Origin of the sequence: Sporosarcina luteola (genome assembly GCF_023715535.1) — a bacterium.
GTDB lineage: Bacteria > Bacillota > Bacilli > Bacillales_A > Planococcaceae > Sporosarcina > Sporosarcina luteola_B.
Genome location: NZ_JAMBOI010000003.1, coordinates 229,508 through 286,514, shown reverse-complemented (window position 1 = coordinate 286,514; position 57,007 = coordinate 229,508). Strand labels below are relative to the sequence as shown.

The window sequence follows — 57,007 nt, the reverse complement described above, 5'->3', positions numbered from 1 at the left end:
AAGGCATGCGTGAACGTCTTGAATTCGTGAACGGCTCGCTTGAAATCGAAGAGGGGAACGGAACAACATTGACGATCCGGATTCCGGTCGTCATTACACATCAAGTGGAGGAGGGGTAAGTCATGATACGAATCGTCATTGCGGAAGACCAAGGAATGATGTTAGGCGCATTGGGCTCCCTTTTGAATATGGAAGATGATATGAAAGTCGTCGGAATGGCGCGGAACGGCGAGGAAGCGGTCCGCCTCGTGAAGGAGCATGAACCCGACATCTGCATCATGGATATTGAAATGCCGGTCATGACCGGTTTGGATGCGGCGGAGGAGCTTGTAGGGAAGGACTGTAAGATCATCATTTTGACGACGTTTGCGCGGGCGGGCTATTTCGAACGCGCACGAAAGGCCAAGGTCCGCGGTTATTTATTGAAAGACAGTCCGATAGAAGAGCTTGTCAATTCCATCCATGCGATTCAAGATGGACGCCGGATCTACGCACCCGAGCTCGTCGATATCGCGTACGAGAGCGACTCCGAAAATCCATTGACCGACCGCGAAAGCCAAGTGTTAGGCCTCGTCGCAGAGGGAAAGACGACGAAAGAAATCGCGAGTGAGCTGTTTTTAACACCAGGAACGGTGAGGAACTACATATCGGTCATTCTTGAAAAGCTGGAGGTCGGCAATCGAATCGAAGCGATATCTCGTTTTAAGGAAAAAGGATGGTTCAAATAGGTTGTGTTAACGGGTAAAGGAATTATTTCCTTTACCTTTTTTTCTGCCTGCCGGCAATCGCGTCCAAAGCAAGCCGCCTCGCGTTCAAAGTCGTCGCTCTCGCGCTCAGAGCCGTTGTCCCCGCGCTCAAAGAGAGGCCTCCCGCGCTCAAAGTCGGTATCCTCGCGTCCAAAGCGAGCCGCTCCGCGTCCAAAGCAAGCCACCTCGCGTCCAAAGCGAGCTATCCCGCGTCCAAAGCAAGCCGCCTCGCGTCCAAAGTGAGCCGCTCCGCGCTCAAAGCAAGCCGTCCTGCGCTCAAAGCAAGTCGAATTGCGCTCAAAGCGAGCCATCCCGCGCTCACAGTGAGTCGATCGGCGCTCAAAGTGAGTCGCCCCGCGCTCAAAGCAAGCCAATCCGCGACCAAAGCAATCCCCAACGCTAACCGAAAATCCTTACGCATACCTGATATTTCCACAAATTCAGAATGTCCACCCTTCTGCGAATATGCTATGCTTTTCTTACCAAGATAAAAGGGGGATCCGCATGACACAACACACTTTAGTAGACGCACAGGAACGGGATCGACAAGACAAACTCGCTTCCTATAGGAGCGAATTTTACATACCGGCAAACACAATCTACATGGATGGCAACTCGCTCGGTTTATTGTCCAAGAGGGCGGAGCGCACGTTGCATGACTTGCTCGATTCCTGGAAAACGCTAGGCATTGACGGATGGACGGAAGGGGCGCATCCTTGGTTTTATTTATCCGAACAAGTCGGGGAGAAAATGGCGCCGCTCGTCGGGGGATTAAAGAGCGAAGTCATTGCGACGGGCTCTACGACGACGAACTTGCATCAGCTTGTCTCCACGTTTTACAAGCCTGACGGCGATAAAACAAAAATCCTCGCCGATGAATTGAATTTCCCATCGGATATTTATGCGCTGAAAAGCCAGTTGCAACAAAAAGGGTATGATCCGGACACCCATCTCATCCGTGTCAAAAGCCGCGACGGACGCTATTTGCTTGAAGACGACATTATCGACGCGATGACAGATGACGTGGCGCTCATCGTGTTGCCTGCTGTCCTCTATAGGAGCGGGCAAATCCTCGATATGGAGAAATTGACGAAGGCTGCGAACGAACGGAATATCCCGATCGGCTTCGACCTTTGCCATTCCATCGGAGCAGTCGAGCATTCGCTCCACGACTGGGGGACGGATTTCGCATTCTGGTGCACGTATAAGCATTTGAACGGCGGCCCTGGCTCCGTCGGCGGCCTGTTTATCCATGAACAGCATTTCGGCAAGGTGCCGGGACTTGCAGGATGGTTCGGTTCTAAAAAGGAAACGCAATTCGATATGGAACATACGATGGATCCGGCGCTAGACGCCGGCGCTTATCAAATTGGTACGCCCCATGTGCTAAGCTTGGCGCCAGTTATCGGGTCCCTCGAGATGTTCGAGGAAGTCGGCATCTCGGCAATCCGTGCGAAATCGCTCGAGTTGACGGGCTATATGCTCGAATTGATTGAACAGGAGCTGGGTGGAATGGACTTCACAATCGGCAACCCGGTTGACGGAACACGCGGCGGTCATGTATTGCTCGAGCATAAGGAAGCGGCGCGCATTTGCAAGGCGTTGAAAGAAGATGGCGTCATTCCGGACTTCCGCACGCCGAATGGCATACGACTCGCTCCTGTCGCCCTTTATAATACGTTTGAAGACGTCTGGCATACAATTCAGAAGCTGAAAGTGATCATGGATGAAAAGCGGTACGAAAAGTTTGAGAATAAAAGAGGTGTTGTCGCATGACGGTGGAGTGGATCGATATTTCGCAGCGTCTGCATAACGGAATCGCCGAATGGCCGGGAGATACGCCGTTTTCCTACAAAGTCGAGTTCCCAAAAGCGGAAACAGGTTCCGTCAATATCGGAAAGATAACGACGAGCACGCATATGGGGACGCATATTGACGCGCCATTCCATTATGACGACAACGGTATGAAAGTGCATGAGCTGCCGATAGACGTCTATATCGGAAAGGCACGTGTCATCGATGTTTCCGGGTTGGAAAGCATTGGACGCTCCGATTTGGAAGGAATTGATTTCGGCGGTGTAGAACGAATTTTATTGAAGACGTCAAGCCGTCCTGATCCGGATGTTTTCCCGGAGACGTATTCGGTTTTGCGGGCGGATATTGGCCCTTTATTGAGAGAACGAGGCGTCAGGCTGATCGGCGTTGATACGCCTTCCGTCGACTCTGAGCATAGCAAGACGTTGGATGCCCACCATTCGCTGTATGACAATGACGTACTCATTTTGGAGAACATCGTTTTGGAGAAAGTTGAACCGGGAGACTATGAACTGATTGCCTTGCCGCTGCCGATCGAAGGCGGAGACGGAAGTCCGGTACGCGCAGTAATTAGGAGGTGGCCGTCATGAGTGAAAAAGAAAATGGAATTCATACTGATTTCCGGGACAATATGACGTACGGAGAATATTTGCGCCTCGATAAAGTGCTCTCAAGCCAGGAACGGTTATCCGGCCATCACGATGAAATGCTATTCATCATCATCCACCAAGTGAGCGAGCTATGGATGAAACTCATTTTGCATGAACTGAACACGGCAATTGAATCGATTGAAAAAGACGAACTGCCGGAAGCGTTCAAAATGCTGGCGCGCGTCTCCCGGGTACAGACGCAGATCATCCAGGCGTGGGATGTCCTGTCGACATTAACACCAGCGGAATACATGGAGTTCCGCGAAAGCCTCGGACGCGCATCGGGCTTCCAATCCTACCAAAACCGGAAGATCGAGTTTGCGCTCGGCTACAAACAGCCGCACATATTGAAAATTTACGAGAAAGACCCCGAGCTCGCAAGCGAATTGCAGATAGCCTTCGAGGCACCGGGTATTTACGACGTCTCTATCCGCGCACTTGCACGCGCCGGCTTCCCGATCAATCCCGACTTGCTGAATCGCGATTTTTTGGTCACATACACAGGCGATCCGACTGTGGCATCCGCCTGGCTCGAAGTGTACCGCAACGTCGACCGCTATTGGGACTTGTACCAACTCGCAGAAAAGCTCGTCGACATCGAAGACAGCCACCAGCAATGGCGCTTCCGCCACATGAAAACGGTGGAGCGGATCATCGGCTTCAAAACAGGCACCGGCGGCTCATCAGGCGTCGACTACCTGAAATCCGTCCTTGACCATAAATTCTTCCCTGAACTGTGGGATGTACGGACAAAGCTGTGAATAGTGAGAGGCTATCCGATGGGTAGCCTCTTTTTTAATTAACCCTACCTAAGTTTGTGAAAGGCATTCTGCACGAGAGGGAGAACCTAATAGTGCATGATTTCCGCGAATCACGCATAAACTCCAGCAGAAACGCATAAAATTCCCCAATCGCGCATAAATCGTAAAATATACGCATAACCATCCTGATCGGCGCATAAATCTTAAAACTTGCGCATAAATGCCGAAATGGGCGCATAAACTCGTCGAAAGCCGCATAAATCACTGCAAATAAGCATAAAAGCCCCGCCGGCTCACACCGGCGAAGCTTCAATATCCTCATATCGAATCTCATTCATCTCTCCTCCGACCATCTGTAGCAGTGAATGCCTGATAACGGTCTCCCCGACGTTGATCAACCCGATATTGTTCTCCGTCTCGACGATCGCTCCGCCTTGCATCTCCAAATAACGGAGTGCCTCCTGCCATTTCGCATCCTTCGGGTAATCCATCGCTTTCCCGCCATTTCGAATAGAAAATGCCACATCGCAATATCGATAGATCGTCTTCTTCACCCGACGCCTCGCATTTCCCCAAACCGCCATCTTCATGAGCTTCCCCCAAACACCCGTGAAACTCATATTATGGGAAGGGCTGCTCGTAAATTGCAAAATATCCAGCACTTCCCGCTTCGACGTCAAGCGCGACCGGACCGCGGAAGCATAATGGACATCCCCCGACAGGATGATGCATCGGGACAGGCTCCAATGGAACAGCTGGCCGATGAAATCGGTGAACCCCCTGCCGTTATACTTCCACGCCTCAAAATCAAGCAATTCATGAATCGGAACCCCAAGCGCCCTCAGCGGATACACATACGAATGGAGAACCGATTCGATGAGACCTAATCCATATAGCGGCGTCGGCGAGACAATGATCAGCGGGTCCCCCCGTGTCCACTGGGATTTTAAAAGCGTCCGGGCCGTCACCTTCCATCCGGACGTGCCGATCAACCTTGGCGTCTGGACGCTCTCTTTATACATCCGTCCAATTTTCACCGGTTTCGGCTCATTTTCAAAATGACGCATTGTCCTCGTATCTAAAAACAGCGCAGCGGGTGTAGTGGGCGCTACGAATTGCCAGCCATTGAATGACCATAGCCGATTCGCCCAAACCTTATAAGCAGTTGAGTCAGCAATGAACCCGTCGAAATGACTACACATCGACTGTAGGAACCCCTCCCCGAACCGTTGTGGCTCATTGCCCCAACCTTGGAACGCCCAGTACGCACAAAGCCCGTTCGCAATCACATGTTTCCCTAGAGCCGAAGCGAGCACCGCACTGCGCCAATCTGCGGATAAATTCCAGTCATCCGTCACATCATGGTCATCGAATATCATATACGTAGGCACATTCGCAAACAGCCTACGGATCCGATGAAGAGAACCAATTACCTGCAAAAGCTGCCCGGCCTGTTCTTCAAAACGGACTCTGCTTTGCTCGAGCTCACCATGATTGTCAGGATAATACAAATACAGGCCATCCTCCCTCACCAACTCATCGAAAGTAGGGAGAAAAACGCCCGCCCACATAGCCGGACTCCAAGACAGCAAATACATCGCCGCATACTCCCCGAACGTGAGCAAATGATTCGAAGCGTTGCCTGAAGTAAACCGGCAAAACCGTTCCGTAATAAACTGCCGGCCATTCACCTGCGTTAAAGAACTGGAAAAAGGCTCCTCCCGCAAGCGCAAATCGAACTGCCAAAGGTCTTCCTTACCAATATAGTGTTCGGCAACCGTTCTGATGACTGGAAATAAAGGATCCGCCACATCATCTGCGTAAATCTGGTCTCCGGTAAGAAACAAAGCGCACGGCCGTGCCGCCAGATTCTCCGTTTCCCTTTGCAAAAGCGCATCTGCTGCAACGAGAGCATCATCTCCCTTCCCGTGAAATTTCCGACAAGATGCATATAGAAAAGTTGGAGCTGCACTAGCGGGGATGAAAAACGATGGATAGGGAAGCCCATCGTACGTGATGGAATCTTCATTATCGTGAATCAATCCGAGGTTTGCCAAAGTATATATCTTATTTCCAACGCGAAAAAGCAGGTCATAGCCAAGGAGTGTCTCCGTTGGAAATTGCCCATGCACCTGCACAAGGTGGATGAACAAACGATGGCCTGCTCGTATAGATGTCGTCTTCGTTTCGGTGTCGAGCTGAATAAGCGTATCAAGACAGTAAATGGCAGCGTTCACCTCGACAGGACAGTCTGTCGCCACCCAAATAGCAACAGATTCTGTATCGACGCGCCGTAACATCGGCCCCGCTAAAATCCCCGCACTCTCCATGCAAATCACCACCATTACTGACGTTATTATTACTAGCGTATTCAGTCCGGATGATGATGGTGTGTGCAGAAGGGCGATGACCTTATTGCGTGGAACACCCATCTTCAGAAATTCTTCAGATAATCCATGCATGAATCTTCATCTTTGTTGTAGACAATAGAAGTAGTACAGAAAGGTGTGGTCTTCTATATGAAAAAAATTCTTGCAATCCTATTCGTCGCCGCAATGGCTTTCTTCTTCTTCATTAAAGATAAAGACGCTCGTAAAGAAGCAGACCCCCTCTACAGCGAGGCAAAGGCTGCTATCGTCATGGAAGCGGATTCCGGAAAGATCCTTTATGAGCAAAATGCCAAGGAAGCCTTGCCTATCGCAAGCATGTCAAAGCTGATGACCCAATACATCGTCCTTGAAGCGATCGCCGATGGTCGACTCACATGGGATAGCCAATACAAGCCTTCCATAGCGGCGCTGAAACAACCGAAATATGCGGTCGTTTTAGGAATGGACACGCATAAAACATACAATGTCCGCGAACTTTTCGCCGCCATGACCGTCACTTCCGCAAATGATGCGGCTGTCGCACTCGCCGAAATGGTGAGCGGCACGGAAGAGGAATTCGTGATACAGATGAACAAGAAAGCCAAATCATTCGGCTTGCGGAACACCAGCTTCATCAATGCAACCGGATTGGATGAAGATGAGACGAATCGCGCAACAGTCCGGGATGTCGCCGCCATCGCGAATGAACTTCTGACAAACTATCCGGAAGTACTGGAATTCACTCGCATGACGGATTTCACCACGAGCGAAGGAACGAAGCTATGGAACACGAATCTCATGCTCCCGGGAATGCCGCAAGCGATGATGGGCATGGAAGGGTTGAAAACGGGGTACACCGAAGAAGCGGGGCCGTGTTTTGCAAGCACAGGCGTCTATGAAGGGAAGCGGATCATCACGGTCGTCATCGGCGTCGAAGCGGAGGGAAGCGATACGTCCACTCCACGTTTCGAACTGACCCGCGATTTAATCGACCGATATGTGTTGAATAAATAAGAGATTCCCGCATGCTATAATGAAGGAAATTCTCTAAACGGAGGCTGAAAACCGTGCATAAAACTGAAAAAGTGAAGTGGTTGGAGAAATTTCCATTATTGCAACAAATCTCTGAAAAGCAGGAGGTTCTATGGAGAAACCCGATGAACGGTGACAGTTCAACAGGCATTTCCCGATCCGGCATCACTGCCGCAGATGTGAAGGACGCAAGCGAACGGTTAAAGCGTTTTGCTCCGTACATCGCAAAAGTATTTCCTGAAACTGCAAAGGAAAATGGCATTATCGAGTCACCAATCACCGCCATCCCGAAAATGAAAGAAGCACTTGCTTCTACATATGAAACTGTAATTCCCGGGAAATTGCTGTTGAAGCAAGACAACGCCCTCCCGATTTCGGGCTCCATCAAAGCGCGGGGCGGCATCTACGAAGTATTGAAGCATGCCGAAACGCTTGCCTTGGCGCATGGGCTCATTAAACAGGATGGGGACTACACAAAATTCGCGGAGCCGGAATTCCGTAATTTATTTGCGAAGCATAAAATTGCTGTCGGCTCGACGGGGAATCTCGGATTGAGCATCGGCATCATGAGTGCGAAGCTCGGCTTCAATGTCACGGTCCATATGTCCGCGGATGCGAAGCAATGGAAGAAAGATCTTCTCCGTGAAAAAGGCGTGACAGTCGTCGAATATGCGGACGATTACAGCAAAGCGGTCGAGGAAGGTAGACGCCAAGCGGAAGCTGATCCGCTCTGCCACTTCGTTGATGATGAAAACTCGCTCGACCTCTTCCTCGGCTACGCAGTCGCAGGCGAACGGGTCGCTGCCCAATTAAAAGAGAGTGGAATCCTTGTCGATGGAAACAGTCCTTTATTCGTCTATTTGCCATGTGGTGTAGGCGGGGGACCGGGAGGCGTCGCTTTCGGCCTGAAGCTTCAATTTGGCGACAATGTCCAATGTTTCTTCGCGGAACCGACGCATTCACCATGCATGACAATCGGCATGATGACCGGATTGCATGACAAAGTATCCGTCGCGGACTTCGGTTTGGACAATCAGACTGCTGCGGACGGACTTGCTGTCGGCACAGCATCCGCATTTGTCGGCAAGAAAATGGAACCGCTCCTTGAAGGTTGCTATACAATAGGCGATGACACGATGTTCGAGCTGCTGTCGATGATTGCAGATACCGAGGACATCCGACTTGAACCGTCAGCGCTCGCGGGAATGACAGGTCCAATCCAAGCCATTCACAATGAAGTGCCACTAGCCAACGCGCCATCCGCAACCCATCTCGTCTGGGCAACAGGAGGCGGAATGGTACCCGAAGCCGAAATGGATATCTACTATGGAATCGGAAAGGGAATCGGCAGGAAATAATCGCTATTTCCCGGGAAATCGACACACTTCGGGAAATATTCCGTCAAAAAACGACTGGGAAATGCAGTGATGACGGCATTTTTCAGTGAAATAAAGCGGGAAATTAAACACGGGAAATAAGAAAAGAGGCCGAAATAATCTTTCGGCCCCTTTTTACATCATTGAATCACTTTTCATTTCTTTATGCGAAAACGGACATTTCCCGATAATCGGTTCTATATCGTCACCGATGAAAAACTGTTTCCATTCATTATGTGTCGGGTCGCCGTAATGGCTAATATCCGGATGCTTCGGCAATTGATCCCATACTTCGACACGCTCACGCACCTTTTCGCGGGACATGATGCCGCCTTTTTCGGTACCCTTCAATCCTTCGAAAATACGTCTAGGTTGGAAGCCGAGCACCATTGATTGCCCTAAATCCCTTGTCTTCCGCTGCTTATAGGCCGGTGCATTTCCGAACACGAAAATCGGCTCTCCGCCAAAATGGAAGTCCCATAAGTAATGATCAGGATCACGAGGGCTGTCAGCTGGCCACTCCACCTTATCAACGTCATGCAAATATTGCAGAATGTCCCAAAACTGCTGCCGGTACGCCTCTAAATCACTTTCCGCCTCAAAAGGCTCCACGAAGACGAACAATCCATGCCGCTTATGCTTCGGATCTTCGAACAACTTCAAAAAAGCATGTAACGCGGAAGGCAAATTGGACCAATCTTGCTGTGTCACATACGCATACCGCAATTCACCCTTCATTTCACCGCCCATGCCAAAATAACACGGAAACGTCTTATCCGTTACCGTTTCCCGGAACGTCCGATAGCTCTCCAATAACCACTCCGGCAAATCAGAGCGAGTTGCAAAATCCTCTTTCGTCAATAACGTATTTGTTATTTCTTCAATCAATCAAATTTCCCCCCAACCTTATTTAGTTATCCAATTCCCGTATTGGGGGACCCTAAACTAGTGTTTAGTTTGAATAGAAGAGGGAATAGTTTTGAAGGATAAAATTGATATGGAGGATGGAATAATGAGTTCCCCTGTGGACGATAAATCGAAAACGAAGTGCAATACAGAATATGATTCATTGAGGCGAGTCATTCTTTGCCAACCGAAATTCATGGCAATCGAAGATATTATCAACGACACCCAAAAGCAATATGCAGACGAAAACATCGACGTGGAATTGGCGATGAAGCAACACGAGGAATTCGAAAAGCTGCTCCGTGAACTCGGCGTGGAAGTGATCAAACTCCCTTCCTCCGAACAATTTCCAGAGCAAGTATTCACGAGAGACATCGGATTCACAGTCGGAGAGGAAATCTTCGTCGCCGAAATGGCGAGCGATATCCGAAAAGGCGAGGAGGAGGCGCTCGAGGAATTTCTCGAGGACGAAAATATCTCGTACCAGACGACTACTGACCGGGTCGAAGGGGGAGATGTCATCGTCGATCGCGACAAAGTGTACGTCGGCATTAGCAGCCGCACGTCCGACGAGGCCGTCCGCAATTTGCAACGCGATTTGCCAAAACACAAAATCATCCGCGTACCATTCAATGAAAAATATCTACACTTGGATTGCGTATTCAACATACTGTCGCCTGAAATCGGGCTCATCTTCCCGGAAGCACTGTCAGCAGACATGGTCGAAACACTATCGCAATCTTATAAGCTGATCGAAGTGTCTCCTGAAGAACAATTTACGATGGGCACTAACGTCTTATCAATAGGAGGCAACAAAGTATTCAGCCTCCCGCAAAATAAACAAGTGAACGCCGCCATGCGCGAGCACGGATTCGAAGTCATCGAAGTCGACTTCTCCGAAATCATCAAATCCGGCGGCTCCTTCCGCTGCTGCTCCATGCCGCTCGAAAGGGACTAAACCTCACGTAAAGTGAGGTTTTTTGGTGGAATAAATGACAAATGCGCATAAATGCTGATTTTCACGCATAACACGCCAGAAAAACGCATAAATCCATTCAAAAGCTCATAAATCCAGCTAGACGCGCATAAATCGATATTTCCGCGCATAAGTCTGAAAAAGCACGCATAAACCTACTTGCAATAATGCCTGTTAGTCTATTATTTTTCGCTGACATTTTCATACGTGACATAGTGTGTTTTCTTCTTCGCATCATAATGAACAGTGACCTTATAGACGTAACCGGCAACTTCCCATTTTCTTGTTGAAGGATTTTTGCTTTTTGATGCTGGATTTCCAAAATTCCCATCTAAGTAATGTTTCTTTGCCTCAACTTTCCCGTCAGGATGGACCAATTGATAAGAAGCTTTCACTTTAACCTGATTTTTATTGTGTTGAACAGCATTAAATGTGAGGTTCTTTACTTCTGTTACACCCACATCCACCGGTGCTGCAGGTGCCACATAGGACGTCTTTTTAGTAATCGTCCCATATTTATCTATTAGGGGATAGGAAAGTTCATTCACTTGCCCTGGCAGCAGTCCGTTTCTTGTCACTGCTTCCTTTCTTACAACCCCTTTACTATCTGTGATAAAGATCGTAAACGTAGCCGAATACCTTTTTGTTGTTGCATCAAATTTCCACTTTGCCTCCGGAGAGAACGTAAAGTCTTGGTTTGCAGTTGGAATTAATAGTGTTGTATCGTAGATTTTCACACTCTGGTTTAGTCCGCTTAAGACTACTGACTGTGCAGCGGTAACAACGGGCTTCCCAACGGACCAATTCTCGACTTTATCGTACGTTAAAACGAATTGATTGCTTGAACGGTAATATGCCCATTTTGTATTTTCCGCAACCGTAGATGTAATAAACGGCACATGGATCTTTTGCGTTACAGTCGGTGCACTTGAATGAACTTTTCCAGCATTATTTCCGTTCTCAAAGATGGTATAGGCAGAAACTTTGAATTCTGCATCACCTTTAATTGACGATACATCAACCACTGCCTTATAAGTCCACACCTTATCGCTGACCTTGGCGACCGTAGTGTTCTTTGATCCAGGGATTGAGACGACAAGCTGCGGGCCATCAATAACAACGGCACCTGATAACTCGACCTCCTTCGCATTTCTTGGAACGGCGACTTCGTTAACCGAGATAACACCTGTATGGACATTCTGCACTGTTAGTCTCGTTTGTTTCGAATCTACCTTCGGGGCTGCAGTTACAACACCACTCCCTGCTCCTAAAAGTAACAAACTAGCAACTGCTGTAGATATAAGCTTTCTTGATAAGCCTTTCCCCAATTTGACACTCTCCTCTTAGATTTTTACCTGAGGGCCGTTTACACTATATGCTTCAAGTGCTTCAAGTGTCCATGACACTCTGATACATTAAACTTTACTTGAGAGGAGAATATGCAAAATACAGGGAAAGAGATTTACTTTTTTCAACAGATTAAGACAAAAGACCTCATTATAGATTGTTGAGTCACAATTAATTTAGCACTAACTACCATTCTATAAATACAATCCCGCCAGAAAAATCCCCAAAGCCTCCTCATAAATTTCTCCAAACTGCGCAATCGGCAATGGATTAATTCCAGATCCTAACTCGACAGTGAATCCTGGCCTGCGCCAATCTTGAATGAACCAATCCTTGTAGCCGGCGTAGCTTTCGATTGTTTGGACCGGCCCATAGCCGCTTACCCGGCTAAATTCATTGACCATCGTCTCCGAATAGGGCGGCTCCAATCCTTGGTACCCCCAATAGATGACCTCGCCTTGTGTATGGAATGCGAGCACCCACGCGAAGTCCCGTCTCCTCGTCAAGTCAGCCATCGCAATCGCTTCCGGTTCCGAGAGTGGTCGTTCGCCGCCGTAATCGCGGGGACCCGGTGTTTTCGGATTCCGCGCGCGTTCCAAATTCCAATTTGCCGGGAACTGATCGTTCAAGTCGACGCCTCGGATATTCGCTTTCCATCCCGAGAAATCCGTGCTGCCATTGTTCCCTTCAACGACTCGCGTTCTCCATGGCTCCGTCTCCGGCGGCCCTTCCTGCACAAGTGTCACACCGTCAGGATTCACCATTGGGACAATGGACAATGAGGATTGTTGGTACAAAGGAAAAGTGGATAATCCGCGTATCGGAGTTTGATTCGTAAGGGACAGCAAATAGTCATTGAGGAAAGTCATGACGACGGGTGTCGTGATCCATTCATTTGCATGGAAGGAAGCATTGTAATGAACCCGTTTCGGACCGGTTCCAAGTCGTATCTCAGGAATGTTCCTTCCGAGAACCGAATTCCCTATCGACGTGCCCAGGATGAAGGGATACACAGATTGAAGCCTTCTCAAGTCATTGATCATCATCGCATAGCTATACGTCTGCCCACCGTTGACGAGCCTCCACGTGATCCGCAAGGGAACCCGGATCGTCTGCCCGACTTGCAGGCGGTTTGGATTGAGCGTTGGATTCACAAGAAAAATTGCATCGAGAGGAATGTTTCTTCGCTGCGCAATCAACCATAAGGAGTCTCCCCGATTGATCTGCACCTCGAACGCCACATATCCCGGGATTCGGATACGTTGCCCTACCGAGAGAACCGCCAAATTTACATCACGATTCGAATCTATGATCAATTGAAGCGGAACTCTAAATAACTGGCTATAATACCAAAGCGAATCTCCCCGTCGCACGGTAATGTCCACGCCATTCCTCCTCTTTAGGAAATTAAACAATCGATACCAGTATATGAGGAGTGAGTGGGGAAGTACTACTCACGTAACGACGGATTGTGTAATTAACGTGTAGAATGGATACTTTTATGAGAAATGAATTATACTTTAGAGGATAGCAATGGAAAGGTGTAGATGTTTAATGAAGAAAGTAGCATCATTCTTAATGTTCCAGGAAGATAATGCAGAAGAAGCGATGAATTATTACACATCCCTCATTGAAGATTCACAAATTACGAGCATTGTACGATACGGACCTGGCGAATCAGGGAAAGAAGGAACTGTCATGCAGGCCACTTTTACGCTAAAAGGGCAAGAATTCATGTGTATTGACAGTAGCGTGAAGCATCAATTTTCATTCACACCTTCATTCTCGATTTTTGTAACTTGTGATACTGAAGAGGAACTTGACAATCTTTATCATGAACTCATCGAAGGTGGATCAGCACTCATGCCGTTAGGTGATTATGGTTTCAGTAAAAAGTTCGGCTGGCTAAATGACCGCTTCGGAGTTTCATGGCAACTAAATCTTCCTAACTAATATGAAGAACCTTTGAAATAGCCTGAATCAAAGATTACCCGCTACGTGGTAATCCAAGACAAAGGCTTTCATTTTTTTATGAGTCAAACGGGGATAAATATATTAGTACATCAAAAAAAGGACTACCCAAAGATAGCCCTCATCAATCAAACATCCGACTCCACAATGTGATTATCATCATGCATCGGACTTTCATACGCAACAAGCGTCACACCCAACTCATCCTCCAAAGCACTCAATGCCTTCAACTGATCCTCATTCAACTCCGCAAAAAGTTCCCGTTCTGGCATCATCGGAATACACACCCTTTCAAATTTATGGTTAGGGTGTCCAATCGGAGATGGGATATACTAATCGTACTGGACACAAAAAAAATCCACACAAGCCGAAAGAGCCTCCGTGGATGTAAGCTTGTCCTATTCGCTTAACCAACTTGCCAAGGACGATTGACCTTCGCCTTTTTCTTTGGCTGTTTAGCGCCTAATTCAGCCCGCGTCATGCGCTGAGGCTCCATCCCTTTTTCAATGCGTGAGCTCACTTCTCTTGAAAGGGTATGAAGGTTAGGTGCTAAGAAGACTCTAGTTGACACGTGGCCACAGTCCGGGCAGTCTGCTATCTCTTTATTGCCGGCCATTGATTTGAAGAACAGCGTAAATTCACCGCAGTCCTTGCAACGGAATGTATAACTAGGCAAAATAAGTCCTCCTTATTTCGGCATGATATCTTTATCGAAAATTTTAGTAGGAATCGCGATTGTACAGCAAGCATTCGGAATATCGACAATGCCGTTAATGCGCCCCTCAACCGGTGCGGTACTCAGCAGCATATACGCCTGCTCACCCGTATACCCGAGAGTCTTCAGATATTCGATAGCATTCAAGCACGCCCTACGGAATGCGATATTGGCATCCAAATAAGTCTGCTCCCCATTACGGTCATCAACTGAAATGCCTTGGAAAACAAGATAATCATTATAATTCGGTTCGACCGGACCAGGTTGGAACACAGGGTTTTCCTGGATCTTGTACTTTTCCATGCCGCCCTTAATAATGTCCACTTTCAGCTCGATCCAGCCGGACATCTCAATTCCGCCGCAGAACGTAATTTCCCCGTCACCTTGGGAGAAATGAAGATCGCCGACCGATAGCTTCGCTCCTTCGACAAATGTCGGGAAGAAAATCCTCGATCCCTTCGATAAATTCTTAATATCACAATTTCCGCCATTCTCACGTGGCGGCACAGTACGAGCGCCTTCCTTTGCAATTCTATCAAACTCTGCACCCGATAACGCACCAAGCACAACGCTTTCCGGATTGGGAGCATTCGCAAGCGCAGGCACCCGATTCGGATCCGTGTCAATCAGTTTCTGCTCTCGGTCATTCCACTTTTGCAAAAGCTCCATCGAAGGGGCAACGCCGATGAGTCCCGGATGAATGAGCCCTGCAAATTTCACACCTGGCACATGCCGCGAAGTCGTATAAATCCCTTCGAAATCCCAAATGGACTTTTGTGCCTCCGGAAACTGATCCACCAAAAAACTTCCGCCATTTTCCTTCGCGAAAATCCCGTTAAAACCCCACTCATACCCCTGATGCGCCCCGATATCTAAAATATCGACAACAAGCAAATCACCAGGCTCCGCACCATTCACATATACCGGGCCACTCAAAACATGAACACGCGCAAGATCTACACGTCGAACATCCTCCGCACTATCATTATTTCCAATCTGCCCATCCGTCCATTCCTTACAATCCATCCTAAAAGAAGTACCAGGATCTACAGAAAAAGCAGCAGGAATATCCGGATGCCACCGATTGTGACCCGGATGCGCTTGCTCTTCCATTGGCTTACTCAAATCTAAAGCATACATTGTTTTCGCCATTCCTATTCCCCCAATCATAGATTTTGAATGCGCTTTCATATTAGCAATGAAATATTAAACTGTCAAATTAATATGAAATTTGTAAAACTTGAATTTATAATGGTGTCGATTAGGAGAATTGGGTGATGGAAGGGGACTGGGGGAGTATGGGGAATCTAAGGGAACGGAAGATAATATGTAAAGCTCCTTTCTTAGTTGAATTTTCAAAAATCATTTGGCTGAACTGAGAAAAATGCTACAATGGAAACAGTATCCAGTTGGAGGGATCTGACTGATTATTTAAATTAAAGGAGATTTCGAATGACTAAAATCATTCATGTAGTCGGTGCAGTCATACATAACGAAAAAGGTGAAATTCTTTGTGCGCGACGTTCGAAGAATATGTCCTTGCCAGGGTATTGGGAATTCCCAGGAGGTAAAATTGAACCAGGTGAAACACCACAAATCGCTTTGTTTCGTGAAATAAAGGAAGAACTGCATTGTGATATTGCAGTTGGGCAATTTGTTGAAGATACGATCTATGCATATAATTCAGATACAGTACGTTTAGCAACTTATTTTGCTGAAATCATTGATGGAACGCCAATTGCCTATGAACATAGTGAATTAAAATGGGTGCCATTTAAAGAACTTTATTCAATACAATGGGCACCTGCAGACATTCCAGCCGTTGAAAGGGTGATACGACTATGCAAGAAGGAATTTATGAGCAATTAATCAATAAAAAAATTAAAGCTGAATTAGACAATCTTCCAGATGTTTTTGCGGTGGAAAAGGAAAGTATAGATGAAGCTGAGGCAAGGGTACTTTTATCAAGTTACATCTCATCTGTCACGAGGAATGCGCTATCACATATTCGAGATGGTGGAAATAAGGAAGATGCACTCCTTAGACAAATACAAATTTGTAATGAAATAATTGAGGTACTTCACCAGAAATTGAATGATGATGATTTTGCGAGGCTTAAATTAGATGAGCACGCAGAAATTCTAACCTCGATATATAAAACAATTAACACAGCTCAATCCCTAAAAAAGAAAAAAGTGATTAGACCTGTTACACCTTTAACACAAAGCTCTTTATTCACGGGATCGCATGCCGAGCCTAACATGTTGGAAGAGTTGAAAAAGGAAATCGCCACTTCGGACGAAATTGAATGGCTTGTTTCATTTATTAAGTGGTCTGGTTTGCGCATTATTATTGAAGAGCTTCGTAATTTCACTGAACGGGGCGGTCGTCTAAGGATTATTACGACGTCATATATGGAAGCAACAGATTACAAAGCACTTCAAGAATTAAGCGAGCTGCCTAATACGGAAATTAAGGTTTCGTTGGATAAAGAAAGAACTAGATTACATGCAAAAGCATATTTGTTTAAACGAAAAACAGGATTTAGTACAGCTTATATAGGTTCTTCTAACCTTTCCAATCCCGCACTAACTTCGGGACTGGAGTGGAACTTAAAAGTTACGGAGAAAGATTCATTTGATATTATACGAAAGTTTGAAGCGACCTTTGAAGGATATTGGAATGACGAAGAGTTTAAAAGTCTTTCAGCTGATGAAGAAGAAAACTGGTCTAAAGTTCGCCAGTCTCTGATAAAGGAACAAGTTGCAGAGACGAAAGAACAGTATTTTCTCGATATTCGGCCATATCATTATCAGCAAGAAATTCTTGATGAATTAGAAGTTGAACGTACTGTACATCGGCATATGAAAAACTTAGTAGTGGCGGCCACAGGGGTTGGCAAAACAGTTATTTCCGCCTTCGATTTCAAGCGTTTTCTGCAGATGAAGCCGAACGCAAAGTTACTTTTTATTGCCCATCGGGAAGAAATCCTTAAACAAAGTATGTATACTTTCCGTGCTGTTTTGAAAGATGCTAACTTTGGCGAAATGTTTGTAGGTCGGTTTGAACCGACTTCATTTGATCAACTTTTTATGAGTATTCAAAGCTGGAATAGTCGAAAGATGAAAGAAAAAACTACTGCTGACTTCTATGATTTTATCATCGTGGATGAATTTCATCATGCTACAGCGCCAACTTACCGGGCCTTATTAGAGTATTATGAGCCAACAATTCTGTTGGGACTAACAGCTACTCCTGAACGGATGGACAACCAAAATGTACTTAGCTATTTTGACGACCGGATCGCATCTGAAATGCGTTTAACGGAAGCAATTGACCGTAAATTGCTGAGCCCTTTTCATTATTTTTGTGTTACAGATAATGTCGATCTCTCAGCTATTAAATGGTCAAGAAGAGGGTACGACACTGACGAGCTCACGAATGTTTATACCTCCAACGACCGTCGAAGTGATCTTATTATCCGTAGCCTCAATAAGTATGTTACTGCTCTAGATCAAGTGAAAGCGTTAGGATTCTGTGTGTCAGTCGAACACGCAATTTATATGGCCTCTTACTTTAACTCAAAGAAAATTCCTTCCATTGCTTTGCACGGGGAATCGTCTGATGAGGAGCGGAATACAGCAAAGCGAAAATTAGTAAGTGGTGAAATTAAATTTATATTTGTCGTAGATTTATATAATGAGGGAATTGATATTCCAGAAGTCAATACAGTTTTATTCCTACGGCCGACAGAAAGTCTAACTGTGTTTTTGCAGCAATTAGGACGAGGGTTACGTTTGGCTGATGACAAAGAATGTTTAACTGTTTTGGATTTTGTAGGACAAGCTCACGCCGATTATCCCTTCGAAGAAAAATTTCGCGCACTTGTCGGAAGGACAAAGCATTCCATCAAACACTATATTGAGAACGGCTTCTTTCATTTACCGAAAGGATCCGTCATTCAAATGGAGAAGCAAGCGAAGGAGTATATTCTACGAAATGTAAGAGAAGTGAGAAATACAAAGCAGAATTTGATTGCGAAGCTTAAATACTTCGAAGAAGATACAGGGGAAAAGCTTACATTATCAAACTTTCTTCAATATCATCATTTAACACTTGCAGATTTTTACGGGACAAGTAGAAATCGCTCATTTGAAAGGCTTAAGGTAGAAGCGGGACTCTCGGAAGATTTCCAAAGTGAGTACGAAGTTACCATTAATAGAAGAATTCAATCGCTTTTTCATTTGGATTCGATTGAATTACTAAAGTTCTTGAAAGGTTATTTGGAGAACGGATTAATTGAAAATGAAGAGCAACGCCGTATGGTGGGAATGCTCTATTATTCTATTTTCGATACTCCGCCAAAGAATTTTGAGTTTACTTCAATACACGAAGGTGTTCAGCAATTAATTTCAACGCCGGCAATTAGGCGCGAAATTCAACAAGTGCTTGATGTTTGTATGGGAAATATTCGATCGGTAGAAAAGCCATCGCCATTTAACTATGTATCACCGCTTCGAGTGCATGCACAATACACGACTGATCAAGTGCTCGCTGGATTCGGCTACTTTAATGAAGATGTTAAACCTGCATTTCGGGAAGGGGTCAAATATTTCGAGGACAAACAGACCGACATCTTTTTCATCACCCTCAATAAGTCGGATAAAGACTTCTCGCCTTCCACACAATACGAGGATTACGCCATTAGCGACAAACTGTTTCATTGGCAATCTCAAAATAAAACATCTGACACCAGTCCAACTGGAAAAAGATATATTAACCAACGAATTACGGGGAATAAAATAGCACTATTTGTACGGGAGTATAAACAGAAGGACGGTTACACGGCACCGTTTATTTTCTTAGGAACTGCTGACTATGTCAGTCATGAGGGAAATAAGCCGATTAGTTTTGTTTGGCGTTTGCATGAGGCGATGCCAGCAAAGTTAATACAAGCGGCGAATAAGAGTGTTTTATAATGATTACTAAGGATGTGCGACAACTCGTACAGAAGGAAGCGGACATGTTGCGTTAATCCTAATACATTAGAGTTTGTCTATCGGATTATTATTATCAGGTTCAATCAGGAAGAGATGGAATTAGAGATCCTGTTGGGCAGACTTCATTGTCCATCTCCAATAGAAACGGCAACCCCTACAACACTAGGCAACTAGGAACTTTAGTCATCAAGGAATTGAACCATAGAAGTTAATATCGTGTATGCAGCAATGAAGATTGGAGTGTTCAAACATGTTCATCGTCAACACGGAAGCAGCCATATACAAGGATGGTCGTTATTTACTATGCAAGCGGAGCGAGGAGGAAGAACACGAGCCTGGCGGGATTGGATTGGTTGGTGGGAAAGTTGAGCTTGTAGGGGCTTCATCGGACATTTTAGAGCGAACCATTGCGCGGGAAGTGAAGGAGGAAGTTGGGCTTGTTATTGAAGGGCGTCCACAATATGTGCATAGTACAAGCTTTGTAACGGATCAGGGGGAGCCCGTTGTGAATGTAATCTTTTTGTGTGAGGAATTTAGCGGTGAACCGTATGCGGCCAGTGCTGATGAGGTGGCGGCTGTCTATTGGATGACGCCTGAAGAGGTGTACGGGAATCCTGAGACTAAGGGTTATTTGAAGGATTATATCCGAAAGGCGGAAGCTGTTCGGGTTAAGGGGATTTCAATTTAATCAAATAGCTACGTATTGTGTAAAGTTGTCCTAATTATTTGGGGAAAAGCTGGGAGTGGGAACGTATGTATGGTAAAATAGAAGAGTAATAGAATAGGTGACTCAAGGATGATCGGCCATTTTCCCGTGAAGGGAGGTGGTCGATATGACAGTATTCGAAGCGCAGATGCTTGTGTATACATTTGCAGCACTGGTCGTAGCCATATTGTCATTTCACCATAAAAAATAACCCATCCTTGAGTTGACCGCTCTGATGGGTTATTCCTATCTACGCCGATCCCCTTAGGGAACCTACGCTATTATATTGACCGTTCAATGTGCAACCATTGGGCGGTCCTTTTTACTGTATACATTCTATACCCCTATTATACGTAGTTTATTCGAGTTGTTCAAGTCGTTCGAATGTATCGGAGACTGGTGGCTCATATTTTATTGATAAGGAACGGAAAGCCATTCGTAATCTGCCTAGGTATTTCAAAGGTGTGTTGGGAAAATTGGTGGATGAAACGTATTTCGAGGATATGTTTATGCTATTTGATGTGCCGGTGGAGGTGTTTTATTGGCCGGAGTAAGGGCGATGTCATTTATCGAACAGCTTTGAATAAAGGACTTTCAGGATAGTTGTAGAATGACTACTTTAGACGAGGCGTTTGGGGGGAGTTGCATGAAGAGTTTAAGGAGTTATATGCTGCATTTCTTATTGCTATTGGTACCATTCGTTTATGGATTTTTCGTAAATATAATGGTGATTCCTATGTTTCCTTTTATAATGCAATTTGTACTTTTAGTATTTTGGTTCTATGTAGGTGCTACATTTTCTAAATTGGATATGCCTGTTTGGAAGAGTTTTATTATAGGAAATTCAGTTTGGTTGATCTCATTCATCTTATTTGTTTGGCAGTTTGTCGTGCTGGATGGAGCTTCAAGAAGTATGGGGTTGGCATTGTTATCGCAGCACTATATGCTGGCATTTGTTTATGGGGCAGTGAGAGTGTTGCCATTCCTCAGTAACGGGACGACGATTATGTTTTGTGCATATATGTTGATGTTACTCACATTCACATTTGGATTTTTGGCAATGAAAAGAAGAAGGCGGGGTAACAGTGGTTCCTGAATAATCTATAGAATGAAATTCCTCGTATTGTCATTTCACCATAAAAAATAACCCATCCTTGAGATAGCCTCGCCGATGGGTTATTCATATATGTGCCGATTCCTTACGCTATTATATTCACTTTTTCTTCATACATAGACAACGCCTGTTGCAATGAATGCTGTTGCTCTTCATTCAACGGAATCATTGGCAAACGGACTCCGCCGACTGGGATTCCTATCAGATTCAAAGCCGCTTTGACAGGAGATGGGTTTGGTGCTGCAAAGAGTGCTTTCATCATAGGCACCAGTCTGCGATGATTGCTTGCCGCTTCAACAGTATTGCCTATTTTGAAGTTGCGGATCATCGTTTGCATTTCATTCCCCAGCACATGGGAGGATACAGAAACGACTCCTGTACCACCGATTGATAGGACTGGAAGTGTCAATGCATCGTCGCCGCTATATAATGAAAAACTTGGTGGTGTCTGCTCGATAATTTTGGCCATTGCCTCTAAATTGCCACTCGCCTCTTTTATGGAAACGATGTTTGGTATTTTGGAAAGGCGTACGACTGTATCGACATCTATGTTTACAACAGTGCGTCCTGGAACGTTGTACAGCATGATGGGTAAAGAGGTTGCCGCCGCAATTGTCGTGAAGTGTTGATAGATCCCTTCTTGGCAAGGATTGTTATAGTACGGAGAGACGAGCATGATCGCGTCGACGCCTACATCCTCTGCCAGCATTGTCAGTTCGATCGATTCTCTCGTGTTGTTCGAGCCTGTACCGGCAATGACCGGGACTCTTCCGTTTACTACATCAACTGTAAACTTGAATAATTTGACCTTTTCTTCACTCGTTAATGTCGGTGATTCTCCGGTCGTGCCTGAAACGACCAAGCTGTCCGATCCATTGGCGATTAAATGATTGATCAGGTTGCGTGTGGCTTCAAAATCAATTTCACCATTTGTGTCAAAAGGTGTTACCATTGCTGTTACGATTTGTCCGAAGTTCATTAGTTCTCCACTCCTATAATTAATTTTTTTGAAAAAAATTAGAGGGGAGAGGGCAGTTGAAAATGAACGCAAAAAGCAACAACGAGGGCTCGTTGTTGCTTGAAATAATAACTACATTATTTCATTGCATAAGATAGCCCTCCATATAGTTTCCTATATGACAATCCTGTGTTTGTTCAACCCAGAACCAGCTTCGAGATAAATGAGAGTCTCTCCACTTCGGCAAATTCCCCTTTCCACAACCTTCATAGGATCTCATTATCCTCGGATTGTATACTGATGGTCTTTGCGCCTCTATCCTTACTTCAAAACTTGCGAAATAAGATTTTGTTAAATTAAATATCAGTTTACATGCAATTCGATTTAATTGCAAGTGAAAAATGAAAATAAAGTGAATTCGAATATTACTTTAGACGTTTATTCGATTTTTAGGCCAGGCCCATTTGGAAAAGGAGATTCTATAGTCAGTAGAGAAGAATATAATAACATGCAGCAAAAAAGGAGCGAGCAGATAGTCGAAGGATTGAGGTGTTTCATGAATAACATTCAAAATAAGCAGAGGCTAAAAGAATTGCTTGTTGATTATGCAGTAATTCTTACTTACTTGGTTCTTTTGTTGATTGTCAACTTGGTGATCATATTTTTAATTCTAAAGGAAATTCCACAGTATACAGAGACGCAATCTCAACTTGTCGCAACATTTACATCGGTGATACCAATCATTCTAGTGTTTTCGTATTTGGATTACAAAGGTGGATCAATTGGAAAAAGAGCCGCTGGATTGCAACTGACGTACAACCAGCATAAATTCAGCTCAGCTATACTAAGAAATATTATCAAATTTTTACCGTGGCAATTTGGACATATAGGTGTGATCCATGGTGTGTATAGCGGTTTTGATATGATAGCAATCATTGTGGCAAACATTGGAACGTTGCTTGGACTCGTATTGTTGTGCATGGGCCTATTTCGTAAAGATAAACGTCATTTAGGTGATTTATTAGCAGGGACAAAAGTCGAGTTGCAATAATTTTTTTGGTGCCATTTATATGGTGCCTGTGCACGAAACAATTCAGACTATGCACTACAATTGTATATAATAGAATAGAGAAGCCGTTGAATTCAACAATTCAATGGCTTCCCCATGTATTTCTATTCATTTTAATGAATTGTCATAAATGCACCATGCACAGGCACCGACACAATTCCCGCACAATTCAATCGGCGGTTTTGAATTTGACGTCACCGACGCCGATGTCTACAGTAATGTCGATAATGACGTCTGCTCCCGCAAAGGCGTCGTTGACATAAACACCGTCGTTTTGCATGGTGAAGTCTTTCAAGTCAACCCGACCGATCCCTTTCGAAACGTTAACTCTGACGCCAGTCTGTTTTGGAAGGATGATTGTTACATCTCCAACACCCAGGTCAAAATCGGCTTTAAAGCCTTTGTTCCATTTACCGCTCATGTCGATAACGGATTCACCGACGCCACTATCGACTGATAGGTTGTTTAGTTGAAGGCCCTTCAGATTTAGTGTCGAAGTTGAAACGCCCATGTCAACGTCCAAGTCGATAGGAATCTCATTTGTCAGATGGAGGTCCCACTCGTTTTTCAGTTTTCGTTTATTGAAGCCGAACGTTGGTTTTGAGCCTTGATTGATTTTGACGTATCCGACATCCTTCTTTTTCTTATACGTTACTTTCGGTTCAAGTTTTTTGTGATTGTAGGAGAATTCCCCACTGACCCATCCCGGGGAACCGCCTTGGATGAATAGGTTGCCAACCCCGAAGTCAATGTCCACATCCAAAGCTTCAGCCTTGTCTTTTTCAATTGAAATTTCGTCATTCCCACTTGCCTTCGCAAACCATTTGTTATACCCGTAGATGCCGAAAACGACTAGAAAACCCGTCAGCAGTGCAATCCCTAATATCTTATTCATTTTCATTCTCCTTCTGCCCCATTTTATTCTATTCTACCTTATTCAATTGAAAAACTTACCAGTCGTATGATTGATTTTCACGTACGTCTTAGGACTGAGGGTAGATGCATCTTTTGTACAAGGCTACATGTTTTGTCGCGTACATTAATATATTGGTTAAAAGAGTGACGGAAGGATGAGTAAATGAAGCGGGTTCTTCTATATTCAGCAACGGTCTTCGTAGGGATTTTGCTTGGCATCATCATCACAATCATAATGGAATCCTAGTAATTCATAATGAAAAAACAGAACCTGCGGCTGCCGTAGGTTCTGTTGTCTTAAGAAGTGGTGACATATCGTTTACTATTCTTGTTTCGTATTGTTCTATAACTATAGTTCATTGAAAATAATAAAAACTGTACACTTACCTCTTGTCCTGTCGTCAAATCGACGTACTATACGGTAACGGGGGAATGGCGATTAATGAACATAGCCTAATCCGTCATCCCTTGCCAAGCAAAAAGGGAGGAGGTATGGACATGTCATTATTTTTTGAGGATGAAATTGAAAAGGTGAAGAGGAAAATTGGTCCTTCCGGGTTAAAGGAAATGATGTCGCAGGATCCTCGCCTGAACGGACAATTGGAAGAGCTCCGTGCGTTTCAACGTAGATACAGAGCGGAGCAGCGGGAGGCATCTCGCAGACGTCAGACGTATTATTACCATGCATGAAATCAATACAGCCCGCCAATCAGTTAGTCGATTGGCGGGCTGTCCTCTATAATGCGGGAACACAAGACCTAAGGCAGCTGCCATAGATTCTGTTTTTTCGGGGATGCTTATTGGAGGAGGTTTGCTTTCTGCTCAACTGCCTGGACAACGTCGTCAATCGACATGCCCTTCATCGTGATGACTGGAAAGTTGAATTCATGCGTGTTCCCTTCATTGATGGCACGGACGACACCGATATCATATCCGGTGACATCTTCATCTGTGGTAAACATTTTCGCTTCATAACCTTTTGCCACAAGTGCATTCATGACATCTTCATAAGGTTGTTCTACGGCAATTCTTGGCATTGGTTTTCCTCCTTTCATTTTTTGTTCAGCCTCCCCCATACAGTTCCCTGTATTTTTGAATTTATGAACGAGTCGCTTACGTGAATCGATTCGAATTGGGTATAACAAGGGTAAAGCGTCTATTATTTATAATGGAGAAACGAATCCCCATGTTGTAGGATGGGGAATAGAACCATGAGGTAAAACATGGAATTTTTATAACGGGAGTTGAAGACGATGACAGAGAGAAAAGGATTCGGATGGCGTTTCGATAATAGCTACACGCGTCTACCGGAGCCGTTCTACGCGGAAACTAATCCGGAAGAAGCGCCTTCACCGGAATTGGTTGTATTTAATCATCCATTGGCGGAATCGCTCGGACTGGATGCCGAGTTATTGGAAAGCGAAGAAGGCGCAGAGATTTTCGCAGGAAATATGATACCTGAAGGCGCAGAACCGATTGCACAAGCATATGCCGGACACCAATTCGGCCATTTTACGATGCTTGGGGATGGACGGGCCGTACTGCTTGGCGAGCAGATGACACCTGAAGGAAAGCGGTTCGATGTTCAGCTGAAAGGTTCGGGCAAGACGCCGTTTTCCCGTGGAGGCGATGGCCGGGCGGGGCTTGGACCGATGCTGCGTGAATTCATCATTAGTGAGGCGATGCATGCGCTTGGCATCCCGACGACGCGGAGTCTTGCGGTTGCTGTGACGGGAGCACCCGTCTATCGTGAGGAGACGCTTGAAGGAGCTGTTTTGACGCGTGTTGCGGCAAGCCACATCCGTGTCGGCACGTTCCAGTACGCGGCGGCGCGTGAAGTGGTTGACGATTTGCGTGCGTTGGCGGACTATACGATTGACAGGCATTACCCGGAAGTGGCAAATGACGCGAATCCTTACGTATCGTTACTGCAAAAAGTGATGGAAAGGCAAGCGTCGTTAATTGCCAAATGGCAACTGGTCGGTTTCATTCACGGCGTCATGAATACGGACAATATGACAATCAGCGGCGAAACGATCGACTATGGACCTTGTGCCTTCATGGACACGTATGATCCGGCGACCGTCTTCAGCTCCATCGACCGGCAAGGCCGCTATGCGTACGGCAATCAACCCGGAATTGCAGAATGGAATCTCTCGAGATTTGCCGAAACGCTTTTGCCGCTCTTCCATGAAGATCAGGAAAAAGCTGTCCACATTGCACAACAGACGCTTTCAGGATACGCAAGGCTGTATTATGGCCATTGGCTCAAAGGAATGAGAAGCAAGCTCGGTTTGTTCAATGAAGAAGAGGATGACGAAACGCTAGTGAAGGATCTGTTACAGCTAATGAAGGACCATCAAGCGGATTACACAAATACGTTCCGTGCATTGACAATTGGTGATCTGAACACGTTGCCGATGTGCAAGACGCCGGAGTTTGACGAATGGCATACCCGCTGGAAATCGCGGCTAGAAAGGCAGCAGGAATCGGAAGCTGCCGTTAAAAAGCTCATGCAAGAGAACAATCCATCCGTCATTCCGCGCAACCACCGCGTAGAAGAAGCATTGGATGCGGCAATCGAAGGGGACTTCGCCGTAATGGCAGAATTGCTTAATGCGCTTGAAGACCCGTACGCTTACACGGCTGAACAAGAAAAATACGTCGCGCCGTCTGCGGCGACAACCCCATACAGGACGTTTTGCGGAACATGATATCGGCAAACGCTCATAAATCCGTATAAGTGATCATAAATCGTGACAGGCGCTCATAAATCCGTATAAGTGATCATAAATCGTGACAGACGCTCATAAATCTGTATAAGTGATCATAAATCGCTGCAAACGCTCTTAAATCCGAATGAGCGCTCATAAAACTTTGCAGGCGCTCATAAATCTAATTAAGTGATCATATACTTCAAAAAGAGACCAAATCTTAATCGACTTGGTCTTTTTTTCAGTCGTTTAACGAAACGTATGTTCGTTTACGCTCCAAAAAAAATTACTGCTTTCGCAAATAAAGCGGATCAAAGAAAATCTCATATCCCTCATGAATTGTCGATACGCCAAACCGCGAATGGTAATGGGCAATGGAAGTCATCAAATATTCCTCCGTCACCTCAAGATGCGTGCACACTTCCTCAACCGTCTTAAAACCCGCTTCATAGCATTCGATCAATTTATCCAACGAAACGATTTTTTCATATCCCCATCTCCTCGCAGCCAGCTCCAACTTCAAATTCGTCAGCTTCTGAAGATCCGTAATATCGCCGTAGGTCGTTTCATAATGGCCGATTTCCTCCGCTAAAATGCAGTGCTTTTCATAATGGCTCCGATTTTTATCAATTAGTACGACTTCGTCCATATAAAGGCCAGCAAGACCTGATGGGAGTGTTTTGACTTCCTTGATGACCAAATGGGGGTATTGGGCAATCAGGGATTCATAGGTCATGGAACCACCTCACTTTCGTTGAGACTTGATGAATTGGATGTATTTTTTTATGTCCGCTAGCTCTTCCTCGGTCAGATCATCATCGAAATGGGCGGCAATCGTTTCAACCCTCGATGGCTTTTCCGGCATTTTCAACCCAAGCATTTGATCCAATGAAACATGGAATGTCTCCGCAATCGCCTTGATCATCCTTGTTTTCGGCTCGATTGAATCGGACTCCCACTTCGATACCATCCCTTTTGTAATCGAGAGACCTATCTTTTGATTGATCCGATCGGCAAATTCCTCTTGGGACAACTCGTGTTCGCTCCGGATCTTTTTAATTTCGCGGCCTATTGAATACATCATGAAACCCCCTGTTCGTTATAGTTATTATATACCAAAGTTTCTCGACTGACAACTAAGTTATTGCAAGTGAAACCAGGGCGTGATAAAGTATGGCTACTAGGTTTCATTAGTGAAACCATCACAAGGGGTGATTGTCATGATGAAGGAGGAAATGGAACATGTAGTGAAAAATTATCACTGGATGATCAACAGTATAAAAATCATCCGCATTGGGGGATCTTTTTATATTCCTAAAAAGGAGGATGGCCATGGCTACTAAAGAGCTGCTAAGTTATTTTTTGACACAGGGCCCGTTTGCCGTCCTATTCGTATGGCTGTTTTGGTATCAAATGAAAAGCAGTGAATCGAGGGAGAAGCGTTATCAGTTTTTATTGGAAGCGATGGCGCACAAATATGATGAGATTGTGGAAGAAATACGAGATGTAAAAGAGCGGTTGCCGAGGGAATAGGAATGGAAAAGGAAGAATGCCAAGAAAAGCCTGTGCATCAACTACTGCACAGGCGCTTATACATATCCGAATCAATCCCCAAAGTATTCATTCGTCAAATCACCATTAACCCCGATAGCAGCCGCACTCCCGGTTCCCGCAGCAATTACAAGCTGGGCAGGGACAATATGGGCGACGTCCCCGGCAGCATACACATTCCATACATTCGTCCTGCCGTATCCATCGGTCTGGATGCCGCCGTATTCATTCAGCTCACAGCCGAGCTCTTCCGCGAACTGATTGCAGTGGCTCCACAGGGGAGTGACGAATCCGCCGGCGCGTTCAATGAGCGTCCCATCCTCCAGGCAGATTCCTTTCAACTGCCCATTTTCACCCTCCAGCGAGACAATATTGTCTTCATAAATTTGGATGCCTTTCGCGAGCAGCTTATCGCATTCATCCGCCTCGAGCCGTCCTTCGCCATTCGTGAACACCGCCAAATCTTTGCTCCAAACAAAAACTTCCTTTGCCAGCTTATACACGTTCTTATCCGCGATGACAGCAAGCGGCTTGTCCCTGAGCTCCCATCCGTCGCAGTACGGACAGCTGAACATGCTCGTCCCGTAGAACTTCTCGATGTTTGGGATGTTCGGCTGCTCGTCCTTCAAGCCTGTCGCCAAAATGATTTTTATCGTTTGAAAGCTGTTGCCTTCTGCAGTTTCCAGTTCAAAATGGTTGTTGTCCAGCTTTTTAATAGCAGCAACCTTTTCACTTTTAATCTCCACGGACGGATAGTTGCCGATATCCCGATGAGCAAGCCGCCGGAACTCGTCAGGAAGGATGCTGTCGCGTGTAATGAATCCATGGGCTTCGCGCGTCACCCGGTTCCGAGCTTGATTATTATCGAAAAGCAGCACATTTCTTCTCGCTCGTCCAAGCACGAGGGCGGCGTTTAAGCCGGCCGGTCCGCCGCCGACAATGACACAGTCATACATCATGAAGCCATTCATCCTTTTTAGTAGAAGTTTACCCTTGCAGAAAAAAAATAAGCGTTACGTGCAGTTAACTTTCATGAAAGGAGGCGGCCATACTTATATTGGACTAAGGGAGGGATGAGTTGGAGAAAAAGATGTTGGAACGCGGCATCGGTCTCGGCACTTGTCTAGCAGTCGTCATTTCGTGGAGCGTCCATAAATCAATCCTATGGGCAATCTTCCATGGAGTCCTTAGTTGGCTATACGTTCTTTATTATGCGTTGATGAGATGAACTAAAGGTTTTGGATGGGCTCCTAGTTGGGAATACTATATGTATCAACATAAGGAGTGATCATCATGACGAAAAGCTATGCAGGCGACAAAGAAGACAAACAGAACGGGCAACCGAAAGACTCCGCTGCACTGGCAAATGATGCCGCGAAAAAAGCGGAGATGCAAGTGGACGCGATTAAAGAGGAAGCTCAAAATGAAGTAAAACGACAACAGAAGCAATAGATTCTTATGTAGGATGCCTTCCGGCTACGGGGGCATCTTTTTCATTTGCATGAAAGTAAGCTATAGGAGCAACCTGAATAAGTTATGCGCGATTTCGAGGCAGTTATGATGCGGATTCAGCAAGTTTTGCGCGATTTCACTCCAGTTATGACGCAATCTCGCCGAGTTATGCGCAACTTTTACATAGTTATGATCAATTCAGGACCTTTGACTCGCTTCACAGCCACCGTATGCCCAACTAGTTGGAAAATAATGAATGACTTTACCCCATTCCTATATTATGATGTTCCTAATCACGTATAATGGGGGGTTTTGTCAATGAAACTTCGTGTTTCCGCTGTGCAATATCATCTGCATACCATTAGCTCCTTTGCCGAGTTCGCGGCGCAATGTGAGCACTATATCCGAAATGCGCAGGAATATGGCGCAGAGTTTGTTTTATTCCCGGAATTCTTTACGACGCAGCTGCTTTCCATTGGTGATGAAAACGGAAAAGCGCTGTCGATCGAGGCGCTGCCAGGCTTTACGAATCAATACATCAAACTGTTCACCACGCTCGCAAAAGAAACGAACATGCATATAATCGGCGGCACTCACGTCATTCAGCGTGAGGGGCGCCTTTATAATGTCGCTCATCTTTTCTTCCCGGATGGCACAGTGGAGGAGCAAGCGAAGTTGCACATCACCCCTTTCGAAATAGAAGGTTGGAATATGGCAGCGGGCGATGAGCTGAAAGTGTTCGACACCGAAAAGGGCAGAATCGCCATTTTGACGTGCTATGATATCGAATTCCCTGAAATCGTCCGGATGGTGAAAGCGGCGGGGGCGGATGTCATTTTTTGTCCTTCCTGCACCGACGATCGTCATGGGTTTCATCGCGTCCGGTACACGAGCCACGCGCGGGCGATTGAAAACCAAGTATATGTTGTATTGACAGGGACGGTCGGATCCTTGCCAACTGTTGACTTCATGCGCGCGAACTTTGGGCAAGCCGCAATCATTACACCGAACGACATTCCGTTCCCGCCGAAAGGGTTGGCTTCGGAAGGGGAACTGAATCACGACATGCTCGTTACGGCTGATCTGGATTTGAACCTGCTGTACGAAGTCCGCGAGAAAGGTTCGGTAACAACTTGGAGAGATCGGAGAACCGATCTGTATACGGATTGGGGAGAAAAACCAATCGGAAGTGAGAGCAATGGCGTATCGCAGTGAAGTGATGGTCTCTCATGAAGGGACTTTCATTCCTGTTGTTGTCCGTAATTATACTACGGCGGATTTCGACGCCATGATTGCTTTGCAGGCCGATTGCTTTCCAGCACCATTCCCAGAGGAACTTTGGTGGAATAAAGAGCAGCTTGAGAATCACGTAAACTTGTTTCCGAAAGGGTCCATTTGTGTTGAATTCAACGATCGAATCATCGGTTCTCTCACAACACTTCTCGTGAATTTTAACCCAGATGAGCCAGTGCATACGTGGGAAGAAGTTACGGATGGCGGATTTATTCGAAACCACAATCCCGACGGCGACACGCTTTATATTGTCGACATTTGCATTAGCCCTGAGTTTCGAAAATCTGGGCTTGGCAAGTGGATGATGCAGGCGATCTACCAGCTAGCCGTCAAGCTGGATGTTGAGCGGGTCCTTGGCGGAGGGCGGATGCCCGGGTACGGGAAGGTCGCGGATGAAAAATCGCCGCAGCACTATGTCGACGAGGTTGTCCAAGGGACATTAAAGGATCCTGTCGTCACATTTTTGCTCCGCTGCGGGCGCATGCCTGTAACGTTGATTGAAAACTATATAGAAGATGAAGACTCGCATAACAATGCGTTATTGATGGAATGGAAGAATCCGTTCAAAAGGGGGATATAGGGAATGGAATTTATTCGTGTGAACGATATTGAAGATCCGCTATTTGTGAAGATGCACACATTACTAGGGGAGATATTTCCGCCGGAAGAGGTTTTGGAGTTTGATTTGTGGAAAGAACCGCTCGAAGACCCGAGCATCCGTGTCTTTGTTGCGGTGCATGAAGGGGAAGTCGTCGGTGCAACTGAGTACCGTTATTATCCGGACTGGAATATCGCAATGACGGATTTCACGATCATTGGGCAGTCAGGCCGCGGCATCGGTCGTTTCTTGGCAAAGAAGCGCGAAGAGGATCTACAGCGGCTTGCGCTAGAAAATGGCAAGACACTGTTCGGCATGTTCGCGGAAATTTATGATCCATATGACAGCGAAGATTTCGATTTTGGCGGTGTAATGGCCATGAACCCGTATGTCCGGAGGGAAGTGCTCTCCCATCTTGGCTACAAGCGCATCAATTTCCCATACGTCCATCCTTCGTGGAAAAACGACGGAGAGGCAGTGGAAGGATTGGATTTCTGTTTCATGCCGACAGATGAACAAGTGACTGAAATCCCATCCAGTCTCATCGTCGATTTCTTAACGGATTACTATTCGGTGTTGTCGAATAAACCTCAACATTGGCTGGACATGATCGATGAGCTGAAGCAAATAGAATACGTGGATCTTTGTCCACTATAATATTGAAATCCACGCAAATCCTCAAAAAGGGCTGCGTGGATTTTTCATTGCTGAACTAATCAAGCAGCTCTATTTCTCTAATAATAAATGCAGATCGTTCTTCGATGAAAGTAAAGATGTAGTCGGGTTCACTGTCAAAAAGATCGATACTGTCCTTTTTATACGGATCCAATAATAGATAAGGGCGAAGCATTGCATGCATTCTTTGTATTTTAGGTTTTAAATAGTCCACAGTGAATTGATTGTTTAAAATATCCTTTACTAAGCTTTTGTAGTGAATCCGAAAGTTTTTCACATCAAGAATCCTTGCTGTCAGTGTATTGAAGCCAGTAATTCGTAAATAATCACTGTCCATTTCCTCGCCATTCACGTCTCGCCCCCATGTCGCATCATAATCCCAAGGGATGATTTCATACAATCCGCTCTCCTTGTTCCGGTAAAGTGCATAATTATGGACAAATCCATCGAAATTTTGAGTGAAAACGACACCGGCGAGCCAACGTAAATACTTATCCACATTTATATAGTCTACAATTCTCTTTTCAAAGTCTTCCCTTGGAATCGTATTAATGTCGATGATCATTTTTTGTAAATGGTTTGAATCATCCTCTGCCCCGCATTGTTGTTCATATCCGAACGTAAGTGATTTCTTCACTTCTTTGTCCAAGTCGCTCATTAATGAAAAATTAGCATCTCCGTCTACTCCATAAAAAATAGAACCGGCCGGCAATTTTCGGTTTGCAAGGAACCGATCGTCCACTGATTCCAATTCCAAGTACACCCCTTCATTTTTTCCATTCACTTTCAAAAAGACAAACCGCGCTTGTGGTGCGAGGCAACCAATCTCATTAAAGAAATCAAAGGAAAGTTTATTTCTAATCAATGATGGATCCTTGAATTCTGCATTTAAATGTAACGCGCTAGCATTTCGATAAGTTGAAGGTTTATAGAAAGAGACATGATATGACTTTTTAGGGAAGTCACGGATATGGGATCCACGATAAGCGATGTCTACTTCGTATTTTTTCCCGTGAATCGTGAGCTTTGCAGAAACAGGATCATCAATCCAAATATCTTTTCGGAGTTCATTCAGATCCAAAGGGTGAATAAAAAGTCGATATTCAGGTAATTTCTCGATAGTTTCGATGAAAATCCCACTCCTTCATTCATTATTCTATTTCTATGAATAATAATGAAAGATGTTTCCATGACATTATTTATCGTAAGTTGTGCACATAACTCAACCACTGTCAAATATGCAACGTACTTTAAGAAGAGGAAGGAAAATGTGAAACACACGGATACTTTCTCTACATCATGAGAGGGGAGGTTTGGACATGTCACTCTTTTTTGAAAACGAAATTAAAAGAGCGAGAGAGATGGTCAGTCGTTTGGGGCTTGATGACTTTATGTTTCAAGATCCTCGAAGCAACAAAAGGACATCACGGAAAAAACGTAGAACGAGCAGAGTTCGGGCAACATCCCGTAAGCGCCGTCATACAAGCAGAGTTCGGGTAACTTCCCGCAATCGCCGCCGTACAAACAATGTTTGGGGAGCATTTTGGAACCACATACAAAAAAATAGAGTCCGGGTAACTATGCGGAATCGCAATCGCACCAGTAATGTACAGAACACTTCGGAAAATCGTAAACGAACAAGCAGAGTGCGAAACACTTCGGAAAATCGTAAACGCACAAGCAGAGTACGAAACACTTCGGAAAATCGGAAACACACAAGCCGAGTTCGAAATACTTCCCGCCGCCAACGTACTAGTCGGGTTATGTCATGTGACAGGTGTGGTCGAAATAAGGTAACTTCACGAAATCGCCGTTGCACAAGCAGAAATAGGGTCACTTCGCGCAACCGAAGAAACAATATAGTTGATACGAATTTTCGACCTAATTGTAGAAATCGAGCCACTTGCCGCAATCGATTCTTCTGATAGCAAGAATATGTAATTTGGACAAATCAAAGTTCAGTGAGTGCATGGAGGAAGCAATGCAAAAATACCCGTCCAGCCGCATTACATGCAGGACGGGTATTTCTATTTATACTCGACTTTATAAGCTATTGAGTCATTTGCCGTTTCTCATAACAAAGCTCAAATGTCTTCCCGCTTTCTTGTCTTGGCGATACGAGAAACCATCAGGGCTTATGTAGGTGCATGTCCGATCAAGAGTGATCCGTTCGGGTGGAATGCCCGCTAGCTCGAGTTGCTTCTTCACGGTTTTCTGGTTGTCGATATGGTATTTATTCGTAGTCTCATTGAAATACATGTATTCATCCGCATACCCGAGTGCCTTGAACTTTACATAGACATCCTCATCCACTTCGAATTTCTCCTGACTTAACGCCATCCCGATTTGCACGTGGAAATCTCCAGGCTTGCACCCTTCAACTTTTTTTAGATGCTCAAACATTTTCAAAGTGATTTCCTTGACGGTTCCTTGCCAGCCGGAATGGATTACACCGATGAGGCCATTCGCTTCATTCCAAAAAATGACGGGCACGCAATCTGCTGTGAAGCTGCAGAGCAGAACATTTGGTTCAATAGTGTAAAGTGCATCTGTATCCGGAATGGCGGTCCCTCCAACCTCAGCGCCGCGTCCCTTATCGGCAACCGTCACCTTATGGAAATTCGCACTATGCGTTTGACTAGCGCTGACGAAATCCGTCAGCTCACGTTGTAGGAAATCCGCCAATCGCTTCCGGTTTTCGATGACGGATTCGGGCTTCTCACTTGCATGAAAAGCCATATTATTATACTCCGGCCGACGTTCATCCTTCAAAGTCGTTCCAGCAACAAATGTATTATTGTCTATATATATTTTTGTTTTCATATCATCACCTGTTCTTACTATACGCGATTCTGGCGCGGACAACCATGACGGTTGTGCCGTTTTCGATTAAGTTTTTTTCTTTTCAAGATTATTAGATTGAAATTCCTGTAATGTAAACAGCTTCATTAAAGTAGTTTGGTTAAATTTCTGCGGTCCGGGAAAACTAATTGTAGATTGACGGAAAGGAGAGTTTGCTTTGAATCTGAAAAAGGAGCCGCATGAAAGGTTAACCGAAAAAAACAACGGCTTACGTTCTACCCAAGAAGTGTTATATGCAAAGGAATTCAAAAGTGCCGACAAAGCTGCTAAAGAAAATGAGAATAAAAATCGTAAAAAAGACCAATAATGAAAAGGCCACGATTGATTGCAACCCCCCTGCAATCAGTCGCGGCTTTTTTTATTGTAAATATTTTGGCGCGTTATCTTGATTCTTCACTACGGTTTCAGTGAAGATATTGTCGGTTGCCGCCTTTTGATTTTCTATCTGACCATTTTGGATTAATGAAATGAGCTGTTGAAGATCCTCTTTCGTAGCGGGTTGCTTCGCTTGCTTCAACGACAATAAATATAAGAATTGTTTGCCAAAGAAGGTTCATGATGATTGTCCACCTTCGTATTCAGGTGATAACAAAAAAATATTCATACCAATTTTATGAAAACGTAAAAATAGTGTACATACTTCCCTCTATATCTTGTATAATAATGGTAGGCAACTAATGCCAATAGACTATTAAGGGAATGAGAACAATTAAAATAAATTGGAAGAAACTATTGGTTATTTTGTCAACCGTCTTCCTAGTCATACAGATTGCGGGCAGCTTCTTTTTCTTTGAACTGGCAGTCAAGCGCGGACCGAAAGAATATTTACAGGGGAATGCTGATTTGGAAGTGTCCGATCAGACATTGGATCTTTATTTAAAAGGGGATTGGAAGAAATGGGTCGCCGCCCAGAAGTTCGAAATGCTCCATTTGACTTCCCGAGATGGACTCAAGCTATCGGGCTACTATTTACCTGCGGCCAAGCCGACGAATAAACTTGTCATTTTGCCGCATGGCTATTTAGGCCACGCAAAACAGATGGGGCTTTTCGGACAATATTATCATAATGATCTTGGCTACAACATCTTCATGCCGGATGCGCGGGGGCATGGAAAAAGTGAAGGTGATTATTACGGATTCGGATGGCCGGATCGGCTCGATCTCATCGATTGGACGAATCTGTTGGTGCAAAGGCTTGGACCGAAGTCGGAAGTGGCCTACCATGGATTATCGATGGGGGCGGCGACAGTGTTAATGGCGAGCGGCGAGGAAGGCCTTCCGAGTCAAGTGAAAGCCATCATTGCAGACAGTCCCTACCAATCCGTATACCAATTATTCACCTACCAGATGAATCGGATGTTCCATCTGCCGGCTTTTCCATTATTGGATAGCACAAGCGCTATGACGAAAGTCCGTGCCGGTTATTCATTCAGGGAAGCTAGCGCCCTGAAGCAAGTGAAGAAAACGAGCGTGCCGGTATTTTATATCCATGGAATGAACGATACATTCGTGCCGACGGAAATGGCGGGGGAATTGGAACGGAACACTTCGAGCGACAGTGAAATATTCCTCGTACCGAACGCAAACCATGGCGAAGCCTTTGCGCTTGCCGGAGAGACATATAAAGTGAAGGTCGGTCATTTCCTCGATCGTTATATGAAGTGAAAAATCGGTTCCCGTCATGGGAACCGGTTTTTTCATTCGGTAGGCTCATTCGCTTTTCGGATTTTCGCGGGATCGGTGTCGCTGTACTGCGCAGTTCCTATGCCACCGGTGCGGGCAAGAACTTCTTTCACTTGGTTATAGGTCAACCCCGAGTTAGCATTTTGCCGTTTCACTTCTTCGATATCGGTTCCTGCTTCAGTAGTTTTTTTTGAAATCTTCATATTTTCCACCTCCATGCCATTAGAGTTCCATGTAATGTGCATTTTATTCCCTAGACTGAAGTGTTAGTATTTAGAAAAGAGCAACAATGTTTTCTTTGAAGCAACCAAGGGAAAAACAGGAATGGAGGTGGTTTAATTGGATAAGGTGATTTACATTGTGCGCCATTGTTCAGCGGAAGGTCAGTCGCCGCACGCAGATTTGACTGCGGAAGGCATCGTCCAGTCGGAGAAGCTTGCTGAGTTTTTTGATGAGCTGGAAGTGGAGCGAGTCATTTCAAGCCCGTTCATCCGTGCCCGGAGGACTGCAGAACCGATTGCAGACAGGAAAAAGATTCACATAGAAGAGGACAGCCGATTGGCGGAACGGACGTTGAGCTCGTATGCATTTGAAGATTGGCTATTAAAATTGGAGGATTCTTTTCTCGATTTCCATTTGAAATATGAAGGCGGAGAGTCATCCCATGAAGCGATGGAGCGCGTCTGTAAAGTGGTGGATGAACTGCCTGACGGTTCGAAAACCGTGCTCGTGACACATGGGAATCTAATGGCATTGCTGTTGAGATGTTATGACGAACGGATCGGTTTTCAGGAGTGGCAGGCGTTGACGAATCCGGATGTGTTTCGAGTGCATGTGAGCGATCACGGTGCGCAAGTGGAGCGGATTTGGAAGGAAGAGGCCCTTCTATGAAGTTTGGCTGCTGGATAGTAATTTATGCTCCTTTCGTTATGACGCGAAGGAGTTTTTTTATGCTATCCAAACGTTATCTATTGAATATGTAGAGTTATCTATCGAATCCAGCGAGTTATCTATTGAATATGGAAAATTATCTATTGAATAAACGAATTTATTACCAAAAAGGGACTTAAGACCCCTGCAGGCGATTGTTTCGCGATTCCGCAACAAGGGCATTGACAATAAAAAGCCGTCAAATGTTTAGGCGATCTGTCAATGCAGCAAGATGAAAATAGGAGGTGGTCCGTATGCTATTTGAAATCAAATCAGTGAAGCATGAGCATGACCTGATTTCATTCACATGGAATGATGTCGGTGGATTTTACAATGTGTACAAAGACGGCGAGCATTTGTATGAAGGGTCTGTTCCGGAATTCCAGGATGGCGACTTCAAACACGGCAAGCTCTACCACTATATGATTGAGCGCGTGGAAAACAATCAAGTCGTCGATGTGATCGCGATGCAGACATCGGCATTCGCCGAAGAGAAAAATGTCGAAAACCCGTTGCAGTCGCTTGTCATGACGACAATCGTCGCGAGGACGCAAATCGCTTTGTCATGGGAGGGCATTAAAGAAGTCGATGAATATGAAGTGTACCGCAACGGTGAGTTCGTGGGGAAAGTCGACACGAACAGATATATCGACCGTGACATTAATGTGGATCAATCATACGTCTATGCAATCCGTTCCAGACGCCCGCTGAAGAAATCCGAGGAGATGCTGACGTCGGTTAAATCGGCAGTATCCAATTTGTTCGGCTTGTTGAATCCAGCTACTTCCACATCGGAATCGGCAGTAGAAACGTTTACTACAATCAAATCAATCGGCAAGCCCTCCAAATTGCTGAGACCGGTCAACGAACGTGAACAGGAAGTGGAGACTGTTGATCGGTGGAAATTCCGCTATACGACATTCCTCGCGGATAAGTGGATACGAAATCCTAATCCACTGTCACCGAATCATTTTTTCGAAGGGGACCAAAGGGGATTTGATCCTAATGGGAACGGCTTCCGGACGCGCGTCGATATTGAGCTGGATTACGACGAGAAAGGTGAGCCGATGAGGTTTTCGAAAGAAGTAGGACCAACTGTCGCCTACGATCATCTGAAGCGCTTCAGGGAAAAAGCGAAAGCTTCAGCTGATGGGATAACGATGAAGAGGACCGACCACCGAAAAGGGGAAAGCGGTTTTGTACTGGAGCATTCTGTTGGTAATCCTCTGACGACCGCGCCGAAAATCGACTATGAAGTGAATGCTGTCTTTAGAAGGCATGGCACATATGATATGTCAGGTTATTTTGACCCTGCTCCCCACCACGAAATCTATTTGATGAGAGGAAGAGGAGAGGAGTGGCAGCCTATTCTGCAAGTCGAAAGCAGAGGACTTGGCTTCATGTCTGAAGCAATCGCATACCATTATTGGCGTTGCTCTAGTTTTGAATAAAACAGCCTTTTTGACAGTGGGAATTTGTTCTGTTACCATTACCTTGAATTCGAGATATGTGATTTAGGATACTAAATTCTAGTTAGATATACAATGAATCAAGGGGGAGAAAACATGAAGCATATTTACAAGCAAGGAGCCGACCCGTCTAAACCGACGCTTCTTCTACTCCATGGAACGGGCGGAACAGAACAGGATTTATTACCGCTTGCAGGATTAATCGATCCGGAAGCTTCCGTACTGAGCGTGCGGGGGAATGTGCTGGAAAACGGGATACCCCGGTTTTTCCGACGACTCGCTGAAGGTATTTTCGATGAGGAAGATTTGATTTTCAGGACGAAAGAACTTCATTCATTTCTTGACGAATCGGCGGAAGAGCATGGATTTGAGAGGTCGAATATTGTCGCTGTTGGCTATTCGAACGGGGCAAATATTGCGGCGAGCCTGTTGTTCCATTATGCGGATTCGTTGAAAGGGGCCATCATGCATCATCCGATGGTGCCGAGGCGTGGAATCAAGCTGCCCGATATGGCGGGCCTTCCAGTGTTTATTGCCGCTGGGAAGAATGACCCGATTTGTCCGGCACAGGAGACAATCGATTTGCAGGAATTGCTGGCAGGAGCAGGCGCTTCGACGGAAGTCCATTGGGAAATGAACGGACATTCGTTGACGCGGACAGAAGTGGACGCGGCAGCGGAATGGTATCGTAAGAATTTTTAACATGAAAAGCCGATCCAGCAGGGGTCGGTTTTTTAGATTTATGCGTGAATAATGCGTTTTATGCGTGATTATCGGAGGTTATGGACTTTTATCGGGGGTTATGCGTTTCTGGAGAGATTTATGAGCTTTTAGAAGACTTTATGCGTTTTTGGGTAGAATTATATGCAGTGGTAATGAAATAGGAAGCCGCTCCTCTTTAATGGACCGGCTTTTTGGGGATTATCCTATTTTTTGCGGTCGTTGCCATATGAAGTACGAAACAGAGATGGCGAAATCGATTCCAAGGACGAGCGCCCAAACTTTCAACATACCGGATAAGGCTTCGGTTTTGGACGGGTCGTCGATCAGATAAATCATCAGGAACAGAAATGCACCTCCAATGATGAATGCGAGCACATGCTGCAACGAACCTTTCATGGAGTGTTTGGCATAGGCAAGTCCATGTTTACGGACAGGTTTTGGGCCTTTTTTTTGACGTAATACAAAAACCGTTCGTCCGCCCAGCGGATCATGCTTTTTCCGAACGCCAATGAAACACCAAGATAGATGGCGGCGATTGCATGTACTTGCGTGGCGGTTGCACCATTGTAAAGATCATTCGCCGTTACGATTAGTAACAGAAGATCAATGACTGGGGTTAAAGCTAGAAAGAATAAACCGAGCCGTTTTCGGTTGAATATATATCTTGTGACGAGCCCGGCTGCGATAACGACCCAAAATCCGATTTCACACGCAACAATTATCCAAGCAATGAAGTTCATAGAAACACCTCGATAGTTTCATTAAGTTAACTGTATAGTACCAAAGAATGGAAGATTCGCATTCTTAATAAATGTGAGGGGACGGAATGAATAGGTCTGCCAATCAGTTTCATACCGGTTAGCAGACCTTTTATCTGGCAAGGGCTCCATTAATCGCACAAGGGCTCAATTATTCCCGCCCGCCAATCCACCCGGCAACTCAATCCTGAATTTCGTCCCTTCACCTTTCTCACTCTCGACAGCAATGGTTCCACCGTGCATGGTCACCAGCTGCTTCACAATCGATAACCCGAGTCCGAATTCGCCATATGGATTCGTCGTCCGTGAGTCGATTGCCTTGTAGAACCGGCTCCAAATCTTCTCGACTTCCCCGGGGTCCATTCCGATGCCGGTATCTTCGATTTCGATGACCGTCTTCTCCTCCGACGTATATCCCCGAAGCCAAATCATTCCGTTTTCCGTGAATTGGATGCTGTTTTTCGCGATATTAATTAACACCTGGGTGAGCCGGTCATAATCGGCGAAGACAGAAACTTCCTCTCTAACGTCCACAACGATTTTATCGCCGCGTTCGGCAGCGGCATCCTCAAGTTGCTCCTGAATGATTTCAAGCAGTTCACTAAGTTGGATCTCCTGTTTCACCAATGTGACTTGATTTGAACGGATCTTTTCGTAGTCGAGATTTTCATTCACAAGGCGTATAAGTCGCATCGTTTCGCTGCTTGCGAGTTGCAGGCCCCGCTCCTTTTCCGATTCGGAGATCATGTCATTGCGCAAACCTTCGATGATGCCGCGGATTGTTGTAAGAGGGGTCCTGAGTTCGTGCGATACGTCCGCCATGAATTGCCGGCGGCGGTTTTCAAGGTTTTCGATTTCCTCTGCCGATGCTTCAAGCTTCTCGACCATCCTGTTGAAATCCCCCGCAAGCTCTCCGATTTCATCGACACCCGCTGTCGGAATACGAACAGAATAATCGCCTTGTGCCACATTCGCAGTAGCCGAACGAAGCCGATTGATGCGCCGGCCGTGGAAAGTCGATAGCAATCCGCTCAACAACAATGCAATCGCGAGCGTAATTACCGTTGTGTAGATTAAATAGCTGTTCATCTGCGAGATGATTTCCCGGGAGCCTTTGATCGGTGAGGTTAATAAAACACCACCGACAAACTGGTCTCTATGGAAATAGGGGAGGAGGACGAACGTGACCGCCTGCCCGAACCGTTTGAGTTCTTGTTTAACGGTAATCGTTTTCCCACTTTGCAGTGCACGCCATTCTTCCTCATTCAGTTCAATCAAAGGCGTGTTCAGCCCGGTAGAATAAATGATGACGGACTTTTCATCGAACAAGCTGTATTGGATATCCCTGCTCTCCAACACATAGCCGTATGATTTCAAAATGGATCGGGAGTTTCGTTGCTCCTGCTCAATATCCGTCAAAATCGATTGTCCGTAGGAGGCGAGTTCCTCGGTTTTATTGTCATAGACGAACTGCTCGACAAAATGGGAAAAAAGCAGGCTCAGGATGAGAAAAGCGATGATGATGACACTGAAATGGCTTGCGAGCTGCTGATAGAAGTATTTGATCTTCATTCCTGCTCACCGGTCGCTTCGTCGAATCGGTAGCCTACGCCCCATACCGTATGGAAAAACGGCTGATCCGCCTTTGACACCTTCGACCTCAATCGCTTGATATGCACATCGACTGTCCGGTCATCGCCGTAGAAGTCATAGCCCCACACTTGATCGAGAAGCTGCTCGCGCGAAAACACCTGCTTTGGATGTTGAATGAAAAAATGGAGCAGATCGAATTCCTTCGGCGTCAAATTCGGTACCGGCTTGCCGTCCAAGAGCACTTCGCGGGTAGCGGTATTAATAGTGAAGTGTTTCGTTTTCAGTGTGACGACATCAACTCGATCCTCTTTTGCGATCAAATACCTGCGTGTAACAGCTTTAATGCGAGCCATAAGCGCTAGCGGACTGAACGGCTTCGTGACATAATCATCCGCACCCATCTCAAGCCCAAGAACCTGGTCGGATTCACTGTTTTTCGCTGTCAGCATAATAATCGGCACTGCAACTTCGGCTTTTCGCAACTTCCGACAGATTGTCACACCATCCATCCCAGGAAGCATCCAGTCGATAATTAGGCAATCCCAACTTCCCGAGACAGCCCGTTCATAGCCTAGGAGTCCGTCTTTCACGAACTCGCCGTAAATCCCTTCCTTTTCAAAAAACAGTTCAATCATGGAAGATACACTTTCATTGTCTTCGATTACGAGGATTTTCATATTCAGTCCTCCTATGTAAAGGTTATTCTATTCTATGATTATAACGGAATGAAGAAGAAAAACCCGCTTAGCCATGAAAGCGGGCTGGTTAATTTTCCGTCTACTTTTCTATAGAAGACAGTTCTTCCCTTGCTAATTGCCTCCGCACAGTCTTCCTACCTGGACGATAATCGAGGAAGTTCTTGTAGGCAAATCCCTTCACTTCATCCTCACTATACTTTTTCAACAGCTCGTTGATCAGATTGGGGTGCATCGAAGCATCTTCAAGGCTGATAATCTTTTCCGAAATGCCGTCGAAATCTGATCCCAACCCAATTTGCCGAACGCCTCCAAGGGAGCAGAAATGGTCGATATGTGTGATGAGAGCCGATATGGAAGCATCGCCTTTTTCGATGACAAAAGGCGGGTTATACACGACATGGATCAGGCCGTTCGCTTTAAATAAATGAGTGGCTTGCTCATCCGTCAAGTTCCGACTGTCATTGCAAATCGTCTTGGAGTTGGAGTGGCTTGCAATTGGAAAGTGGGCTATATCCAAAACGTCCCAAAAGGCTTTTTCGCATAGATGGGATACGTCCGAAAGAATAGTATTTTCATTACAAAATGCGATAATTTCCTTCCCGAATGCAGTAAGACCTGCACCGCGTTCCTCACCGCCGCCATCCGCCGCCAAATTCGCATTATTCCATGTCAGCCCGATTGAAAGGACACCAAGTTCCCTAAGAATCGACAGCTTTTGCATGTCATTCCCAATGCAATCGACTCCTTCGAGCGTAAGAAATGCACCGATCTTTCCTTCCTGGAGCTGGTCAAAATCAGCCCACGTTTTCAGGGCCTTCATATTCGGATTTTTGCCGATCACTTCGGTGTAAAAATAATGAATCTGATCGAGTGCTGCTTGGAATTTCTGGTCCGACTTAATGGACGGCGATATGAATATGGCAAATGCTTGGATGTGGACTCCACCTTGTTTCAGCTTTTCGTACGTAACATCGAGATCTTTGGAATCTGTAAATGATAGATTCCCTTTTGCTTTATGCATTCTTGCCAGTACATCACAGTGGAGATCAATGATATTCAACTGCAGCCATCCTCTCAACACAAGCCTTCATATAGGCCTCGAATAAGCGCATAGAGACCTGGTCGGCGTTTTGCATCAAAGCCTCGGGATGCCATTGCACGCCGACAACGAAATGATGCTCCGTACTTTCAACCGCTTCCACAATTCCGTCGCTTGCCTTGCCCGTTACGACGAGCGGAGAAGGGACATCCTTCAACGCCTGGTGATGAAAAGAATTGACCATAATTTTATTTGAAGCCGCGATGGAGTCAAGAATCGTCCCTTTTTCAATATGCACCGCATGGGATTGATACTCCCTTTTCGCTTTTTGATCGTGCTGCAATATCGGGCTGCTGCATTGCGAGCCGATGTCCTGGTAAAGTGTACCTCCGATAGCGACATTCAGCACTTGGAGGCCTCTGCATATGCCGAGAATCGGTTTATCCAGCGTGAGCATATGCCTGACAAGCTCCATCTCGATTGAATCTCGTTCGGGCGTCACGTTGCCAAGCTGCGGCACTGGTTCCTCATTGAATATATGAGGATTCATGTCACCTCCGCCTGATATGATCAACCCATCGAGGAGCGTGGTGATTTGCTGGATGTCGCTTTCCACCCCTGTCGGTATGATAAAAGGTACGCCACCTCCAGCGATGACCGCCTGGATGTAAGTGTTTTGAAGTGTGTGTGCAGTCGAATCTATGTTTGAAGTAATGCCGATGAGTGGTTTCAATTTTCATTCCCCCTTTATAAAATATATCTCTGATACCAATAATTATATCCTCACTCCAAGTGAGATGGAATTATTTTTGAGAATATTTCAGGAATTAAAAATAAACACCTCTGCTACAACTGGAAATGGCAGAGGTGTTTCCCTATTTATTCAACAGGTGAATTACTCGTCAACGTCAATTCAACTGTCCGTTTTTGGGAGCCTGAGTAAACGGTAAGTGTCGCTTTGTCACCGATTTTAAGTTCCGAATAAAGGAATTTCCGCAGTTCCATGGAGTTGCTTATGTCGGTTCCGTTAATCGCCGTGATGACGTCTTGCTCTTTCAATCCAGCTTTGCCCGCTGCAGATGTCGGGTCGACACTGGCGACCATGACGCCGCCTTTCACTTCTTCCGGGAGATCCTGTACATACATATACGGAACCTCGGCCAAGTCTGCAAGGCCAACGCCGATATACGGCCGTTCGATTTTGCCGTCTTTCGTAATTTGTTCAAGCAATGGAACGACGTCATTGCTCGGGATTGCGAAGCCGAGTCCTTCTATGCCGTTATCCGCGATTTTCAAACTGTTGATGCCAATCAGTTTTCCATCTGTTGTCAGAAGGGCGCCGCCGCTATTGCCGGGATTGATGGCCGCGTCCGTTTGAATGACGTTCATTTCCCAGTTGCCTGCAGTCGTTTTCACGTCGATAGAACGAGATGGTGCACTAATGATGCCTTGTGTAACGGTGCCGGAGAAGTCAAGGCTAAGCGGGTTTCCGATGGCGACGACAGGATCACCTGCGCGCAATTTATCGGAATCTCCGAACTCAAGGGCAGTGTCGACAAGTTTGGCATTGATTTTAAGAACGGCAAGGTCGGTCAATGCATCGCTGCCGATCAGCTCTGCAGTTTCCTTCTCGCCGCCTTGCAATGTCACTTCGATTTTGCCTGCCCCTTCAATGACGTGATTGTTCGTCACGATATAGGCATCATCGCCATCGATTTTATAGATGACCCCGGAGCCGGACCCGTATTCAGATAGCTGAGAACTGCCGGCGAAGCGGTTACCGGTATTTTTGAAGTTCGATACACCAACAATTCCTTTCGATGCATGCTCTACCATATCGGATAGGGAAGTTGGAGAGTTCGCCGTAGTTTGAATGAAATTAGGCGTTGAGGTTGAACTTTCTGTTACACCTGCCGTTGCCGCATTCTGTGTTTTCACCTGTAATATGTCCGTATTCGCTACGACGCCCAATGTAAGTGCCGACCCGAGAATACCCGCGCCGACTGTTGATAAGAAGCGCTTGCCGAATGAATTGGCCATAAATAAAACCCCTTTCTTATACTCGTTGTTTTCATTGTAAGAGGAAAGTATGAACAAATTATTACGGCGGGATTAATAAATGGTAAACAATAGAGATATATACGTGATGGTGATAATTATGCTGTGATCGGTGCTAAACTATGTAACTTGCAATAATTTATATAGTCAGATAGAATGGAATTCACAGACTCTTCGTTTATTAAATGTAAGCGCATTCATTACGAATAGCGCTGCAGACCAGCGCATATGGTGGCTTTGCGTGCAATTTTTGCACTTACAATAGCAATCTATAAGAAACAGGGAGGAATGGAACATGGTACAAGCTGTAGAGAATCACGTTTATGCATTTCCGAACACAGAAGGGGCAAAGGTGAATTTCAAGGAACGCTACGATAATTTCATCGGCGGAAAATGGGTTGCCCCTGTGAATGGGCAATACTTCGACAACCCGACGCCAGTCACTGGCAAAGTGTTCACTCAAGTGGCGCGTTCGACTGCTGAAGATATTGAGCTTGCACTGGATGCGGCACATGCTGCGAAGGATGCATGGGGGAAAACGTCCGTCACGGAACGGGCGAATATCCTATTGAAAATTGCCGACCGCATGGAAGCGAATCTAGAAATGCTAGCTGTTGCGGAAACGTGGGAAAACGGTAAAGCGGTCCGCGAAACATTGAATGCTGATTTGCCGCTTGCAATCGACCATTTCAGATATTTCGCTTCGGCAATCCGCTCACAAGAAGGCGGTGTCAGCCAAATCGATAATAATACAGTTGCGTACCATTTCCATGAACCGATTGGGGTTGTCGGCCAGATCATCCCTTGGAACTTCCCGTTGCTAATGGCAGTTTGGAAGCTGGCGCCTGCTCTCGCTGCAGGGAACTGCGTCGTGCTGAAACCAGCTGAACAGACGCCTTCATCCATTCTCGTGCTGATGGAATTGATCGAGGACCTTCTACCAGCTGGTGTTCTTAATATCGTTAACGGTTTCGGTCTAGAGGCAGGTAAACCGCTCGCATCGAGCCCGCGAATCGGGAAAATTGCATTTACAGGCGAGACGACGACGGGCCGCCTCATCATGCAGTATGCATCCCAGAACCTGATTCCGATGACGCTTGAGCTTGGCGGGAAATCGCCGAACATCTTCTTTGAGGACGTCATGGCGGAAGACGATGCATTCCTAGACAAAGCAATCGAAGGTTTCGTCATGTTTGCATTGAACCAAGGGGAAGTGTGCACATGCCCTTCGCGTGCATTGATCCAGGAATCCATTTACGACAAGTTCATGGAACGTGCGATTGAGCGCGTCAAGGCGATTAAAATCGGCAACCCGCTTGACCCTACAGTCATGATGGGTGCGCAAGCTTCGACGGAGCAATTGGAAAAGATCCTTTCGTATCTTGATATCGGGAAACAGGAAGGGGCCGAGTGCCTCGTTGGCGGAGAGCAGAATAAGCTTGGCGGCGAATTGGCGGGTGGCTACTATGTCCAGCCGACAGTCTTCAAAGGGAATAACAAAATGCGCATTTTCCAAGAAGAGATCTTCGGACCGGTTGTTTCTGTGACGACATTCAAGACGAAAGAAGAAGCGCTTGAAATTGCGAACGACACATTATACGGCTTAGGTTCTGGCGTCTGGACACGCGATATGAACACAGCATATCGCTTCGGACGGGGCATCGAAGCAGGGCGCGTCTGGACGAACTGCTACCATGCCTATCCGGCGCATGCCGCATTCGGAGGCTACAAGGCATCCGGAATCGGACGCGAAAACCATCTGCAAATGCTTTCACATTACCAACAGACGAAAAACATGCTCGTCAGCTATAGCGAAGACAAATTAGGATTCTTTTGATAGCGAAATTCCGGACTTTTGAATGAAAGGAGGAATGCCAATGCCTGAACGCGTTCTCGCAACGGACGCTGCTTTGGAATTGATTGAATTATTGAAGGGCAAGCATGGCCCGTTAATGTTCCACCAATCGGGAGGCTGCTGCGACGGCTCCTCCCCGATGTGCTACCCGGAAGGCGACCTGATCATCGGTGATCAGGACGTCCTCCTCGGTCATATCGGCGGCACACCGTTCTACATGCATAAAAACCAATTTGACTATTGGAAGCATACGCAGCTGATCATTGATGTCGTGGAAGGCAGGGGAGGCATGTTCTCACTGGAGGGGGTGGAAGGGAAGCGGTTCCTTACACGGTCCCGCGCCTTTACGGCAGAGGAGAATGAACTGCTAAGGCAGGAAGCATAAAGGGCTGTCCGGAAAGTCAGTTTTACTGACTTTCTGGACGGCCCTGCTTTATTAGTGCAAGTAATCATTAAACGATTCAAGTGATCATAAAATGTCGCCACATATAAAAGAGACCGCCAAAAAGTCGATCTATCGACTTTCCGGCCAGTCTCTTTTCATTTTACTGAGTTGCTAAGCTCAACAACTTCGTCAATAGGCTTGCAGCGAATGCACGTGTAGCAGGTTCAGTCGGGTTGAATGAACCGTCCTCCAATGTAATGACGCCAAGTCCGCTCATCGTTGCAATCGCCTGGACTGTTTCTGCATCATAGTTGCCCATATCTGCAGGCAGTGTGAATGTGTTCGATGCAGGCATGTCGCCGCCAAGCTCATTCGTGGCAGCGCGCCACACCATAAGTGCAAGTTGTGCACGCGTCACATTTTCCGTCGGTTTGAAATGTCCGTTATCACCTTTGACAATTCCATGTGCAAACGCGGCTTGTATGTCGGTTTGCGTTGCCGCCGCATAATCCGCAATATCATCGAATGGAACTGAAATATCGCTCGCCGGCAGCTGCAATGCCCGAACGAAAACCGAAGCAGCTTGAGCTCGGGTCAACCCATTATCCGGTCTGAACGATCCATCCGCATAACCATTGAAGATTCCAAGCAAAGCAGCTTGCTCGATTGCATTCTCTGCCCAATGACCTTTTATGTCGCTGAACAAAGAGGAGTTGATAGATTCCGTCGTCACATTCACGGAAGGCGATTCCTCACTGCTGTTTCCATTTTGATCTACTGCCACGATGGAAAATGCATACGCATGATTTTCCTTCAATTCTCCGACCGTGAATGAAAATACATCGCCGTCAACGGACCCGATCTTGTTACCCTCGAGAAAAATATCATACGCTGCGATCTGTCCCTCGGTAGTCGCCGCTTTCCAAGCGAGCGTGATGGTATCCGTCGTAACATCATCCGCTATAAAAGCATCAACAGGAATCCAAGGATAATCTGCCTGTACTTTATTCCAAAACTGTTCCGCCACGACCTGGTATCCTTCCGAACTTAAATGGATATTTTGCGGATTTGGCAAATAATTTCCGAAATCCTTCGCAACAGCATCAGCCGTTTCGACCCACTCAACATTCGGGAGTTGTGCGACCGTAGAAATTGCAGTATTCAACCCCGTCAATAACTGGGCAAGCATAGGTTGTACTTCCTGCGGCATCTGAGGGAACGGATTATAATACCCCATTATATAGACTTGCGCATCAGGATTAATTTTGTGGATTGCAGAAACAATCTGCATCAGATTCATCCCGACTTGCTTTACTTCGAGCTGAACCGCTTCCGCATTAATAGCTAATTTCTTTGTCTGCGGATCAATCACATGCGCAAGCACATCATTCGCACCCGCACTGATCGTGATCAGACCTGCATTGGCAATCGCGTCATGAAGTCGGATGGACTTGCCGTCAACTTCCCGCGTCGCATTTTCTTCGATGTCCTTCAGTACATCCTTTGTCGTGTAGCCTGGCACAGCGAAGGTTTTATTGAAAGAATCCAAAAGCCCTGTTTCTTCCAGAGTATCCGCCAGGTAATCAGCATAGCCGTTACCCATTTTTCCGGAATGATCCATTCCCGCGGCAAGCGAATCGCCTAATGCGAGATAGCTTGCAGGAGCGACCCAGCTCGGTGCCGCAATTTCGGTCGTGCTTTCTTCGATAGTAGTGTCAGCGCTTGCTATTTGGAGGGGAGACATACCAACATAGAGCATGAGCGCCAATAAAGCCAACAGATTACATATGAACTTTTTTCCCATAATTCCTCCCTTTTGAACTGTTTTTTCACGACTTGCCTGCTGACTGGAGTGATTTTCACTAATGATAATTGGACAAACTCGAGTTGCACTCCAATTGTATGTGGACATGTGAAAAATTATACCGAAACAAAAAAGATGCCTCTCATAAATGGAGAGGCACCGGAATATTGTTAAATAAATCGTTTCCTTTCATCCGGAGAAGGAAGCATGCAAGCCCCTTCAGTCTTGCCGAACCATCGATAACGGTTGCGGGCAAAATAATCGTAAAAGCCGTCACGGATTTTACGTGGGACGAGTATAAATAGAAATAACAGATGCCATAAACCGTCCAACTTCTTTGCGATATGGAGGGCAGCGGACGATTTTGTGTATGCCTTTCCGTTTTCAATCAACACGATGCTGTCGACATCCTCCGGAATGTTAAATTGTTTCACATACTTTTCACCGGTCTCGCTTTGCAATGAAGAGAATAAGAAGTGGGCAGCAGGATCCCGTTTGATTATGAATTGGACACTGGAATTGCAAAAGTTGCATTCCCCGTCGAATAATACAATCCGCTTCATCGTAATGTCTCCTTCCGACATGCTTAGTATTATTATATCCTTATTGAGTGAAAAGAAACGCAATCTGCAATTCTTTACTTAAAACAGAAAATTTGGTATAATAAAAGGTAGCGAGAGATGGTTCCGTGAGGTTTCCAATTGCGGTTATCGTCTTCATTTCACGTCACATTTGCCTTGGGTACCAGATGAAGGAGAGTGATTGAATGGAACGCGTATTCATTGATCCGTACGAAATGGAACTGAGACAGGATCCTGATTTCATCGCATCGCTTGAGATGATCGACGAAGGTTCACCTGTCCACTATCCGCAGTATACAAAGAATAGGAAAGAAACTGCCGGATTTGATCCAAGAGAATTACCGCAAGTATATCAATAATAAAAGTATGACTACAGGGCTGTCTCCAATCAAAGGGGACAGCTCTTTTTATTTTGAGAGGATTGAAGTTTTAAAATTAAGAAAATGAGGGATAGATAGACAGAGAGCATTTTCACTTTATTGCTTCCGGGAAATAGATAGGGGAGGAATCGCCATGAAGTTAGCACGCAATATTATTATCGCCCTCATTGTTGGTGTCGTTGTCGGACTGATTTTGAACTTGTTTGCCCCTGGAATTTTCGGGGTAGCGGATAAGTTTCTGTTCAAGCCGTTAGGAATCATCTTCCTGAACCTCATGAAGATGCTTGTCATACCGGTCGTCTTCGTTTCCATCGCGCTTGGAACGATTGGCATTGGTGATCCTAAGAAGTTAGGAAGGATTGGCGGGAAGACATTGGGGTATTTCCTGGCTACAACTGCTATTGCCATCATCATTGCCCTCTCTTTGGCACTCATACTGAAGCCAGGTGCAGGAGGGAACTTTGATACGGCAGGTGCGGATTATGAAGCGTCAGAGGCACCGCCTGTCACAGACACGTTGTTAGGTATCATCCCGACGAACCCGATCACTGCAATGGCGGAAGGGAATATGCTGCAGATCATCTTCTTTGCGGCCTTGGTAGGATTCGGGATCGCAATGCTCGGCAATCGGGTGGAGCGAGTCACCGAATTGCTGGAGCAATCTAATGAACTAATCATGTATCTCATCACTTTCGTCATGAAGTTTGCGCCATACGGAGCTTTTGGCTTGATTGCATCAGCAGTCGGCAGTCAAGGGTTCGATGCGCTGCGGGCGATGGGGATGTATATGGTTGTTGTCCTAGGCGCTCTTCTCATTCACTCGGTCGTCGTCTACGGGGGCTCGGTGTCCTTGCTCGGCAAACGGAATCCGATCTGGTTTTTCAAGAACTTCTTTCCGGCACAGGTCGTCGCCTTCAGTACGGCGAGCTCCGCGGCAACGCTTCCGATTTCCATGAAAACCGCACAGGAGAGGCTGAAAGTGCCTGAGTCAATCAGCTCCTTCACACAATCTTTAGGCGCAACGATCAACATGGACGGAACGGCGATCATGCAAGGGGCGGCAGTTGTTTTCATCGCTCAAGCCTTTGGTATCGAACTGTCAATGGGGCAGTTGCTCACTGTCGTCCTCACCGCAGTCCTTGCCAGCATCGGGACGGCTGCCGTGCCGGGTGCAGGGCTGATCATGTTGGCGATGGTTTTGACATCTGTTGGTCTGCCTGTCGAAGGAATTGCCCTCGTCTTAGGGGTCGACCGCCTGCTTGATATGGTGCGCACAGCTGTCAACATCACTGGAGATGCAGCTTGCGCAGTTGTTGTTGCCCAGACGGAAGGTGTACTTGGTGATCCGGATGATGACCGGGTGCAGGCTAGTACGAAGACCGTCTGAAGGATAGTAAACAGTTCACGACTGTGGCGAAGCAAATGAGGATATAAACCAAAGTGATAAAGGGCAATATGAGTACTGACGAGTTGGAACAGCTTTATGAGGATTTAGGCACGACCGACCTGAAGCTGCAAGAAGAGAATTGACTCCTGTCATGAAGGATGAGATAGATGAAACGAACGATTGTATGGTTTCGAAGAGATTTTCGATTACATGACAACCCCGCTTTGTGGGAGGCGGCAATAGAGGGGATCGTCATTCCTGTCTTCATTTGGTCGGAAGAAGAGAAGCGGGAATATGCGGAAAGTGAAGCATCCTCATGGTGGCTTTATCATTCGTTGGCAACTCTTGAAAAGGGGCTTCAGGCACATGGCTTGAAGCTCTTTATTAAATCCGGAGATGAGTTTGATGCGCTTGTCGAGGTGATGGAAGAAGCGGATGCGGAAGCCGTTTATTTCAATGAACGTTATGAGCCTGCCGAGCGGAGCAAAGGGAGGAGGATCACGGCGCAGCTCGAATCGATAGGGAAAGAGGTGCAGACATTTCATGGACAGCTATTATTCAATCCCGATCTAGTGAATAAACAAGGCGAACCTTATAAAGTGTTCACTTCCTTTTGGAAGAGGTGCATGCAGGAGGATGTAGAACGCCCGCTTCCTGTCCCAGTTGGGATGATAGGGATAGAGCAGGAAATTAATACTCTTAGCTTACATTCATTATGTTTCGTGCATAAGAACCCATGGCAACAGAAATTCCATGAGTATTGGGAACCTGGTGAGCAAGCAGCAATTGAAAAGTGGGAACAATTCTCGGATGATGGCATGTTTTATTACGGGAAGGAGAGGGACTTGATCTCAAGTGGCACCTCCTCCATGCTCTCTCCGTACATTGCTGCAGGTAATATCAGTGTAAAAGCGATGTGGCATTCCGCAAAAGGCATTTATGAGGAAGTCCAGGGAATGTCAGTTCAATCGATTGATACGTTTCTCAAACAGCTAGTGTGGCGCGAATTTGCCTACCATCAACTTATCCACTTTCCGGACATCACCCGGATCCCGTTGCGAAAACAATTTGCGGAGTTCCCTTGGGTAGGCACGGATGAGCAGCTTACGAAATGGAAGAGAGGGCAGACGGGCTATCCACTCGTCGATGCAGGCATGCGGGAACTTTGGGAGACGGGCGTCATGCATAACCGTGTGCGAATGGTGACCGCCTCGTTTTTAGTCAAGCATCTGCTGATTCCGTGGCAAGAGGGCTACGAGTGGTTCAAGCATACCCTCCTCGATTTTGATACCGCCAACAACGCAATGGGGTGGCAGTGGGTAACTGGATGCGGCATTGACGCCGCCCCTTACTTTAGAATCTTCAACCCGTTCCTACAAAGCGAGAAGTTTGACCCGGATGGCGAGTATATACGGAAATGGGTGCCGGAGCTTTCCGGTCTGCAAGCTCCGTATATCCACAGACCGTGGGAAGCACCGACCTCTGTATTGGAGGAGGCGAGCATTCAAATCGGCGTTACCTATCCTTCGCCGATTGTCGATCATGCTACTGCCAGAAAGCGGGCATTAGAGGCTCTTCAACAAGTGAAAGGGAAATAAATATGCTGAAAAGGCAGAGACAAGCACACAGAACAAATGACTAGTGAATTTCTCCGTCCATGGTCGCTCGCCCGTATGTCCCGTCCATTTTCACATGTAATAGATAGGAGGGGGTGAGTGAAGATGATGATGCACCATGGACACTGTGGAGGACATTGTGGAGGGCGTTGCGGAGGACATTGTGGAGGAAGCCACATGCTTCCTATGAACCAACAAATGCCGCAAATGCAACCAATGCAACCAATCGTATGCCCGACACAATGTCGTTTCAACGACCAATTCTTCCCGGTAGAACAACCGTATATTCATCCGATTGTCAACGTCAATAGGACGCATCCTGTTGTCACGCCGCGGCACTATTTTACGGAGACAACGGAAAACGTAATGGGCGCGCCGGTTTATCCTGGTCAAGAGCCTGGTTTCGGTAGAAGGGGCAGAGGCTTCTTCGGCTTCGGGAGAAGAGGGTTTTAATATCCAAACCGCTGTCACCGGCGTCGAGCACATCGACAAAGGGACAGCTTTTTTGTTTTTTGAATCGCGTCGGGGGGGAAGTTTATGCACATAGGACTATCCGCGCTCAAGAAATGGAGTTCCGCGCTCAAGAAATGGAGTCCGCGCTCAAGAAGTGTTGTTCCTCGCTCAAGAATTTGAGTTCGCGCTCAAGAAGTCGCTATCCGCGCCCAAACCGCAAACGAAAAAGCCGCCCCACAAAGGAGGCGACTTCACTCTTCAATCTACATTAAAATACCTTGCATCCGGGTGCGCAAATACGATTGCGGACACTGATGCTTCCGGTTCCATCATATATTCTTCCGTCAAATGCACGCCGATGTCTTCCGGCTTCAGCAAACCGAACAGCTTCGACTGGTCTTCGAGGTTCGGACAAGCAGGATAACCGAACGAGAAGCGCTGCCCTTGGTATTTCGCGGCGAACCGGTCGCGCATCGTAAAGTCGGTTGCGTCCGGGAATCCCCATTGGTCCCGGATTTCCTGATGGATGCGCTCAGCGAACCCTTCCGCGAGTTCAAGCGCCGTCGATTGGAACGCATGGCTTTCAAGGAATTTCCCTTCGGCTTTCAACTGGTTCGCAAAATCACGCACGCCGTGTCCTGCCGTCACTTGCATAAGTGCCACATAATCCATTTCACCGCTGTCGACCGTTTTCAAATAGTCGGCGAGGCAGAGGAATGGCTCCTTGCTTTGACGGGGGAATGTGAAGCGCTCGATTTCCGTCTTCGCATCAATCGGATCATAAATGATCACATCGTCGCCGTCCGCTTGTGCGGGGAAGAACTGATATAGGCCAGATGCCGATAAGTTGCCTGACTCGAGGAAACCCGTAACCATTTCGTGAAGCTGCACAGCGCGCTCCTCGCCGTCCGTAAGCATTTTGTCGACATTGCCGCGCAACCCTAAATGATGGCCGATCAGCGTCCGCATATTGACGTACGGATATAAATGCGAAACGGAATAATCTCTCAAAACACGCCTGCGCAAATCGGATGGCACGAAAACAGGCGCATCTTCCCGCACCGTCTTCACTGGCCTTGGCAACACTGCAACCGCTGTGTCGCGCGCCGCCCGGATCGCTTCCGACTCGAGGCGCTTCTCCTGCTTCTCGACGAGTTCGTCCAACAATGCCTCCCTGTCGCCGCCTTGCAATCGGTTGGCAAGTTCTAACCCTTGCATCGCATCCTTCGCGTAGATGACAGGTCCATCATATTCCGCCGCAATCTTCGTCTCCGTAAATCTACGTGTCAACGCAGCTCCTCCGACCATGACAGGAGTATTAATTCCCGCCGCCTTGAAGTCCTGCGCGGTAATCACCATTTGCTGCGCCGACTTTACAAGCAGACCGGATAGCCCGATAATGTCAGGCTTCTCCTTGCGAATAACGTCAATCAACGTTGCGGGCGTCACTTTGATGCCGATGTCGATGACGCGGTACCCGTTATTGCTCAAAATGATGTCGACGAGGTTTTTCCCGATATCATGGACATCCCCTTTGACCGTCGCCAAAATGATCTTCCCTTTACCGGAATCGTCCTCTTTCTTCTCCATGAACTGCTCGAGGAATGAAACCGATGCCTTCATCACTTCCGCGCTTTGCAACACTTCCGCAACGATCAGCTGGTTATCATTGAACAGGCGTCCGACCTCCGACATACCTTCCATCAATGGTCCGTTAATGACCTCGAGCGGGCTATCGTACATCTTAAGCGCTGCTTCAAGGTCAGGGATCAAGCCTTCCTTCGTCCCTTCGACGACATAATACGCGAGCCGTTCCGGGACCGTCTTCGGAATATCATCCTCAGTTTTCTCCTTCTTTTTATCCCGGTAGAAAGCAGTGAAATCCGCAAGCGTCTGGTCCGTCGTTGTGAACAACAGATCATTCGCAAGCTTGATTTCATTCTCGGGAATGGAAGCGTACCGTTCCAACTTCTCTGTATTGACGATCGCGTAATCGAGTCCTGCCTGGGTGCAATGATACAAGT

At 46.3% G+C, this 57,007-nt stretch carries 61 protein-coding genes, 1 pseudogene and 1 riboswitch (2 of these 63 cut by a window edge); of the genes and pseudogenes, 34 read left to right on the top strand and 28 right to left on the bottom strand.

Features of this window, described 5'->3' with window-relative positions; all coding sequences use genetic code 11:
• Positions 1-119, top strand: the 3' end of a protein-coding gene (locus M3191_RS08550; protein ID WP_251699950.1) for a sensor histidine kinase. It extends 1,006 nt beyond the left edge of the window; only the last 119 of its 1,125 coding nucleotides appear in the window; its start codon lies off the left edge, out of view; its stop codon occupies positions 117-119.
• A 3-nt stretch (positions 120-122) separates the two neighbouring features.
• Positions 123-728, top strand: coding sequence for a response regulator transcription factor (locus M3191_RS08545; protein ID WP_251699948.1), 606 nt, complete (start codon positions 123-125; stop codon positions 726-728).
• Positions 729-759: 31 nt separating this feature from the next.
• Here M3191_RS08545 and M3191_RS08540 read toward each other — a convergent pair whose 3' ends face one another.
• Both M3191_RS08540 and M3191_RS08535 read right to left on the bottom strand, forming a co-directional pair.
• Positions 760-942, bottom strand: coding sequence for a hypothetical protein (locus tag M3191_RS08540; protein ID WP_251699946.1), 183 nt, complete (start codon positions 940-942; stop codon positions 760-762).
• A 6-nt stretch (positions 943-948) separates the two neighbouring features.
• Positions 949-1,167: a hypothetical protein gene (locus tag M3191_RS08535; protein WP_251699944.1), complete on the bottom strand. Its 219-nt coding sequence runs from the start codon at positions 1,165-1,167 to the stop codon at positions 949-951.
• 83 nt (positions 1,168-1,250) lie between these two features.
• On the opposite strand from M3191_RS08535, the gene kynU reads away from it, so the two are divergent.
• From kynU to kynA, 3 genes are read left to right on the top strand one after another with little or no spacing between them, the layout of a single operon-like run.
• On the top strand, positions 1,251-2,522 hold the full coding sequence (kynU, locus tag M3191_RS08530; RefSeq protein ID WP_251699943.1) for a kynureninase: 1,272 nt from the start codon (positions 1,251-1,253) through the stop codon (positions 2,520-2,522).
• Positions 2,519-3,151, top strand: coding sequence for an arylformamidase (gene kynB, locus M3191_RS08525; protein WP_251699941.1), 633 nt, complete (start codon positions 2,519-2,521; stop codon positions 3,149-3,151). Before kynU ends, kynB begins: the two co-directional genes overlap by 4 nt.
• Positions 3,148-3,972, top strand: coding sequence for a tryptophan 2,3-dioxygenase (kynA, locus tag M3191_RS08520; protein WP_251699939.1), 825 nt, complete (start codon positions 3,148-3,150; stop codon positions 3,970-3,972). Before kynB ends, kynA begins: the two co-directional genes overlap by 4 nt.
• A 293-nt stretch (positions 3,973-4,265) precedes the next feature.
• Here the strand turns inward: kynA and M3191_RS08515 are convergent, their stop codons facing one another.
• Complete coding sequence (locus tag M3191_RS08515; protein WP_251699937.1) at positions 4,266-6,434, bottom strand: hypothetical protein; 2,169 nt, start codon at positions 6,432-6,434, stop codon at positions 4,266-4,268.
• 57 nt (positions 6,435-6,491) lie between these two features.
• Here M3191_RS08515 and M3191_RS08510 point away from each other — a divergent pair, with 57 nt between their 5' ends.
• Together M3191_RS08510 and M3191_RS08505 are read left to right on the top strand one after the other, a co-directional pair.
• Positions 6,492-7,355, top strand: a complete 864-nt coding sequence (locus M3191_RS08510; RefSeq protein ID WP_251699935.1) for a D-alanyl-D-alanine carboxypeptidase family protein — start codon at positions 6,492-6,494, stop codon at positions 7,353-7,355.
• Between the two features lie 44 nt (positions 7,356-7,399).
• Positions 7,400-8,731 (top strand): D-serine ammonia-lyase, encoded by a 1,332-nt coding sequence (locus M3191_RS08505; protein ID WP_285853287.1) that lies wholly within the window; start codon positions 7,400-7,402, stop codon positions 8,729-8,731.
• Between the two features lie 153 nt (positions 8,732-8,884).
• Here the strand turns inward: M3191_RS08505 and M3191_RS08500 are convergent, their stop codons facing one another.
• Entirely contained in the window at positions 8,885-9,634 is a 750-nt protein-coding gene (locus M3191_RS08500) for a YqcI/YcgG family protein (RefSeq protein WP_251700119.1), read from the bottom strand.
• A 127-nt stretch (positions 9,635-9,761) separates the two neighbouring features.
• On the opposite strand from M3191_RS08500, the gene M3191_RS08495 reads away from it, so the two are divergent.
• Positions 9,762-10,613, top strand: a complete 852-nt coding sequence (locus tag M3191_RS08495; protein WP_251700118.1) for a dimethylarginine dimethylaminohydrolase family protein — start codon at positions 9,762-9,764, stop codon at positions 10,611-10,613.
• Positions 10,614-10,813: 200 nt separating this feature from the next.
• On the opposite strand, the gene M3191_RS08490 is transcribed toward M3191_RS08495, so the two are convergent.
• Positions 10,814-11,959, bottom strand: coding sequence for a hypothetical protein (locus M3191_RS08490; RefSeq protein WP_251699932.1), 1,146 nt, complete (start codon positions 11,957-11,959; stop codon positions 10,814-10,816).
• A gap of 213 nt (positions 11,960-12,172) precedes the next feature.
• Positions 12,173-13,363 carry a M14 family metallopeptidase gene (locus M3191_RS08485; protein WP_251699931.1) on the bottom strand — a complete coding sequence of 397 codons (1,191 nt, stop codon included), beginning with the start codon at positions 13,361-13,363 and terminating at the stop codon, positions 12,173-12,175.
• A 169-nt stretch (positions 13,364-13,532) separates the two neighbouring features.
• Between M3191_RS08485 and M3191_RS08480 the strand changes: the two genes are divergently transcribed.
• Positions 13,533-13,931, top strand: coding sequence for a VOC family protein (locus M3191_RS08480; RefSeq protein WP_251699930.1), 399 nt, complete (start codon positions 13,533-13,535; stop codon positions 13,929-13,931).
• A 146-nt stretch (positions 13,932-14,077) separates the two neighbouring features.
• Here M3191_RS08480 and M3191_RS08475 read toward each other — a convergent pair whose 3' ends face one another.
• The 3 genes from M3191_RS08475 to fmdA all read right to left on the bottom strand — a co-directional run bounded on the left by M3191_RS08475 (position 14,078) and on the right by fmdA (position 15,816).
• Entirely contained in the window at positions 14,078-14,224 is a 147-nt protein-coding gene (locus tag M3191_RS08475) for a hypothetical protein (protein ID WP_251699929.1), read from the bottom strand.
• 131 nt (positions 14,225-14,355) lie between these two features.
• Positions 14,356-14,625, bottom strand: a complete 270-nt coding sequence (locus M3191_RS08470; RefSeq protein ID WP_251699926.1) for a zinc ribbon domain-containing protein — start codon at positions 14,623-14,625, stop codon at positions 14,356-14,358.
• A gap of 12 nt (positions 14,626-14,637) precedes the next feature.
• Entirely contained in the window at positions 14,638-15,816 is a 1,179-nt protein-coding gene (gene fmdA / locus M3191_RS08465; RefSeq protein ID WP_251699924.1) for a formamidase, read from the bottom strand.
• 300 nt (positions 15,817-16,116) lie between these two features.
• On the opposite strand from fmdA, the gene M3191_RS08460 reads away from it, so the two are divergent.
• The 4 genes from M3191_RS08460 (at position 16,117) to M3191_RS08445 (ending at position 21,466) form a co-directional block, all read left to right on the top strand.
• Positions 16,117-16,533: a (deoxy)nucleoside triphosphate pyrophosphohydrolase gene (locus tag M3191_RS08460; RefSeq protein ID WP_251699921.1), complete on the top strand. Its 417-nt coding sequence runs from the start codon at positions 16,117-16,119 to the stop codon at positions 16,531-16,533.
• A complete protein-coding gene (locus M3191_RS08455) occupies positions 16,506-19,643 on the top strand; it encodes a DEAD/DEAH box helicase (RefSeq protein WP_251699919.1) in 3,138 nt (1,045 codons plus the stop codon). The genes M3191_RS08460 and M3191_RS08455 overlap by 28 nt, the downstream gene beginning before the upstream one ends.
• Positions 19,644-19,914: 271 nt before the next feature.
• Positions 19,915-20,352 (top strand): NUDIX domain-containing protein, encoded by a 438-nt coding sequence (locus tag M3191_RS08450; protein ID WP_251699916.1) that lies wholly within the window; start codon positions 19,915-19,917, stop codon positions 20,350-20,352.
• Between the two features lie 664 nt (positions 20,353-21,016).
• Positions 21,017-21,466 carry a hypothetical protein gene (locus tag M3191_RS08445; protein WP_251699878.1) on the top strand — a complete coding sequence of 150 codons (450 nt, stop codon included), beginning with the start codon at positions 21,017-21,019 and terminating at the stop codon, positions 21,464-21,466.
• Between the two features lie 103 nt (positions 21,467-21,569).
• Here the strand turns inward: M3191_RS08445 and dapA are convergent, their stop codons facing one another.
• On the bottom strand, positions 21,570-22,463 hold the full coding sequence (gene dapA / locus M3191_RS08440) for a 4-hydroxy-tetrahydrodipicolinate synthase (protein ID WP_251699876.1): 894 nt from the start codon (positions 22,461-22,463) through the stop codon (positions 21,570-21,572).
• Between the two features lie 126 nt (positions 22,464-22,589).
• Positions 22,590-22,768, bottom strand: a riboswitch (Lysine riboswitch).
• A 230-nt stretch (positions 22,769-22,998) separates the two neighbouring features.
• Between dapA and M3191_RS08435 the strand changes: the two genes are divergently transcribed.
• Positions 22,999-23,493 carry an RDD family protein gene (locus M3191_RS08435; protein WP_251699871.1) on the top strand — a complete coding sequence of 165 codons (495 nt, stop codon included), beginning with the start codon at positions 22,999-23,001 and terminating at the stop codon, positions 23,491-23,493.
• A gap of 187 nt (positions 23,494-23,680) precedes the next feature.
• On the opposite strand, the gene M3191_RS08430 is transcribed toward M3191_RS08435, so the two are convergent.
• Positions 23,681-24,406, bottom strand: coding sequence for a toast rack family protein (locus M3191_RS08430; protein WP_251699865.1), 726 nt, complete (start codon positions 24,404-24,406; stop codon positions 23,681-23,683).
• Between the two features lie 518 nt (positions 24,407-24,924).
• Between M3191_RS08430 and M3191_RS08425 the strand changes: the two genes are divergently transcribed.
• Positions 24,925-25,116, top strand: a complete 192-nt coding sequence (locus M3191_RS08425) for a hypothetical protein (RefSeq protein WP_251699859.1) — start codon at positions 24,925-24,927, stop codon at positions 25,114-25,116.
• A gap of 107 nt (positions 25,117-25,223) precedes the next feature.
• Here M3191_RS08425 and M3191_RS08420 read toward each other — a convergent pair whose 3' ends face one another.
• Positions 25,224-25,463, bottom strand: coding sequence for a YkuS family protein (locus tag M3191_RS08420; protein ID WP_251699854.1), 240 nt, complete (start codon positions 25,461-25,463; stop codon positions 25,224-25,226).
• A 216-nt stretch (positions 25,464-25,679) separates the two neighbouring features.
• On the opposite strand from M3191_RS08420, the gene M3191_RS08415 reads away from it, so the two are divergent.
• Complete coding sequence (locus M3191_RS08415) at positions 25,680-27,140, top strand: protein adenylyltransferase SelO (protein ID WP_251699850.1); 1,461 nt, start codon at positions 25,680-25,682, stop codon at positions 27,138-27,140.
• Between the two features lie 286 nt (positions 27,141-27,426).
• Here M3191_RS08415 and M3191_RS08410 read toward each other — a convergent pair whose 3' ends face one another.
• Complete coding sequence (locus M3191_RS08410; RefSeq protein WP_251699845.1) at positions 27,427-27,876, bottom strand: ImmA/IrrE family metallo-endopeptidase; 450 nt, start codon at positions 27,874-27,876, stop codon at positions 27,427-27,429.
• Between the two features lie 9 nt (positions 27,877-27,885).
• Positions 27,886-28,221 carry a helix-turn-helix domain-containing protein gene (locus tag M3191_RS08405; protein ID WP_251699840.1) on the bottom strand — a complete coding sequence of 112 codons (336 nt, stop codon included), beginning with the start codon at positions 28,219-28,221 and terminating at the stop codon, positions 27,886-27,888.
• 139 nt (positions 28,222-28,360) lie between these two features.
• Here M3191_RS08405 and M3191_RS18535 point away from each other — a divergent pair, with 139 nt between their 5' ends.
• Positions 28,361-28,483, top strand: coding sequence for a hypothetical protein (locus M3191_RS18535; protein ID WP_285853268.1), 123 nt, complete (start codon positions 28,361-28,363; stop codon positions 28,481-28,483).
• Entirely contained in the window at positions 28,473-28,673 is a 201-nt protein-coding gene (locus M3191_RS08400; RefSeq protein ID WP_251699836.1) for a BhlA/UviB family holin-like peptide, read from the top strand. Before M3191_RS18535 ends, M3191_RS08400 begins: the two co-directional genes overlap by 11 nt.
• Before the next feature lie 71 nt (positions 28,674-28,744).
• Here the strand turns inward: M3191_RS08400 and M3191_RS08395 are convergent, their stop codons facing one another.
• Positions 28,745-29,650 (bottom strand): NAD(P)/FAD-dependent oxidoreductase, encoded by a 906-nt coding sequence (locus M3191_RS08395; RefSeq protein WP_251699832.1) that lies wholly within the window; start codon positions 29,648-29,650, stop codon positions 28,745-28,747.
• 119 nt (positions 29,651-29,769) lie between these two features.
• Between M3191_RS08395 and M3191_RS08390 the strand changes: the two genes are divergently transcribed.
• From M3191_RS08390 to M3191_RS08370, 5 genes are all read left to right on the top strand, one after another.
• Positions 29,770-29,919: a hypothetical protein gene (locus tag M3191_RS08390; protein WP_251627743.1), complete on the top strand. Its 150-nt coding sequence runs from the start codon at positions 29,770-29,772 to the stop codon at positions 29,917-29,919.
• A 65-nt stretch (positions 29,920-29,984) separates the two neighbouring features.
• On the top strand, positions 29,985-30,143 hold the full coding sequence (locus tag M3191_RS08385) for a hypothetical protein (protein ID WP_251699829.1): 159 nt from the start codon (positions 29,985-29,987) through the stop codon (positions 30,141-30,143).
• A 318-nt stretch (positions 30,144-30,461) separates the two neighbouring features.
• Complete coding sequence (locus M3191_RS08380) at positions 30,462-31,358, top strand: carbon-nitrogen hydrolase family protein (protein WP_251699825.1); 897 nt, start codon at positions 30,462-30,464, stop codon at positions 31,356-31,358.
• A complete protein-coding gene (locus M3191_RS08375; protein ID WP_251699822.1) occupies positions 31,342-32,016 on the top strand; it encodes a GNAT family N-acetyltransferase in 675 nt (224 codons plus the stop codon). Before M3191_RS08380 ends, M3191_RS08375 begins: the two co-directional genes overlap by 17 nt.
• Positions 32,017-32,019: 3 nt before the next feature.
• A complete protein-coding gene (locus M3191_RS08370) occupies positions 32,020-32,691 on the top strand; it encodes a GNAT family N-acetyltransferase (protein ID WP_251699818.1) in 672 nt (223 codons plus the stop codon).
• A 55-nt stretch (positions 32,692-32,746) separates the two neighbouring features.
• Here the strand turns inward: M3191_RS08370 and M3191_RS08365 are convergent, their stop codons facing one another.
• Positions 32,747-33,838 carry a CotH kinase family protein gene (locus tag M3191_RS08365; RefSeq protein ID WP_251700117.1) on the bottom strand — a complete coding sequence of 364 codons (1,092 nt, stop codon included), beginning with the start codon at positions 33,836-33,838 and terminating at the stop codon, positions 32,747-32,749.
• A 929-nt stretch (positions 33,839-34,767) separates the two neighbouring features.
• A complete protein-coding gene (gene pgeF, locus M3191_RS08360) occupies positions 34,768-35,532 on the bottom strand; it encodes a peptidoglycan editing factor PgeF (RefSeq protein WP_251699815.1) in 765 nt (254 codons plus the stop codon).
• 196 nt (positions 35,533-35,728) lie between these two features.
• Here pgeF and M3191_RS08355 point away from each other — a divergent pair, with 196 nt between their 5' ends.
• Positions 35,729-35,878: a YfhE family protein gene (locus M3191_RS08355; protein WP_251699813.1), complete on the top strand. Its 150-nt coding sequence runs from the start codon at positions 35,729-35,731 to the stop codon at positions 35,876-35,878.
• Between the two features lie 97 nt (positions 35,879-35,975).
• Here M3191_RS08355 and M3191_RS08350 read toward each other — a convergent pair whose 3' ends face one another.
• On the bottom strand, positions 35,976-36,128 hold the full coding sequence (locus M3191_RS08350) for a hypothetical protein (protein ID WP_251699810.1): 153 nt from the start codon (positions 36,126-36,128) through the stop codon (positions 35,976-35,978).
• Between the two features lie 142 nt (positions 36,129-36,270).
• Between M3191_RS08350 and M3191_RS08345 the strand changes: the two genes are divergently transcribed.
• The gene (locus tag M3191_RS08345) at positions 36,271-37,236 is read left to right on the top strand and encodes an alpha/beta hydrolase (RefSeq protein WP_251699806.1); all 966 of its coding nucleotides are present in this window, start codon (positions 36,271-36,273) and stop codon (positions 37,234-37,236) included.
• A 32-nt stretch (positions 37,237-37,268) separates the two neighbouring features.
• Here M3191_RS08345 and M3191_RS08340 read toward each other — a convergent pair whose 3' ends face one another.
• Complete coding sequence (locus tag M3191_RS08340; RefSeq protein WP_251699803.1) at positions 37,269-37,457, bottom strand: gamma-type small acid-soluble spore protein; 189 nt, start codon at positions 37,455-37,457, stop codon at positions 37,269-37,271.
• 145 nt (positions 37,458-37,602) lie between these two features.
• Between M3191_RS08340 and M3191_RS08335 the strand changes: the two genes are divergently transcribed.
• The 3 genes from M3191_RS08335 to M3191_RS08325 all read left to right on the top strand — a co-directional run bounded on the left by M3191_RS08335 (position 37,603) and on the right by M3191_RS08325 (position 40,355).
• Positions 37,603-38,145, top strand: coding sequence for a histidine phosphatase family protein (locus M3191_RS08335; protein WP_251700116.1), 543 nt, complete (start codon positions 37,603-37,605; stop codon positions 38,143-38,145).
• A gap of 293 nt (positions 38,146-38,438) precedes the next feature.
• On the top strand, positions 38,439-39,635 hold the full coding sequence (locus tag M3191_RS08330; protein WP_251699799.1) for a DUF3238 domain-containing protein: 1,197 nt from the start codon (positions 38,439-38,441) through the stop codon (positions 39,633-39,635).
• Positions 39,636-39,749: 114 nt separating this feature from the next.
• Positions 39,750-40,355: an alpha/beta hydrolase gene (locus M3191_RS08325; protein ID WP_251699797.1), complete on the top strand. Its 606-nt coding sequence runs from the start codon at positions 39,750-39,752 to the stop codon at positions 40,353-40,355.
• Positions 40,356-40,574: 219 nt separating this feature from the next.
• On the opposite strand, the pseudogene M3191_RS08320 reads toward M3191_RS08325, so the two are convergent.
• The 6 genes and pseudogenes from M3191_RS08320 to M3191_RS08295 form a co-directional block, all read right to left on the bottom strand.
• Positions 40,575-41,116, bottom strand: a pseudogene (locus M3191_RS08320) (hypothetical protein).
• A gap of 165 nt (positions 41,117-41,281) precedes the next feature.
• Positions 41,282-42,706 carry a sensor histidine kinase gene (locus tag M3191_RS08315; RefSeq protein ID WP_251699795.1) on the bottom strand — a complete coding sequence of 475 codons (1,425 nt, stop codon included), beginning with the start codon at positions 42,704-42,706 and terminating at the stop codon, positions 41,282-41,284.
• Entirely contained in the window at positions 42,703-43,404 is a 702-nt protein-coding gene (locus M3191_RS08310) for a response regulator transcription factor (protein WP_251699792.1), read from the bottom strand. Before M3191_RS08310 ends, M3191_RS08315 begins: the two co-directional genes overlap by 4 nt.
• Positions 43,405-43,504: 100 nt before the next feature.
• A complete protein-coding gene (locus M3191_RS08305) occupies positions 43,505-44,485 on the bottom strand; it encodes a dipeptidase (RefSeq protein WP_251699790.1) in 981 nt (326 codons plus the stop codon).
• A complete protein-coding gene (locus M3191_RS08300; protein WP_251699788.1) occupies positions 44,472-45,197 on the bottom strand; it encodes a gamma-glutamyl-gamma-aminobutyrate hydrolase family protein in 726 nt (241 codons plus the stop codon). Before M3191_RS08300 ends, M3191_RS08305 begins: the two co-directional genes overlap by 14 nt.
• A 146-nt stretch (positions 45,198-45,343) precedes the next feature.
• Entirely contained in the window at positions 45,344-46,504 is a 1,161-nt protein-coding gene (locus tag M3191_RS08295; RefSeq protein ID WP_251699786.1) for a S1C family serine protease, read from the bottom strand.
• A 313-nt stretch (positions 46,505-46,817) separates the two neighbouring features.
• Here M3191_RS08295 and adh point away from each other — a divergent pair, with 313 nt between their 5' ends.
• Positions 46,818-48,359, top strand: a complete 1,542-nt coding sequence (gene adh / locus M3191_RS08290; RefSeq protein ID WP_251695556.1) for an aldehyde dehydrogenase — start codon at positions 46,818-46,820, stop codon at positions 48,357-48,359.
• Between the two features lie 40 nt (positions 48,360-48,399).
• Positions 48,400-48,762 carry a DUF779 domain-containing protein gene (locus tag M3191_RS08285; protein ID WP_251699783.1) on the top strand — a complete coding sequence of 121 codons (363 nt, stop codon included), beginning with the start codon at positions 48,400-48,402 and terminating at the stop codon, positions 48,760-48,762.
• 160 nt (positions 48,763-48,922) lie between these two features.
• Here M3191_RS08285 and M3191_RS08280 read toward each other — a convergent pair whose 3' ends face one another.
• Complete coding sequence (locus tag M3191_RS08280; protein ID WP_251699781.1) at positions 48,923-50,566, bottom strand: S-layer homology domain-containing protein; 1,644 nt, start codon at positions 50,564-50,566, stop codon at positions 48,923-48,925.
• A gap of 170 nt (positions 50,567-50,736) precedes the next feature.
• Entirely contained in the window at positions 50,737-51,129 is a 393-nt protein-coding gene (locus M3191_RS08275; protein WP_251699779.1) for a thiol-disulfide oxidoreductase DCC family protein, read from the bottom strand.
• A gap of 203 nt (positions 51,130-51,332) precedes the next feature.
• On the opposite strand from M3191_RS08275, the gene M3191_RS08270 reads away from it, so the two are divergent.
• From M3191_RS08270 to M3191_RS08255, 4 genes are all read left to right on the top strand, one after another.
• On the top strand, positions 51,333-51,506 hold the full coding sequence (locus M3191_RS08270; RefSeq protein WP_251699777.1) for a hypothetical protein: 174 nt from the start codon (positions 51,333-51,335) through the stop codon (positions 51,504-51,506).
• A 154-nt stretch (positions 51,507-51,660) separates the two neighbouring features.
• Positions 51,661-52,914, top strand: a complete 1,254-nt coding sequence (locus M3191_RS08265; RefSeq protein WP_251699775.1) for a dicarboxylate/amino acid:cation symporter — start codon at positions 51,661-51,663, stop codon at positions 52,912-52,914.
• Positions 52,915-53,081: 167 nt separating this feature from the next.
• On the top strand, positions 53,082-54,512 hold the full coding sequence (locus M3191_RS08260) for a cryptochrome/photolyase family protein (RefSeq protein WP_251699772.1): 1,431 nt from the start codon (positions 53,082-53,084) through the stop codon (positions 54,510-54,512).
• Between the two features lie 117 nt (positions 54,513-54,629).
• Positions 54,630-54,983 carry a hypothetical protein gene (locus M3191_RS08255; RefSeq protein WP_251699770.1) on the top strand — a complete coding sequence of 118 codons (354 nt, stop codon included), beginning with the start codon at positions 54,630-54,632 and terminating at the stop codon, positions 54,981-54,983.
• Between the two features lie 258 nt (positions 54,984-55,241).
• On the opposite strand, the gene metH is transcribed toward M3191_RS08255, so the two are convergent.
• Positions 55,242-57,007, bottom strand: partial view of a methionine synthase gene (gene metH, locus M3191_RS08250; protein WP_251699768.1) — the 3' portion only. 1,672 nt of this gene lie beyond the right edge of the window; the window shows 1,766 of its 3,438 coding nt (coding positions 1,673-3,438); its start codon lies beyond the right edge, outside the window; the stop codon is at positions 55,242-55,244.

Bases quoted from the DNA above. Each gene is read 5' to 3' on its own strand.
- M3191_RS08545 (WP_251699948.1), top strand. From the start codon at position 123: ATGATACGAATCGTCATTGCGGAAGACCAAGGAATGATGTTAGGCGCA.
- M3191_RS08535 (WP_251699944.1), bottom strand. From the start codon at position 1,167: ATGCGTAAGGATTTTCGGTTAGCGTTGGGGATTGCTTTGGTCGCGGAT.
- kynU (WP_251699943.1), top strand. From the start codon at position 1,251: ATGACACAACACACTTTAGTAGACGCACAGGAACGGGATCGACAAGAC.
- kynB (WP_251699941.1), top strand. From the start codon at position 2,519: ATGACGGTGGAGTGGATCGATATTTCGCAGCGTCTGCATAACGGAATC.
- kynA (WP_251699939.1), top strand. From the start codon at position 3,148: ATGAGTGAAAAAGAAAATGGAATTCATACTGATTTCCGGGACAATATG.
- M3191_RS08515 (WP_251699937.1), bottom strand. From the start codon at position 6,434: ATGCATGGATTATCTGAAGAATTTCTGAAGATGGGTGTTCCACGCAAT.
- M3191_RS08510 (WP_251699935.1), top strand. From the start codon at position 6,492: ATGAAAAAAATTCTTGCAATCCTATTCGTCGCCGCAATGGCTTTCTTC.
- M3191_RS08495 (WP_251700118.1), top strand. From the start codon at position 9,762: ATGAGTTCCCCTGTGGACGATAAATCGAAAACGAAGTGCAATACAGAA.
- M3191_RS08480 (WP_251699930.1), top strand. From the start codon at position 13,533: ATGAAGAAAGTAGCATCATTCTTAATGTTCCAGGAAGATAATGCAGAA.
- M3191_RS08475 (WP_251699929.1), bottom strand. From the start codon at position 14,224: ATGATGCCAGAACGGGAACTTTTTGCGGAGTTGAATGAGGATCAGTTG.
- fmdA (WP_251699924.1), bottom strand. From the start codon at position 15,816: ATGGCGAAAACAATGTATGCTTTAGATTTGAGTAAGCCAATGGAAGAG.
- M3191_RS08460 (WP_251699921.1), top strand. From the start codon at position 16,117: ATGACTAAAATCATTCATGTAGTCGGTGCAGTCATACATAACGAAAAA.
- M3191_RS08455 (WP_251699919.1), top strand. From the start codon at position 16,506: ATGCAAGAAGGAATTTATGAGCAATTAATCAATAAAAAAATTAAAGCT.
- M3191_RS08450 (WP_251699916.1), top strand. From the start codon at position 19,915: ATGTTCATCGTCAACACGGAAGCAGCCATATACAAGGATGGTCGTTAT.
- M3191_RS08445 (WP_251699878.1), top strand. From the start codon at position 21,017: ATGAAGAGTTTAAGGAGTTATATGCTGCATTTCTTATTGCTATTGGTA.
- dapA (WP_251699876.1), bottom strand. From the start codon at position 22,463: ATGAACTTCGGACAAATCGTAACAGCAATGGTAACACCTTTTGACACA.
- M3191_RS08435 (WP_251699871.1), top strand. From the start codon at position 22,999: ATGAATAACATTCAAAATAAGCAGAGGCTAAAAGAATTGCTTGTTGAT.
- M3191_RS08430 (WP_251699865.1), bottom strand. From the start codon at position 24,406: ATGAATAAGATATTAGGGATTGCACTGCTGACGGGTTTTCTAGTCGTT.
- M3191_RS08425 (WP_251699859.1), top strand. From the start codon at position 24,925: ATGTCATTATTTTTTGAGGATGAAATTGAAAAGGTGAAGAGGAAAATT.
- M3191_RS08420 (WP_251699854.1), bottom strand. From the start codon at position 25,463: ATGCCAAGAATTGCCGTAGAACAACCTTATGAAGATGTCATGAATGCA.
- M3191_RS08415 (WP_251699850.1), top strand. From the start codon at position 25,680: ATGACAGAGAGAAAAGGATTCGGATGGCGTTTCGATAATAGCTACACG.
- M3191_RS08410 (WP_251699845.1), bottom strand. From the start codon at position 27,876: ATGACCTATGAATCCCTGATTGCCCAATACCCCCATTTGGTCATCAAG.
- M3191_RS08405 (WP_251699840.1), bottom strand. From the start codon at position 28,221: ATGTATTCAATAGGCCGCGAAATTAAAAAGATCCGGAGCGAACACGAG.
- M3191_RS18535 (WP_285853268.1), top strand. From the start codon at position 28,361: ATGATGAAGGAGGAAATGGAACATGTAGTGAAAAATTATCACTGGATG.
- M3191_RS08400 (WP_251699836.1), top strand. From the start codon at position 28,473: ATGGCTACTAAAGAGCTGCTAAGTTATTTTTTGACACAGGGCCCGTTT.
- M3191_RS08395 (WP_251699832.1), bottom strand. From the start codon at position 29,650: ATGATGTATGACTGTGTCATTGTCGGCGGCGGACCGGCCGGCTTAAAC.
- M3191_RS08385 (WP_251699829.1), top strand. From the start codon at position 29,985: ATGACGAAAAGCTATGCAGGCGACAAAGAAGACAAACAGAACGGGCAA.
- M3191_RS08380 (WP_251699825.1), top strand. From the start codon at position 30,462: ATGAAACTTCGTGTTTCCGCTGTGCAATATCATCTGCATACCATTAGC.
- M3191_RS08375 (WP_251699822.1), top strand. From the start codon at position 31,342: ATGGCGTATCGCAGTGAAGTGATGGTCTCTCATGAAGGGACTTTCATT.
- M3191_RS08370 (WP_251699818.1), top strand. From the start codon at position 32,020: ATGGAATTTATTCGTGTGAACGATATTGAAGATCCGCTATTTGTGAAG.
- pgeF (WP_251699815.1), bottom strand. From the start codon at position 35,532: ATGAAAACAAAAATATATATAGACAATAATACATTTGTTGCTGGAACG.
- M3191_RS08350 (WP_251699810.1), bottom strand. From the start codon at position 36,128: ATGAACCTTCTTTGGCAAACAATTCTTATATTTATTGTCGTTGAAGCA.
- M3191_RS08345 (WP_251699806.1), top strand. From the start codon at position 36,271: ATGAGAACAATTAAAATAAATTGGAAGAAACTATTGGTTATTTTGTCA.
- M3191_RS08340 (WP_251699803.1), bottom strand. From the start codon at position 37,457: ATGAAGATTTCAAAAAAAACTACTGAAGCAGGAACCGATATCGAAGAA.
- M3191_RS08330 (WP_251699799.1), top strand. From the start codon at position 38,439: ATGCTATTTGAAATCAAATCAGTGAAGCATGAGCATGACCTGATTTCA.
- M3191_RS08325 (WP_251699797.1), top strand. From the start codon at position 39,750: ATGAAGCATATTTACAAGCAAGGAGCCGACCCGTCTAAACCGACGCTT.
- M3191_RS08315 (WP_251699795.1), bottom strand. From the start codon at position 42,706: ATGAAGATCAAATACTTCTATCAGCAGCTCGCAAGCCATTTCAGTGTC.
- M3191_RS08310 (WP_251699792.1), bottom strand. From the start codon at position 43,404: ATGAAAATCCTCGTAATCGAAGACAATGAAAGTGTATCTTCCATGATT.
- M3191_RS08295 (WP_251699786.1), bottom strand. From the start codon at position 46,504: ATGGCCAATTCATTCGGCAAGCGCTTCTTATCAACAGTCGGCGCGGGT.
- adh (WP_251695556.1), top strand. From the start codon at position 46,818: ATGGTACAAGCTGTAGAGAATCACGTTTATGCATTTCCGAACACAGAA.
- M3191_RS08285 (WP_251699783.1), top strand. From the start codon at position 48,400: ATGCCTGAACGCGTTCTCGCAACGGACGCTGCTTTGGAATTGATTGAA.
- M3191_RS08280 (WP_251699781.1), bottom strand. From the start codon at position 50,566: ATGGGAAAAAAGTTCATATGTAATCTGTTGGCTTTATTGGCGCTCATG.
- M3191_RS08275 (WP_251699779.1), bottom strand. From the start codon at position 51,129: ATGAAGCGGATTGTATTATTCGACGGGGAATGCAACTTTTGCAATTCC.
- M3191_RS08270 (WP_251699777.1), top strand. From the start codon at position 51,333: ATGGAACGCGTATTCATTGATCCGTACGAAATGGAACTGAGACAGGAT.
- M3191_RS08265 (WP_251699775.1), top strand. From the start codon at position 51,661: ATGAAGTTAGCACGCAATATTATTATCGCCCTCATTGTTGGTGTCGTT.
- M3191_RS08260 (WP_251699772.1), top strand. From the start codon at position 53,082: ATGAAACGAACGATTGTATGGTTTCGAAGAGATTTTCGATTACATGAC.